This is a genomic window from Streptomyces sp. NPDC006487, assembly GCF_042870555.1.
Lineage (GTDB): Bacteria > Actinomycetota > Actinomycetes > Streptomycetales > Streptomycetaceae > Streptomyces.
In genome coordinates, this window is the sequence record NZ_JBIAHN010000003.1 from 57672 (window position 1) to 114613 (window position 56942).

The following is a 56942-nucleotide window of genomic DNA, read 5'->3' on the forward strand; positions in this document are numbered from 1 at the left end:
CGCCGGCGTCGACCCCTGCCTCCTCGAAGAGGTCGGCCCGGTAGTAGAAGCCCGCCGAATTCGCCTCCCAGGGGAGGGCGTTGACGCGCTTGCCGTCGGGGGACACGGTCTGCCACATGCCCTGGGCGAACTCGTCCCGGTAGGCGTTCGCGCCGAGCGGGCCGAGGTCGGCGAGGCCGCCGGGGAACTTCTCGACGTATCCGGGCAGGTAGTCCACGCCGATGTGCAGGACGTCGGCGAGCCCCTGCCCGCCGGCCGCGAGCCCGGTGGTGATCTTGTCCCAGATCGCCGGGTTGCCGATGTCCTCGACCGTCACCTCGATCCCGGGGTACTTCTTGTTGAACTCCGGCACGAGGGCCTTCATTTCGGCTGCGGGACCCTGCCAGGACCAGACGGTGATCCGGCCCTTGCCCTTCTCCCCCGCGGCCCCGCCCTGACCGCCGGCGCCTTCGGCGCCCGTGCCGGAACAGGCGGTCAGGCCGCCGAGCGATCCGGCCCCCGCGGCGATGGCTCCAACCGTCCGCAGCACTCTCCGACGTTCCAGTTCCATACCTGACCCACCCCTGCTCGCACCGTTGCGGAAGCCGACTGGCCAGGACTGTAGCCATGCCGTCTCCAGACTTGCAAGAGTTCGATGAAATCTTTCAGTTGGATCCCGCAGTTGATTCTGACAAGACCGTTGCAAACTCTCAGGTCCTGTTGCTAGCGTGCCGCCCGCTCCGCCCTGCCCGGCCCTGCCCCGTCCAGCCCACACCTGGGAGAACCCGATGACGCGTTCCCGTGTGCCACTCCTCTCCGCCCTCGCCCTGCTCCTCCCCCTGGCCCCGCTCACCTTCGGCGGCCCGGCCGCGGCGGCGGCGGAGCCGAGCCCGGCCGCCGGCTCCGCACTCGCCCCCGCCCTGCTGGCCATCACCAACCCCGGCTTCGAACAGGGGCGTACCGGCTGGCGGTTCACCTCCGGCACCGGGGTCGCCACGAACTACCCGCACGGCGCCGCGCGGCTCGCCTACCTCGACGGCGGGGCGGGGAAGAAGGTGTCCCAGACCGTGACGGCCACGGGCCCGGGGACGTACGACATATCCGCCTGGATCGCGACCGGCGGCCCGAACGGCCGCTACACCGCCCGCGTGAACGGCGCGGTCGCCGCCTCACTCACCCTGCCGAGCGCCTCGAACTACCGGCGCTACACGCTCAGCCGGATCGCGCTCACCCCCGGCGACACCCTGGAGATCGCTTTCGAGTCCGGGGACTCCTGGGTCAACGCCGACGACGTGATGCTCTCCCCGGCCTCGCCCGCGGATCCGCGGATCAGCTCCTCCGACCCGAAGATCGTCGAGATGTTCGACTGGTCCAAGCGCAAGGCCAACAGCTGGGTCCACCTGCCGGGCACCCGCGGCCCGCTCAACGTGGACGAGAACCGCACCGGCGGCAGCGGCAGCGGCACCTACGCCGCCTCCTACTGGGCCGGCTACGCCAACCGCAGCGGCTACTACTCGCGCGACATGGCCCACCAGCTGTCCGGCGCGGGCGTGCTCGCCCTGCACTCCGAGAACAAGTCGATGCTCCGCTCCTTCGCCGCGTCCGCCACCCCGGAGCACAAGTACTACCCGGCGTGGGCCTTCAACTTCGACACCTCGACCTACCTGTCGATCGACTACAAGAGCCCGACGAACTTCGTCCGCGAGGTGCCCGCCACCTTCGAGCTGGTGCAGAAGTCCGAGGAGGCGTACCGCTGGAGCGGGGACCGCGCCTATCTCGACGATCCGGCCCTGTGGAACTTCTACCGCCGCGCCACCGACGAGTTCGTCACCCTGCACGACGGGCTCAAGGACAACGGCACGATCGAGGTGGCCGAGGGGACCGGCCAGGGCATCTTCCAGGGCACCGCCAGCTACAACGAGCAGAGCAGCGAGCCGCTCGCCGAGGCGGGAGACGCGATCGGTTCCCAGTACCAGGCGTACCTGGCGATGGCCTCGCTCGCCCGCTCCAAGGGGGACGGCGCGCTCGCCGACCGGTACGAGACCAAGGCCAGGGACCTCAAGGCGTACTTCAACTCCAGCTGGAGCGGATCGGGTTCGGGCTCGGCCATGGTGCGCGGCTACACCACGGACGGACGCGCCCTGACCGGCTGGGGCAAGGAGAACAGCTGGTTCATGCCGATGAAGCAGATCATCGACCCCGGTCCCCGCCGGGAGGCCTACCTGGACTACATCGACCAGCAGGCCTCCGGCCCGGGCCGCCCTTCCAACATCGAGGCCCTCACGTACCTGCCCGACACGTTCTTCCGGAACAACCGCAACGACACCGGCTGGAAGTGGATGAAGGACGTCTACGACCACAAGGACATCCAGCACGTGAACACCAAGCAGGGCACCAACGGGGACTACCCCGAGGTCTCCTTCACCCTGCTCGGCCAGACCGTCGAAGGCCTGCTGGGTGTCGCCCCCGACGCACCCGCGCACGCCCTGAGCACCGGGTCCCGGCTGCCCTCGGGCATGGACTGGCTGCGGATCGACGACCTCCGGATCGGCGACTCGGCCTTCGCCCTCCGCCACGACGGGGCGACGAAGTCCACCCTCACGCACACCTCGGGCACCTCCCCCTACACCTGGGAGGCCCGCTTCCCCGGCATCCACGCCACCCTGACGGTCGACGGAGTGCCCCAGGCGGCCCGCACCAAGGTCGTGGACGGGGCGACGTACACGTACGCGACCCTCGCGGTCGCCCCGGGACGCACGATCACCGTCCAGGCGGGCTGACCCCGCACCGCCCTCGCGGGTGTTCGGCGGCAGGGTCGGGTGCCGACCGGCCCCTCACTTCTCCTCTACGGGATCTCTGGGTCGAGCCGAGTACGACCGCGGACTCCGACCGGGGCCCACCGGCGGGGCCGGGCGGGCCGAGCGGAGCGGGGTCAGGAGGCCCGAGGCCGCGATCAGGAGGCAGAAGCCGCCCGCGGCCAGGCTGGTCGACGGGACCCCGTGCCGGGCGGCCAGGGCGGTGAGTGCCGCGGCTCCGACCGGGCCCGAGGCGTTGTGGACCGTCCAGAAGGCGGAGGTGACCCGCCCGAGCAGGTGGTCCGGAGTGACTTCCTGGCGCAGGGTCATGGAGCAGATGCCGCCCAGCGTCAGCCCGAACAGCAAGAGGGCGGCCATGGCCGCGATCAGCGGCACGCTGCGGCCGACTCCGATGGCCGCCACCGACACGCCGATCAGCGCGACGGCGCCGAGCCAGCACGGGCCGAAGCCGAGGGCCCGGCGCAGCGGCCCGGCGGCGAAGGAGGCGCACACGACACCGATGCCGCTCACGGCGATCACGTAGCCGACGGTCGCGGGGTCGCGGTCGAGGTCGTTCTGGAGGCGGAAGATCAGCAGGTCGGTGGCGCCCACGGTGACGAAGGTGAGGAGGGTGAGCAGGACGGTCAGCGGGCGCAGCAGGGCGTGCGCCCACAGGAAGCGGAAGCCGACCACGAAGACCTCGCGCAGGGAGGTGCTCCCCGGTGGGCGAGGCTCCGCCGCGTCCCCCCGTACGCCGAAGCGGACCCAGCGCAGGCTGACCGCCGAGACGAGGAAGCTCGCCCCGTCCAGGGCCAGTGCCCAGGCCCCGCCGACCCCCGAGACGAGCAGGCCGGCCACGACGGGGCCGAGGAGGGTGCCGAGGGCGAAGGTGCCCATCAGCCGTCCGTTGGCGGCGGCCAGGTCGGCCGGTTCGACCAGGGAGGGCACGGCGCTCACGTAGGCCACGTCGAAGAGCGTCTTCAGTACGGTGACCAGCGCGGTCAGCACGTACAGCAGCCAGATCCGCGGACCGCCGAAGGACCACATCAGCGGTACTGAGCCCAGCAGCACCGCCCGCGCGAGGTCGCAGCCGATCATCAGGCGGCGGCGGTCGACGCGGTCGACCACGTGACCCGCGAAGGTTCCCGTGGCGATGGCGAAGACGCCGGAGAGGGCGGTGATCAGGCCCATCCCGACCAGGGATCCGGTGACTTCGAGGACGAGCAGCGGCAGGGCGAGCATCGATACCGAGCCGCCGAGCACCGACAGGGCCTGGCCGAGCCAGAAGACGGTGAAGGGGCGGTTGTGGATCAGTCCGGTGCGCCCGCCCGTCATCCCAGCAGGGCGTAGACGGTGGAGGCCTTGGCGGCCGGTTCACCGGCACCTTCGGGCGTCATGGTGATGTCGGCGAAGGCCATCCGCTTGCCGAGTTTGGTGATCCGTACGTCGATCAGCACGTCGGCGCCGACCACCGGCCGCTGGAAGCTCGTGGACTGCTGGACGGTGGTCATCGGACCGTAGGCCCCGCGCGCGGCGGAGATCGCGATGACGGTGGCGGTGTCCGCGGCGGCCATCAGGGCCTGGCCGCTCAGGCCCCCGCCGTCGCGGGCGAGGGCGTCGGACCAGGGCAGCCGCAGGACGGCGTGCCGTTCGCCGGTCTCCTGGACGGTGAGTCCGAGGGCGAGCACCCAGGGGGCGAAGTTGTCGTGGAGGATCTTGTCCGCGTCTGCCGGTGTCAGCGTCGTCACCGGGTGATTGTGGCGGCCCGGCCCGGGCCGCCACAACTCCCTTTGCGTCAGCCGGTCCTCAGAGGGTGGCGGCCAGTTCGGTGCCCTGGCGGATGGCCCGCTTGGCGTCCAGTTCGGCGGCCACGTCGGCTCCGCCGATCAGGTGCGCCTCGACGCCGGCCGCGCGCAGGGCCTCGTACAGGTCGCGGCGCGGTTCCTGGCCGGTGCAGAGCACCACCGTGTCGGCGGGTACGAGGCGCTGCTCGCCCTCCACCGTGATGTGCAGGCCCTCGCCGTCGATCCGGTCGTACGCGGCCCCCGCGACGGAGACGACACCGCGGTGCTTGAGCTCCGCCCGGTGGATCCAGCCGGTGGTGGTGCCGAGCCCGGCGCCGACCTTGGTGTTCTTGCGCTGGAGCAGGTGGACCTGGCGCGGCGGGGCGGGACGCTCGGGGGCGGTGAGGCCGCCGGGGCCGGTGTACGCCGTGTCCACGCCCCAGTGGCGGAAGTAGACCTCGGGGTCCTGGGAGGCGCCTTCGCCGCTGTCGGTGAGGAACTCGGCGACGTCGAAGCCGATTCCGCCGGCGCCGAGGACGGCGACGCGCTGCCCGACGGGGGCGCCGTCGCGCAGGACGTCGAGGTAGCTGACGACGTTCGGTCCGTCGACTCCCTCGATGTCGGGGGTGCGGGGGGTGACGCCGGTGGCGACGACGACCTCGTCGTAGCCGCGCAGGGTCTCGACGTCGGCGCGGGTGTTCAGCTTGACCTCGACCGCGTGCTCGGCGAGTTGGGTGCCGTAGTAGCGGATGGTCTCCTCGAACTCCTCCTTGCCGGGGATGCGGCGGGCGATGTCGAGCTGGCCGCCGATGTGGCCGGAGGCTTCGTACAGGGTGACGGCGTGGCCGCGGCCGGCGGCGGAGACGGCGCAGGCCAGGCCGGCCGGGCCGGCTCCGACGACGGCGACGCGCTTCTTCAACTGGGTCGGAGACAGGATGAGTTCCGTCTCGTTGCAGGCGCGCGGATTGACCAGGCAGGTGGTGAGCTTGCCGCTGAAGGTGTGGTCCAGGCAGGCCTGGTTGCAGCCGATGCAGGTGTTGATGGTCTCGGAGCGGCCCGCTGCGGCCTTGGCGACGAAATCGGCGTCGGCGAGGAAGGGGCGGGCGAGCGAGACCAGGTCGGCGCGGCCGTCGGCGAGCAACTCCTCGGCGATTTCAGGGGTGTTGATGCGGTTGCTGGTGACGAGGGGGACGGAGACCGCGCCCATCAGCCGCTTGGTGACCCAGGTGTAGGCTCCGCGCGGGACCGAGGTCGCGATGGTGGGGATGCGGGCCTCGTGCCAGCCGATGCCGGTGTTGATGATGGTGGCGCCGGCCGCCTCGACCTCCTTCGCGAGGTGGACGACCTCGTCGAGGGTGGAGCCGCCGGGGATGAGGTCGAGCATCGAGAGGCGGTAGACGAGGATGAATTCCTCGCCGACGGCCGCGCGGGTGCGGCGGACGATCTCCAGCGGGAAGCGCACGCGGTTCTCGTAGGCACCGCCCCAGCGGTCGGTGCGCTTGTTGGTGGCGGCGGCGATGAACTCGTTGACCAGGTAGCCCTCGGAGCCCATGATCTCGACGCCGTCGTAGCCGGCCAGCTTGGCCAGGCGCGCGGCGCGCACGAAGTCCTCGATGGTGCGCTCGACTTCGGCGTCGGTGAGCGCGTTGGGAACGAAGGGGCTGATGGGGGCCTGGAGGGCGCTGGGCGCGACCAGGTCCTTGTGGTAGGCGTAGCGGCCGAAGTGGAGGATCTGCATCGCGATCTTCCCGCCCTCGGCGTGCACCGCGTCGGTGATCACCCGGTGCTCGGCGGCCTCCTCCTCGGTGGTGAGGCGGGCCCCTCCCTCGAAGGGGCGGCCGGCGTCGTTCGGGGCTATGCCGCCGGTGACGATCAGGCCGGCGCCGCCGCGGGCTCGCTCGGCGTAGAAGGCGGCGAGGCGCTCGAAGCCGCGCTCGTGCTCTTCGAGGCCGGTGTGCATGGAGCCCATGATCACGCGGTTCGGCAGGGTGGTGAAGCCGAGGTCCAGGGGGCTCAGCAGGTGCGGGTACCGGCTCTGGGAACTCTGCGGACTCATCGGGGTGTGCCTCCTCGCGCGGGGGTGATGGATCCGTTCTAGCTGAGCAAGCGCTTATTGTGCAACTAGGTGCATAAGCGAGCGCCGGGCCCCGCATCCCGCACATCCGGGGATCCCGGTGGCCACGGGCCCTCTCCGCCGACGCCTGTGGCGCAGTTCACGGCCCGGGTGATCACCAAGGACGGCAGGGGCGGCAAGGGCGGCAGGGGCGGAACCGCGCCAGGGGCCCGGATCCTGCGCATCCGGGCCGCCGGGGTACCCTCTGCCGGATGACGCGGAAGCCCAGGACCACCCGGACGACCGAAGAACACACCGTGACGGTGAACGGCGGAGTGCGCCTCGCCTACGAGGTCACCGGCCCGCCGGCCGGCCCGCCGGTGCTCCTCCTCCCCGCACTGGGCAAGACCGCCGCCGACTGGGCGCCCGTACGGGACGAACTCGCTCGGGAGCGGCAGGTGTTCGCACTCGACCTACGCGGCCACGGAGCCAGCGCGCGGCCGTCCGCGTACTCGCTCCCGCTCATGCGGGACGACGTGCTGTCCTTCCTGGACGCCCTCGGGCTGGACCGGGTGGACCTGGTCGGTCACTCGATGGGCGGTGTCGTCGCGTACCTGGCCGCCGCCGCGCAGCCGCACCGCATCGGCCGGCTCGTCCTGGAGGACGCGCCCGCGCCCCTCCCCCGCGAGGCCATGGTCCCGGTGCGCCCCGAGGGCGAACTCGCCTTCGACTGGGCGATGGTGCTCGCGGTCCGCCCCCAGCTCGACGACCCCGACCCGGCCTGGCTCGCGGACCTGGCCCGGATCACGGCCCCGACCCTGGTCGTGTACGGCGGCCCCGCCAGCCACCTGGCGCCCGCCTCCTTCGACGAGGTGGTCCGCCGCATCCCGTACGCCCGCCTGATCACCCTCCCGTACGGCCACTTGATCCACGCGGCGGCGCCCGGGGAGTTCACGGCGGCGGTCGCCGCGTTCCTCGCGGAATGATCCCGGGCGCCCCCACCACCGGCCGGAGCGTCGCTCAGCCGGCCGACTGCAGGGCCGACAGCCGGCGTACGAACAGGACGGCCGACGCCGCCGCCACGGCGTAGACCAGGTCCGAGCCCGCGGCGAGCAGGATCGCGTTCCCCGCGGCGTCATCACCCGTGGCTTGCCCGGCGAACCAGCCCGCGCCGCCGGACGCCAGCATCGCCGCTCCGAACGTTCCGGCCCAGACGAAGACGGGGGCGGGTGAGGTCAGCGCGGCCTTGCCCGGCAGCCTCGACGCACTGGTCGACCACACCTTCACCGCCATCAGGCAGGGCAGGACGGTCCAGCCCACGACCGGGATGAACCAGACTCCGATCGCCCAGCCGGCGCCGCCGCCGAAGGCTCCCCGCGCGTACACGCCGGCGTTCACCCGGACCCGGTGGAACCAGACGACGAAGACCACCGCCGTGGGGAGCATGGCCATCATGACCAGGCTCATCGAGATCGAGAGCAGCGTCCCGGGATGTCCCAGTCCCGTGCTCAGCCCGAAGCTGTCCAGCGTCCGGTACCGGTTGACCCCGGCCGCCGCTGCGAGCAGCCGGGTCAGGGCGCACAGACCGAGCAGCACCGTCAGGGCCGTGGCCAGTCCCTTCGGTGAGCGGAGCAGCGAGCGCGCCGGAGGCGCGCCGAGCGGGGACAGTCTTGCGGAACCGGGACCGGCGGACATGACGAGGGACCCCCCACGGGTGCGTTGACATGCGGAAGCCCGCCGACGGGGGCGGGCAGGCAGAACATACGGCACGGGGGGCCCGCCCCGCGGGGCACCCCGGTCTTCGGGGCACACCGCGGGGCGGGGGCGGGGATCAGGCCCGGTGGAGGCGGACCGTGACGATCTGGAACGGGCGCAGGGCGAGAGGGACCGTGCCGTCCGGGGCGGGGGCGGAGACGGCCGTGCCCTCCAGGGGCCGTTCCAGGAGGTCGCTCTCGATCGCCGCCGAGATCGGGAAGCCCGCCGCCAGGGTGGCCCGCGCGCGGCCGCCGCGGGATTCGTAGAGGCGGACGATCACGTCGCCGCCGCGGTCCTCGGCGAGTTTCACCGACTCGACCACCACCGCGTCCGTGTCGACCGCGACGAGCGGGGCGACCGGGCCCGCGCCGCGGAGCACGCGCTCCGGCAGGTTCAGCGCGTGGCCCTCGCGGACCGCGTCACCGACGGCCGCGCCCGGGGCGAGCGAGAAGCGCAGGGTGTGCGCGCCCTGGTCGGTCTCCGGGTCGGGGTAGCGCGGGGCCCGCAGGAGGGAGAGACGGACGGTGGTGGTCTGGCCGCCGTCGGGGCGCATGTCCCGGGTCACGTCGTGGCCGTACGTGGAGTCGTTGAGTACCGCGACTCCCCAGCCCGGCTCCTCCGCGTGGATCCAGCGGTGGGCGCAGATCTCGAACTTGGCGGCCTCCCAGGAGGTGTTGGTGTGGGTGGCCCGGTGGACGTGCCCGAACTGCGTTTCGGAGGCGGAGCGTTCGGCCTTGACGTCCAGCGGGAAAGCCGCCTTGAGGAACTTCTCCGTCTCGCGCCAGTCCACGTCCGTGACGATGTCCACCGTCTTGGCCCCGGCCCGGAGAGTGACCGTCTGGACGACGCGGGACAGGCCGAACGAGCGGGTCACCCGTACGGTGCACGATGACGGGCCGGCTTCGGCGACTTCCAGCGCGTCCACGTCCACCAGGTCGGTGACCTTGTTGCGGTAGAACTCGTCGATGTCCCACGCGTCCCACATGTTCGGGAAGTCGGGGTGGATCTGGAGCAGGTTCGCGGCGGCCCCCGGCGCGACCGATTCGCGCCCGGCCTCCAGGTCGTACGCCGACACCATCAGCCCGCGGCCGTCGATCTCCACGAGGAGCCGCCCGTTGGCGAGGACATGGCCGCCGCCGTGCCGTTCCTCCACCGTGACGGCCTGCCCTGCCGCCGTCGGCAGGCCCGCCCCGCCGGCCGGGATCCCGCGCCGGGCGTGCGGGGCGCAGTTGAAGACGAGCTCCTCCTCGCCTTCCCCCGCGAGGGCTGTCTGCGCTGCCACGGTGATCGCCGTCAGCTCCTCCCGCACCTTGGCGTACGTCTCGCGCGCCTCGCGGTGCACCCAGGCGATGGAGGAGCCGGGGAGGATGTCGTGGAACTGGTGGAGGAGCACGGTCTTCCAGATCCGCTCGAGGTCCTCGTACGGGTACGCGTACCCGGGGACCTTCACGGCCGCGGTGGACGCCCACAACTCCGCCTCGCGCAGCAGTGATTCGCTGTGCCGGTTGCCCTGCTTGGTCTTGGCCTGGGAGGTGTAGGTGCCGCGGTGCAGCTCCAGGTAGAGCTCCCCGGCCCAGACGGGCGCGTCCTCGTACTCGGCGTGCGCCTTCTCGAAGAACGCGTCGGGGCGCTCGATCTCCACGCGCGGGGAGCCCTCGAGGTCCCGCTGCCGCTTGGCGCGGCCGAGCTGCTCGCGGGTCGGGCCACCGCCGCCGTCCCCCCAGCCGAAGGGGGCGAGCGAGCGCGAACCCCGGCCCTTCTCCTGGTAGTTGCGGGCGGCGTGCGCCAGCTGGGCTCCGCCGAGGTCGCAGTTGTAGGTGTCGACCGGCGGGAAGTGCGTGAAGACGCGGGTGCCGTCGATGCCCTCCCACCAGAAGGTGTGGTGGGGGAACTTGTTGACCTGGGACCAGGAGATCTTCTGCGTCAGGAACCACTTCGAGCCGGAGAGCTTGACGATCTGCGGCATGGCGGCGGTGTAGCCGAAGGAATCGGGCAGCCAGACGTTGTTCGTCTCGATGCCGAACTCGTCCATGAAGAACTTCTTGCCGTACAGGAACTGGCGGACCATGGCCTCGCCGCCGACCATGTTGGTGTCGGACTCGACCCACATGCCGCCGACCGGCACGAACTGCCCGTCGGCGATCTTCTTCTTGACCCGTTCGAAGAGCTCGGGCCGGTAGGCCTTGATCCAGTCGAGTTGCTGCGCCTGGGACATGGCGAAGACGAACTCGGGGTGCTCCTCCATCAGGCCCAGCATGTTGGACGTGGTCCGCGAGACCTTGCGCACGGTCTCGCGCAGCGGCCACAGCCACGCGGAGTCGATGTGGGCGTGACCGATCGCACTGATGCGGTGCGCGGAGGAGTTGGCGGGGGCGGCCAGGACCGCGGCGAGGCGCGCGCGGGCGTCGGCCGCCGTGCCGGGGACGTCGCAGAGGTCCACCGCGTCGAGGGCGGAGTCGATGGCGCGCAGGATCTCGTAGCGCCGGGCATCGCGCTCGTCGAGCTGCGTCATCAGGTCGTAGAGGACTTCGAGGTCCTGTACGAGTTCCCAGACCTCGGTCTCGAAGACGGCGAGGTCCATCCGGGCGAGCCGGTAGAGGGGCTGGTCGCCGCTGGTCTGCCTGTCGCCCTCGTAGGTGACCGCGTGGTCGACGAGGATCGGGTTGGAGGCGCCTTCGACGTACCACTCGATGCGCTCGCCGCCGGCCGCGCGGTCGGCGACGCGCACCCAGTCGTTGTACGGGTTGAGCGCCTTGACCTCCCCGCCGTCGGCGCGGTGGACCAGGCCCTCACACTGGAAGCCGGGCATCATCCGGTCGAAGCCGAGGTCGAGCACGGCTTCGACGGTGAGGCCGGCCCAGTGCGCGGGGACCGTGCCGGTGACCTTGAACCAGGTGGTGCCCCAGGCCGGGCCCCACATCTCGCCGATGGCGCAGGGCTCGTACGAGGCGGCCAGACCCTCGGCCACGGGGACGGGCTCGCCGGGTGCCTCCCAGCGCTCGACGGTCAGCGGGACCGGCCGGGAGTGGACGGCGGGCTTGATGCGCTCCTTGAGGACACGGCGGAGGCGGTGTTCGGCGATGCTGCGGTCGTCGTGCATGACGGCTGCTCCAGAGTGGGATGGACTGCGATCCTGCGGTCGGTGGGTCTGGTCTGGCCCGGTCAGGTCGGGTCTGGCCCGGTCGGACGAGGTCAGGTCTTGACGGCTCCCTCGCCGACGCCCTTGAAGAAGAAGCGCTGGAGGGCGAAGAAGAGCAGCATCATCGGGATCAGCGCGGCCATCGCACCGGCGGCGATGATCCGCTGGTCGCTGACGGTGGTGGCGCCGGCCAGGGTCTTCAGACCGAGCTGGAGGGTGTAGTTGTCGCTGTTGGTCAGCACCAGCAGGGGCCAGAGGAAGTCGTCCCAGGCGCCCATGAAGCTGGTGATGCAGACGACGGCCAGGGCTCCCTTGGCGGCGGGAAGGAAGACCCGGGTGAAGCGGGTCCACTCGTTCGCGCCGTCCAGGACCGCGGCCTCCTCGACCTCCTTGGGGACGGAGAGGAAGGCCGAACGCATGATCATGATGTTGAGGACGGAGACCGCGCCGGGCAGCCAGACACCGATGAGGGTGTCGACCAGGCCCATCTCGCGGACCGTGAGGAACATCGAGATCATCACGGACTCGAAGGGGAACATCAGCGTCGCCACCAGCACGGTGAAGACGACCTTGCGGCCCTTCCAGGCGGCCCGGGAGAGGGCGTAGCCGCCCATGGCCGCGAAGAGCATGTTCGAGGTGATGGCGAGGAGCGCCACCGTCAGGGTGTTGCCGACGTACTGGAACAGCGGGAACGACTCGGCGACCCGGAAGTAGTTGTCGAGGGTGGGCTGCGAGGGCAGCACCCCGTCGTACACGTTCTCGGTGCGGCCGCGGATCGAGGTCAGGAACTGCCAGACGATCGGCCCGAGCATGACGACGAGCATCAGCAGGAGCGTGGCGTACCGGCCGGCGAGGCCGATCCAGTACCGCCGCGCGTCGGCTCCGACGCGCTTGCCCGCCTTGTTGCCGAGGGAAGTGAGGGAAGCGAGGGAACTCAACTTTCGTCTCCCTTCGAGAGACGGCGGCCCAGCAGGCTGAAGACCAGCGTCAGGAGGAACAACAGGATGGAGATGGCGGCCGCGTAACCGGTCTCGCCGGAGAAGCCGAGGCCGACCTGCCGGATGAGGAAGGGCAGGGTACGGGCGCCTCCGCCGGGACCGCCGCTCTCGCCGCCGAGGATGTAGATCTCGGTGAAGACGCGGAGCGCGGAGATCGCGGAGAGGGTGCCGACCAGCAGCATCATCGGCTTCACCTGGGGGACGGTGATGCTGAAGAAGCGGCGGACCGGACCCGCGCCGTCCAGCGCGGCGGCCTCGTAGAGCGAGGTGGAGACGTTTCCGAGGGCCGCGAGGTAGAAGACCATGTAGTAGCCGAGGCCCTTCCACACGGTCACGATCATCGCGGAGACCAGCAGCATGGTGCTGTCGGTCAGGAACGGGATCGGCTCGGAGATGATCCTCAGCTTCTGGAACAGCGTGTTGACCAGGCCGTCGCTGCGCAGCACCCACTGCCAGATGAGGCCGACGACCACGGCCGAGGCGATCACCGGGGTGTAGAACGCCGAGCGGAAGAAGCCGATGCCGGGGACCTTGGTCTGCACGAGGACCGCGAGGGCCAGCGGCAGGAAGACCAGGCACGGGACGACGACCACGAGGTACAGCACGCTGTTGCCGGTGGCGACCCAGAAGTCGGGATCGGCGAAGGCGCGGGTGTAGTTGTCGAAGCCGACGAACCCGCCCCCGCGCAGGATCTGCGCGTCGGTGAAGGAGAGGATCACGGTGTTGACGAACGGCCAGAGGCTGAACGTCATCACCATGATCAGGCCCGGCGCGAGGAAGAGGTACGGGGTCCACCACTTGCGGTGGCGCAGCCCGGTCTCGGCCTCCATGGCCTTCTTGGCCCGCTTCGCCTCCTTGGACCGCCTCGCCGTCTCGGGCCGCTTCGCCGTCTGGGGCCGCTTCGCCTTCCCGTGCCGCTCCGCCTTCCCGGCCCGCTCGGACCGGGCCCGCACCGTGTCGAGGGTTGGGGCGGCGGCGGGCGCGTCCCCCGACGGTCCGGGCTTCTCCCACAGTTCCGGTCCTGAGGATGGACCCATGGCGTCTTGCTCTCCTTTCTCGGGCTTCTCCGCTGCCGCCGTCACTGCCGGGCCGTCTTGGCGAGCAGCTTGTTCGCCTCCTCCTGCGCCTTCCTCACCGCCGTCCTGGCGTCCTGCTCGCCCTTGATGGCCTTCTGCATCTCGCGCACGACCACGTCGCCGACCTGGTTGGTCCACTGGACGGGCGTGTTGGCGTCGAGGGCGGCGGTCTTCAGCTGCTCGGCGCCGACGGCGCGGGCCAGTGTCTCCGCGTCCTTGCCGTCGCCCCTGTCGGTGAAGAAGGGGTCGGCGAGGCCGATGGCGTTGGACGGATAGATGGTGGCGTGCTTCGAGAAGTCCACCTGGTTGGGCCCGTTGGTGAGCCACTTCGCGAACTCGGTCGCCGCGTCCATGTGCCGGGTGTCCTTCTTGATGCCGAGCGACTGGGCGTAGATGCCGATGTGGCCGAGCTGCCCGGTGACCGCGTTCGCGACCTGCGTGTTCGCGTAGATCTGCGGGGCGTTCTGCTTGATGTCCTTGACGAAGCCCGGGGAGCCGGGGCCGAATACGATCTTTCCGCCGCCGTAGAGCTGGTTGATGTCGTCCTGCTTGAGCAGGGACTCCTTGGGCATGGCGCCCTTGGCGTACAGGTCCTTCATCCGCTCGACCCACTCGACGGCCTTGCCGGTGTCGAAGGTGAACCGGTCCTGCTTCTCGTTCAGGATCGGGATGCCCATCTTCTGCCAGTCCCCGGGCAGCCGGCCCTTGGGGTCGGCCATGAAGGCGGAGTACTTGCCCCCGGACTTGGCGGCGATCTGCTCGGCGTAGTCGAAGAACTGCTCGATGCTGGTCGGCGGCTCGGCCGGGTCGAGACCGGCCTTCCGGAAGAGGTCCTTGTTGTACGTGAGGATCTCCGGGGTCACGTACCAGGGGTACGCGAACACGCTGTCGCCCTTGCCGGGCAGCTTGAACTGCTCCCAGGCCCCGGGGACGTACTCCTTGGCGACCTCGGGGTCGAGCTTCGCCACGTCGGCCAGCATGCCGCGGTCGCCGAGGAGCTGGAAGGAGTCGGTGGAGAGGTTGACCACGTCGGGGAGGGCGCCGGCCTGGGCGTCGGCGACGATCTTCTCGTTGTAGCCGTCGCCCGGCACGTCCTCCCATTTGACCTTCACGTCCGGGTACTTCTTCTCGAACGCGTCGATGACCCCCTGGACGTACGACGTGAACACGGGCTTCAGCTGGAGGGTGCGGAACGTGATCTGACCAGCCACCTTGCCGGTCTTCTCCCCCTCCTCCACGTCTCCGGCGCCACCGCTCATGCCACACGCGGAGGTCGCGAGGAAAGTCCCGGCCACGAGCGTGGTGATGGCATAACGGGTCACGTTCCTACGGGTCATCGTCGCCGCCTTCAGGGGGAGTTCCGGCCTCGTCGCCGGATCACTGGGCCCAAACTCACCCGAAATCAAGATCCCGTCAATATGACCGAAGCCCCGACCGGCAGGTACCCGTACGCCCCGAATTACGACAGCGCGGGGACAGATAGTCCGAAAGTCACTCCACTGAAACCATCCTGACCTGTACTGATGCGCTTTAGTCCTTATTTCCGCTGGCGTGATATCGATTCGGCAACGAACGCGCTCGCCCGCTGGATATTGACTCCTTATCGCCGGTTAACCAAAACTTGCACTAATGCGGTTTATCCAGCGCAGCATCACATCGTTTACCCGCATACCGCACAACAGCTCCGCCACTCCTGCCGACCCCACCCACACGGATCGTCCGGCTCGATCTCCATCGGGGGCCGCGACGTCACGCACCTGCCGCCCATGACCAGGAGCTGCGCTCCCGCCGCGAGTTCGGTGAGGGTCGCGGCGGGGTTCCCGTCGCGGGAGAGGACGGTGACGGGCAGGGACCGAAGGCCCTACTTCACGCGGTAGTCGGCCTTCTCGGCGAGCTTGCCGTCCTTGTAGCAGAAGCGCAGCACCGTGTCGCCGTTCCCGGAGTCGGACAGGTACCAGGAGCACTGGCTGCCGACGGGTACGGCCGGGCCGCCGTCCTTGAGCGCCGAGGTGACGAAGCTTTCGCCGGACGGCAGTTTGGCGCGGACCTCGGCCTCGGGGTCGCCGACGCTCACGGCCTCGTACACCTTCTGGTCGACGAGGGTCTTGTCGGCCACGTCCATGACCTTGCCCACCCCGAACAGCAGCGCCACGAGCAGTCCGATCCCCAGCACCCCGGCCACCGCACAGCCGATCAGACATCCATTGCGTCGCGCCACGTCGAACTCCTCGTTCTGCTGCCGTGGGCCATGGTCCACGGCCCATCCGCCGGGCGGCTCCCGCCCGTCCTCCCGACTCTCGCAAGCGGGGGCGGCCCCCTGCTGTTCTCCAAAGTCTCGGGTCCGCGCAACGATCGTCGTTCGAGGTCGGACCGGGTACGGCGTGTATACAGGGATGAGAACGATCATTCGGACGAAACGTGAGGAACCATCGTGAGCCAGAACACCGAGCCTCTGATCGTCGTCGGCGTGGACGGTTCGAACCATTCGAAGCAGGCCCTGCGCTGGGCCGTGGCCCAGGCGAAGGCCATCGGCGGCCGCGTGCACGCCGTGATGAGCTGGGAGTGGAACACCAACCCCTTCGGCATCAGCCCGGCCGAGCAGACGGAGCTGGTGCACGCCGAGGACTCGGCCCGGCAGAAGCTCGCGGACACCGTGGCGGAGGCGGTCGGCACCTCGCCGGGCGTTCCGGTCTTCCGCCGGGTGGAGCAGGGCTCGCCCGCGCAGGTGCTGGTGGAGGCCTCGAAGGAAGCGGCCCTGACGGTCGTCGGCACCCGCGGCTACGGCGGCATCAAGGGCGCGCTGCTGGGCTCCGTGAGCCAGCAGGTGGTCCAGTACGCGGCCAGTACGGTCGTGGTGGTCCGCGAGGACGGCTCCGCCTGAAGGGCGGCTCCTTGCGAGCGGCGCCTGCGCCGCTGCTCAGGAAGCGGCGCCGCCCAGGTCCGCCGGATCGGTGTTGGCCCCGCACAGCACCACGGCGACGCGCTCGCCGAGCGGCCCGGACGCGGTGCGTACGGCCGCCAGGGCGGTGGCCGCGCCCGCTTCGACCACGATGCGGTGCTCGTCCCAGAGCGCGCGCCGGGCGGCGGTGATCGCCGCGTCGGGGACCAGGACCGATGCGGCATTCGACGCCTGCACGGCCGCCAGCGCGTCCGCGGAGACCCGGGTGGCTCCGAGCGAGTCGGAGGCCACCGAGTCCACCGGGACGTCCACGAGCCGGCCGGCTTCCAGGGCCGCGTTCAGGGCCCGGCAGTTCTCCGGCTCGGCCGCGACGACCCGTACGCCGTGTGCCCGCGCGGCGGTCGCGATGCCGGCGAACAGCCCGCCTCCGCCGACCGCGACGACGACCGTGTCCAGGCCGGGCAGGGCGGTTCGGATCTCGTCGAGCAGGGTCCCGGCGCCCGCGGCGATGAGCGGGTGGTCGTACGCGTGGCTGCTCAGCGCCCCGCTCCCGGCGGCGAACTCCCGGCAGGCGGCGAGCGCTTCGGCGTACCGGTCGCCGACGAGCCGTACGTCGGCCCCGTAGCCGCGCAGCCGCTCCACCTTCACGCGCGGGGCGGTGACGGGCAGGAACACGGTGGCGGGTACGGACTCGGCGCGGGCCGCCCAGGCACAGGCGAGGCCGGCGTTTCCGCCGGAGGCGATGGTGACCCCGGCCTCGGGAAGGGTGCCGGCGGCGCGGTGGGCGGCGAGGAAGTTGCGGGCGCCGCGCGCCTTGAAGGAGCCGGTGTGCTGGAGGTACTCCAGGGCGTACGAGATCCCTCCGTCCGCCGGTATCACCGTGACGGGCCGCACGGCCCCGGCGATCCGGCCGGCGGCGGCGCGCACGGCCCCGTAGTCAAGGGGCACCGCGTCAAGGGGCACCGCGTCGAGCTGCACCGCGTCGAGCTGCTGTTCCATGGATCCGCACTCCTGTCGTTCGGGACTCGCCTCAGGCTCCGGCGGGCCGGTTCGCCTCGATCAGCTGGCGCAGGGCGCCGTAGTACACCTCGTGGTCGGTCAGGGCGGGCAGTACGTCGGCCAGCCCGGCCGAGAGCACGGGGAACTCGGCGGGGTCCAGGGCGGCCAGCGCCGCGCGCGAGGCGGCGGTGGCCGCGGCCGGGTCCCGGTGGTCGACGAAGGCCGCGCTGCCCAGGGTCAGCAGGTACATCCGCCGGTACGCGGTCATCGCTTCGGCGGGAGTCATCCCGGCGGCCACGCTGTCGGCGAGCGCCGGTTCCACGAGCCGGGCGAGCAGCTGGCGGCCGAGCCAGGGGCGGCCGCCGCGCAGGATCATCAGCCCGGGGTGGGCCGCGAGGAGCCGGTAGAGGGAGGTGAACCGCTGCTCGGTGGCTTCGGCCCAGCCCGCCGCGGCGGAGATCCGCGGCAGCTGGGCGGCGAGGTGTTCGGTGCAGAGGTCGAGCAGGCCCGCGAGGTCGGCGCAGCGGCGCTGGACCGTGGCGTGCGAGACCTCGAGCCGTTCGGCGAGCGCGCGGAAGCTGAGCGCGGCGGGCCCCTGCTCGTCGAGGATCCGCAGGGCGGCGGCGGCGATCGCCTCGGGTGTGGCGCGGTCCAGGGCCACTGATCTTCTCGGCATGAGATACATCGTATCAGCCGTCGTATCATCCAGCGTCACATCCACCGTACGGAACGGCGTATCAACCCCGTCGCATGCGCTCGACTACACCCATATTGCTGGTCATTGACCAATAACCCCCGACTTATGTTGACAGCGGGTAGTCACACCGCTGCACTGAGCCCTCGACAGCCCCCACGTCAAGGAGACTCCGTGCCGCCTCGCCTGCGTGCGTCGCTCCCCTGTCTGACCGCGGCCGCCCTGCTCGCCCTCGCGCTCTGCCCCGCCCCTGCTGCGGCCGAGCCCCACGCGACATCGGACACCCCGCTCGCGCTCACCCCGCCCATGGGCTGGAACAACTGGGCGCACTACATGTGCGACATCGACGAGGCCAAGGTCGTGGCGAACGCGGACGCGCTCGTGGCCACCGGCCTGGCCGCCAAGGGCTACGACACCGTCACCATCGACGACTGCTGGATGACCAAGAGCCGTGACGCCGAGGGCAATCTGGTCGTAGACACGCAGAAGTTCCCGCACGGCATGGCCTGGCTCGGCGCGTACCTGCACGACAGGAAGCTGAAGTTCGGCATCTACCAGGACGCCGGCTCGCTCACCTGCGAGCGCTACCCCGGCAGCGGCTCCCCGGAGGGCGGCGGCCCCGACCACTACGCCCGCGACGCCCGGCAGTTCGCCTCCTGGGAGGTGGACTACGTCAAGATGGACGGCTGCAACCTCTGGGTGCCCGAGGGCAAGACCAAGGAACAGGCCTACCGGGACGCCTACAACTCCGTGGCCAAGGCGCTGCGCGACAGCGGCCGGGACATGGTGCTGTCCGCCTCGGCGCCCGCCTATTTCCAGCAGGGCGAGTGGGGCGGATCCGACTGGCACAAGGTGATCGACTGGGTCGGCGAGACCGGCCAGCTGTGGCGCGAGGGCCGGGACATCAAGGTCTACAAGCCGGCCGCTCCGAGCACCTCGCGCTGGAGCTCGGTCATGGGCAACTACGGCTACAACCGCTGGCTCGGCCGGTACGCGGGTCCCGGCAACTGGAACGATCCCGACTTCCTGATCGCGGGCGCCCCCGGACTCAGCCCGGCGGAGAGCCGCAGCCAGGTCGGCCTGTGGGCCATGATGGCCGCGCCGTTCATCCTGTCCTCGCAGGTCTCCGAGCTCACCCCCGAAGGGCTCGCAGCCCTCGGCAACACCGATCTGATCGCGCTGGACCAGGACCCGATGGGTGTCCAGGGCGCGGTGGTCTCCTCGAACGCCACCTTCGACATCCTCGTGCGGCCGCTGGCCGGCGGGGACCGTGCGGTCGCCGTGCTCAACCGGTCCGCCGCCGCCCGTGACATCCGCGTACCGCTCGACGAGCTCGGGCTGGGGCTGGGCTCATGCAGCGTCGACGCGAAGGACCTGTGGACCGGTGAGACCCGCGAGGTGTCCGACACCCTGACCGGAACACTGGCCGCGCACGACACGGGCGTCTGGCGGCTCACCCCGCGCACCGGCTGCGCCGGGGCCGTACCCACCGGGCAGATCGCCGGCCGGGGCGCCGGCACGAGCGCCGCCTGCGCCGACGGGGCGAACACCACCGGCGTCGGCGCGGTCGTGATGGCCGCCTGTACGGGCGCACCCGACCAGCGCTGGACCCTGGGCCGGTACGGCAGCCTGCGCCTGGCCGGCGCCTGCCTGTCGGCGGGCGAGGAGGGCCTCGTGGAACTGGCCGACTGCTCGGGCGATCAGCGGCGCCGCGAGCCGGGCCAGAGCTGGACCCCCCGCCGCGACGGGGCCCTGGTCGAGGACGCGAGCGGGCTCTGCCTGACGGCGCCGGCCCCGGCGGCGGCCCCCGTCGAACCGGGCACCCCCGCCGAGCGGCTCCGGCTGACGCCCTGCGGTGACCACCAGGTCGACCAGGCCTGGGCGCTGCCGGTCTGACGGCCCGCCCCGTGGAGAAGCAGACGAGGCATCAGACGAGGAAGCAACCCACCGAGCCGAGCGAGCCGGCCGCAACGCCGGAGCCGGCCGAGACGAGGACGACACGCATGCCGGTCCCCATCCCACGCCACGGCCGGGCCCGGCGGGCGCGCCGCCGGGTCACCCTGGCCGCGCTGCCCGCGGTCCTGCTGACCCTGGCGGTCGCCGGGGCCGCACCCGGAGCGACGGATCCCGCTGCCGGAGCCGCGGCTCCCCCCGCCCGATCCCCGTCCCAGCCCGGGTCGCAGCCCGTATCCCAGCCCGTATCCCGGCCCGGATCGCGGCCCGCACCCGAGTCCCCCGCCCGGTCCGGCCAGGGACACACCGCGACGCCGGCCGCTCCCCGGCCGCGGCTATTCGACGCCACACCCGCGCGGGCCTCCCTGCAGCGGCTGCTGCCGCGCCATGCCGGGCAGTTCACCCTGGTCCCCGACGCCGCGGCCGGGCCCGACACCTTCACCGTGTCCGGCAGGGCCGGCGCGATCACCGTCCGGGGTTCCACCGGCGCCACCCTGCTCACCGGGGTCGGCTGGTACCTCCAGCACGTCGCCGGAGCCGACATCGGCTGGCCCGGCGACAGCATCGGCCTGCTGCCCGCCGAGCTCCCGGCGGTGCCCTCCCCGGTCACCCGCAGCGCGCGGGTGGCGCACCGGTACGCGCTGAACGACACCGACGACGGGTACTCCGGCCCGTACCGCACCTTCGAGGAGCACCAGCGGCAGATCGACCTGCTCGCACTGCACGGCATCAACGAGGTGTTCGTGCAGGTCGGCGCCGAGTACCCGTACTACCGGGCGCTCCAGCGGTTCGGCTACACCGCCGAGGAGCTGCGGGAGTGGATCCCGGGTCCCGGTCACCAGAGCTGGTGGCTGCTGCAGAACCTGAGCGGCTTCGGCGGTCCGGTGTCCGAGGAACTGATGCGCGGGCGCGCCGCGTTGGGCGGCAGGATCGCCGAACAGCTGCGCGGCCTCGGCATGACCCCGGTCCTGCCGGGCTACTTCGGAACGGTCCCGCCGGCCTTCGCCGGGCGCAATCCCAGTGCGGTGACGGTTCCGCAGGGCGACTGGGCCGGCTTCGACCGGCCCGACTGGCTGGACCCGGTCTCGCCGCCCTTCGCGCAACTGGCCGCCGCGTACTACGCCGAGCAGCGCGCGGTGTTCGGCGACAGCACGATGTACCGGATGAGCCCGCTGCACGAGGGCGGGCAGACCGGTTCGGTGGACGTCAAGGCGGCGGCCGGGGCCGTGCAGCAGGCCCTGTGGGCGGCGCATCCCGGCGCGCTGTGGGCGGTGCTGGGCTGGCAGGACGATCCGACCAAGGAGCTGCTGGCCGGGGTGGACACCTCGAAGCTGCTGATCCTGGACGGGCTCTCGGACCGGTACAACCGGCTGGACCGCGAGACCCGTTGGGGCGGGACCTCGTACGCCATCGGCTCGATCTACAACTTCGGCGGGCACACGACGATCGGCGCCAACACCTCGGTGTGGATCGACCGCTTCCAGTCCTGGGGCGCGAAGCCGGACAGCGCGCTCACCGGCATCGCCTACCTGCCCGAGGCCACCGGAACCAATCCGGCGGCCTTCGACCTCTTCACCGACCTGGCGTGGGAGCCCGGCCCCATCGACCAGCGGAAGTGGTTCGCGGACTTCGCCGGCCGCCGGTACGGGGCCCCGGACGCCGCGGCCGCCGCGGCGTGGGAGGAGCTGCGCAAGGGCCCGTACAGCACCTCCTCGGGGCTGTGGTCGGAGTCCCAGGACAGCCTGTTCACCGCCCGGCCGAGCCTGACGGCGGTGGGATCGGCCTACTGGAGCCCCAAGGCGATGCGATATCCGGCGGGTTCGGTACGCCGGGCCCTGGACCACCTGCTCGAGGTGGCCCCCCGGCTGCGCGGCTCCAGCGCCTACCGCTTCGACCTGGTGGACACCACCCGGCAGGCCCTCGCCAACCACTCGCGGGTGCTGCTCCCCAAGATCAAGGCGGCCTACGAGGCCAAGGACCTGGCCCTGTTCCGGGAACTGACCGCGGACTGGGCCCACCGGGAGAAGCAGTTGGACGCACTCGTCGGCTCCGATCCGAACTTCCTGCTCGGATCCTGGCTGTCGGCGGCCCGTTCGCACGGCGCGGACGAGGCCGAACGGGACCGGTACGAGTACGACGCCCGCTCGATCCTCAGCGTGTGGGGGCGGCAGAGCACCAGCGAGGGCGGCTACCTGCACGACTACGCGAACCGTGAATGGAGCGGCCTGATCAGCGAGTTGTACGCCAGGCGGTGGTCTTCCTACTTCACCTCGCTGGAGGAGGCTCTCGTGCGGCGCGCCGCACCGAGGGCGATCGACTGGCACGCCTTCGAAGACGACTGGGCCCGGCTCACCACCCGCCACCCGGCGCGGCCGAGCGGCGACCCGTACGTCCTGGCGACCGGTATCGCCGCCACCCTTCCCGAGGTCAACTGAACTACACCACAAGGGAGGTGGGGATCTCCCGGTGAAGCACCGCTCACCCTGCGGTGGGAAGCTCCCCACCCGCCCGGGGGACAACCGGGCCGACCGGCCGCCGCTGCGGCGCGGGATTGGGTTCACTGAAGGAAACTGACGGAAGCGGATCAGGGGCGGTCACCGGAACCATCGTCCGGCGACCGCCCTTTCGCCGCCGCCATCGCCGGAAGGACGCCGCCCGCCTTGTCCGAAACCGATCCGCACCGCACCTCCGCGACACTGGAACTGCTGACGTTCCTCACCGGCGGGGCCGCCGCGCCACCCGCCACGCCCGCCGCCGCGCCTCCCACCGCTCCCCCTGGCCCGCCCGTCACCGCTCCCCTCACCACGCCCCCCGGGCCGCCCGTCACCGGCCGGTTACCACCGCCCGCGGACCGGGAGCAGCAGCTGCGCCGCCGCTCCGATCTGCGGGAGCGGCTCACCGACGGGATCGTGGAACTGCGCAAGCGCCGGCCGTGGAGCGGGCCGGACAGCTGCGCGCCCGAGGCGCGGACCCCCGGACCGGAGGCACCCTGGTAGCTGGGGGACATCCCGACGAGCGGGGCGGGCGGTGACTCCGCATGACCCGTACGAAAGCGGGGCGGGCCGCGGAAGGCGGGCCGGGCCGGGCCGTGCTCGGCGCCGTCAGCGGGCTGCTCGCCGCCTTCGCCGGGCTGGCTCTGGCCCAGCTGGCCGCGGCGGCCGTACGCCCCGAGGCCGCGCCGGTCACCGCCGTCGGCGGGGTCGTGGTCGACCACACCCCGACCGCCGTCAAGGAGTGGGCGGTCCGCCAGTTCGGTACGGACGACAAGCTGGTCCTGACCCTGGGCATCGCCGGGGTGCTGGCCGCCGTGGCGATCGCCGCCGGGCTGCTGGCCGTACGCCGCCCTGCCGCGGGCACGGCTCTCGCGGCCGCCTTCGGCGTGCTCGGCGCGGCGGCCGCGCTCAGCCGGCCGGAGGCCGCCTGGCAGGATGCGCTGCCCTCGCTGGTGGGCGGGTCCGGGGCCGCCGGAGTGCTGTACCTGCTGGTCAGAGCCATCCCTCGGCCCCACCCGCGGTCCTCCCAAGCCGACCCGGCCGGGGCCCTGGACCGGCGCGGCTTCGGCCGCCTGGCCGTCGCCACCCTGGTCCTCTCGGCCGGGGCCGGGTACGCCGGGAGGCGGCTCGGCGCCTTCGGGGACGCGGGCGCCACGGCCTCGCGGGCCGGGCTCGTCCTTCCGCCGCCCGCCGCGCCGGCCCCGCCCGTCCCGGCCGGGTCCGACCTGCGGATCCCCGGGACGGCCCGCTTCATCACCCCCAACCCGGCGTTCTACCGGGTGGACACCGCGCTGGTCGTCCCGCGCGTGGACGCGGACACCTGGCGGCTCAGCGTGCACGGGGACGGGGTCTCCAGGCCCCTCACCCTCAGCCTGCGGGAGCTGCTGGCCCGCCCCCTGGTCGAGCACGACGCCACCCTCACCTGCGTGTCGAACGAGGTCGGCGGCCCGTACACGGGCAACGCCCGCTGGCTGGGCGTGCGCCTCGCCGATCTGCTCCGCGAGGCGGGGGTGCGACCGCCGTCGCAGGGCGGCCGCGCCGACCAGCTCGTGGCGCGCTCGGTGGACGGGATGACCCTCGGCACCCCCGTCGAGACCGTGATGGACGGCCGCGAGGCGCTGCTGGCCGTGGGGATGAACGGCGAGCCGCTCCCCTTCCGGCACGGCTTCCCCGTCCGGATGATCGTGCCGGGCCTGTACGGGTACGTCTCGGCGTGCAAGTGGCTGCGCGAGCTGCGGCTGACCACCTTCGCGGCGTACGACGCGTACTGGGTGCGCCGCTCCTGGGCGCGGCGGGCTCCGGTCAAGACCCAGTCCCGCATCGACACGCCGCGCCCCTTCGCCGAGGTCGTGGCGGGCCGGGTGGCCGTCGCCGGGGTGGCCTGGGCGCAGCACCGGGGCATCGCCCGGGTCGAGGTACGGGTGGACGCCGGCCCGTGGCGCGAGGCCCGGCTCGGGGCCGCGGACGGGAACGACACCTGGCGCCAGTGGGTGTGGATCTGGGAGGCGGCTCCGGGCGGGCACACCCTGGAGGTCCGCGCCACGGACGGCACCGGCGCCGTACAGACGGGGGAACGCGCCGGAACCCTCCCCGACGGGGCCACCGGTTGGCACGCGGTGACGGTCCGGGTGCGGGGCTGAGGCATGTCCTGCGGATCGGGCCTGGCAGGGCCCCGGGCCGGCCCGCATCAAGCCGGAGCGGGCCGGGTCAGCAAGCGGTGGCCGCGCCCCCGGCGGACGGGGCCTCGGCCGGGCAGACCATCGCGGCCGGGCCGGCCAGGGCGCGGGCCTCGTGGAGCAGGCCGGGCTGGGTGGTGGCACTGAGGGTCCACACGATGGCGCCGGCGCCGTCCCCCGACGGCTGCGGGACGGCCGCGAACCGGTCCCGCAGGTCGGCCTCGGCGGTCTCAGGGCACGGGAGGTGGAGCGTCTCGTAGCGCACCGGGGCCGTGTCCACGGGGAGGATCCCGATCCGGCGGCGGTCACCGCCGCCGCCAGGAGCGGGGACGGGGCCGGGGTTCTGGTCCGGATCCGCGGCGGGGCCTTCGATCAGCAGCTCGGTGAAGCCGCGGCCGCCCGGCTCTGCCGGGCCGCGGGCGTGCGTGTTGCCCGGGTAGACGGCGAAGGCGCCGCAGCCGGGGACCAGCCGGTGGTGGACGTGGCCCAGGGCCCAGTAGTCGTATCCGGCGCGGGCCAGTGTCCGCGGGTCGGACGGTGCGCAGATCCGGCCGCTCCAGGCACCGTGCAGGCTGGTGTGCAGCAGCCCTATGTTGACGGCGCCGGGCATCGCGCGGGGGAAGCCGGCCGCGAGGTCGCGGCGCTCGTCGGGCACCGCCACCGACTGGCCGTGGACGGTGATGCCGAGGTCGGGCCAGGTCACCGATTCGGGGGCGTCGGCGCCCAGCCAGCGCACCGAGGGCGGGAGGTTCAGTTTGTGCGGCAGCGGGGTCTCGGCGTCGTGGTTGCCCGAGACCACCACGGTGCGCAGGCCCGCCTCGTGGAAGGCGCCGAGCGCGTCCTGGCAGGCGGCCAGCGCCCGGGCGTCGGCGTGGCGGCGGTCGAAGACGTCCCCGGCGATGAGCACCGCGTCGTAGCCGCCCCCGACGATGCGGTGCACGGCCGCGCTCAGGGCCTCGTACGGGGCTTCGCGCCCGTCAATCGCGGGCGCCCCGGGATAGTCGGCCAGGCCGCGCAGCGCGGAGCCTATGTGCAGGTCGGCCAGGTGGGCCACGCGTATGGGTACGGGCGCGGAGGTGTTCACGAGCCGAGGATGAGGTCGGTCTTGAAGGCGTCCCGCTCCAGCAGCCAGCCCTCGGCGCGGAGCTTGCCCATCAGGTCGGCGCGCAGCTCGACCGCGTCGCGCAGGGTGCGCCCCTTGGCGGTGATCTCGGTGAACCAGGTCAGCTCGCCGGAGGCGGTCCGCAGCCGGCTGACTTGCGTCTCCATCGGGTGATCGAGCATCCGGCCAGGATAGTTGGCCTGCTTTACGGGACCGTGGAGTCGAGATGAAGCGGTGACCGACTCCGCCCAACCGGCAGGTTTCGCACCCCACTTGGCGAGCTTTCCGGGGAGGCGTTCCAGGACGAGGGCGCGGGAGGCGTCGAGCCCGGGCAGCTCGCCGGGCGCCAGCCCCGGGACCGGCCGGCACTTCTTGTTGGTGAAGTCGAGGGTGGCGCGGGTGTGGCTGAGGTTGACCTGGACGGTGTAATTGCCTTCGCCCGCGCAGAAGTTGTGCCCTGAGGCCCGGTCCATCACGCGCCGCACGGCGGCCGGGTCCGTACCGTCGCCCTCGATGTCGAAGCGGGCCTTGTAGGCGAGGCGGATCCGGTTCTCGTCGTCGTGGCGCCGGATGCGGACGATCCAGCCCTGCCCGTTCAGGCTTCGCCCGGCGTCGTCCACGTACTGGGCGACCTCCGAGCGGCCGGGTGCGCCCAGCGACAGCGCGGCGGCCGCGGCCGCCGTGGGCCGGCCGTCGGCGTCGAGCACCCGGTCCGGGTCGACCAGCAGTTTGACCTGGTAGCCCGCGCGCGACGGCGCCACCGGCGCGATCCCGGACCGCACTCCGGAACGAATCCGGCGACTCGTCACTTTCTGCTTCTTCTGCAGTTTCCGCATATCCCCGTCGATCATGCCTCATACGACACCAGCCCGCCCGAAAGCCCCGGAACCGCGCAGGTGAACAGGCGGTGAATCTACCCCAGGACCAAGGTCCTGACCTGCGAGGTCTCCCGGCCCATCGGTTCGGGATCTTCGCCGCGTGTTCGCGCGGGATGAAGATCGCAGATTGTGAATGCATTCACGAGATCCCGGCAACGGGCAAAGGTGCACGTCATGGCCACCGCGATCCCCCCTTCCCGCAAGATCACCACCACCGGCGCGACCGCCGGCACGACCGGAGGTGCGAGCCCACCCTCACCCTGCCGGCCCGCATCGCCCTCGCGGCCCTCCGCGTCCTGGCGGCCTGGACCTTCATCCGGCCCTTCCTGGACAAGCCGTTCGGGATCGGATCCAGCACCCTCTCCTCCCGGCACCCCTCCCCGGGTCCGACACGATGCGTGCCGCCCCCTCCCCCGGGCGGTGCGCGTCGTAGATTTGGCGTATTGTCCGGAATTCTCCATCATTCCGTCGTACGTCAGGAGCCGGCGCAGTGGAGCTGACCAGTACGTCGTTCCTCGTCACGCTGATCGTCGTCACGGCACTCGCGATGCTCGCCGCGCTGCTCCTGTGGAACCGGATCCCCGGCCCCGGCTGGGTGCGCTGGCCGGCCCGGCTGCTGATGATCGGCTTGTGCCAGCTCACCGCCATCTGCGTGGTGGCCACCTGGATCAACGGGAGCTACGGCCTCTACTCCTCCTGGGACGACCTGCTCGGCACCGACACCGGGCAGAACGACTCCGCGATGACCGGGCCGCCGCTGGGACGGGCCAGGTTCACCCTCGGCGGCGACGGCATCCGCACCACCTACTTCCGCGGCTCCCACTCGAAGCTCGCCGGGCAGGTCATCGTGTGGACTCCCCCGGAGTACGACGCACCGGGCGCGGACAAGACCCGGTTCCCCGTGCTGATGCTGCTGCACGGCTACCCGGGCTCGCCCCGCTCCTGGATCGACATCGGCGACATGCCCGGCGCGCTGGAGCAGCTCGTCCGGCTCGGCGCGGCGCACCCCTTCATCCTGGTGATCCCCGACCTGTACCCCGGAGGGGTGAACACCGACTGCACGGACACCCCGCAGCGCAAGGTGGCGAGCTGGCTCGCCCAGGACGTGCCGGATCTGGTCGCCAAGAACTTCCGCACGCTCCCGGAGCCCCGGGGCTGGGGGCTGATGGGCATCTCCACCGGGGCCTTCTGTGCGGCCAAGCTGCCGCTCCAGTACCCGAAGGCGTTCCGGGCGGGCGCCGCCCTGGACCCGGATCCGCTGACCGGCGACCCGGAGGTGCTGTCCGATCCCGTGCTGCGCGAGCGCAACAGCCCGATGTGGCTGGTCCAGCACGAGAAGAACACGGACGTCGGGCTGTTCCTGGCCACGTCCGCGCAGGACAAGGACAGCCCGCCGCAGCAGCTGACCGACTTCACCGAGGCGGCCCGGAACTCCGGGGTCCGGATCAAGACCCTGGTCCGCCCGCAGGGCGGGCACAACTTCCAGACCTGGATCGCGATGTACCCGGACGCCCTGGGGTGGCTGAGTACGGAGATCTCACCGCCGGGCCAGGCCCCGTAGCCGGACCGGAAGCGAATCCACGCTGTTGCCGATGAAGCTGCGCTGGTGCGGGAGTTCGGCTTCGGGGACGGCCAGGTCCAGGTCCGGGAAGCGGGTGAAGAGGGCTTCCAGGGCGGTGGTGGCCTCCAGCCGGGCGAGCGGGGCCCCGACGCAGTAGTGGGCGCCGTGGCCGAAGGAGAGGCTACGGGCCGCGGTGGGGCGGGTCAGGTCGAAGCGGTCGGCGTCCGGGCCGTGGAAGGCCTCGTCGCGGCCGGCCGCCGTGTAGCCGGCGAGGACCGGGGTGCCCTGCGGGATCAAGGTCCCGTCGATGGTCAGATCACGGATCGGATAGCGGAACGGGAACCAGCTGACCGGGGCGTCGAAGCGCAGGGTCTCGTCGACCACGTCCGACCAGGTGGCCTTGCCCTCCAGGACCAGCGCGAGCTGGTCGCGGTGGGTGCACAGGGCCCGGACGGCATTGCTGATCAGGTTGAGCGTGGTCTCGTGGCCCGCGACCAGCATCAGCCGCATGGTGCCGGTGAGTTCGGCCTCGCTGAGCCGGTCTCCGTCGCCGTCGCGGGCCGCTATCAGCGCACTCGTCAGGTCCTCGCCCGGATCGGCCCGGCGGGTGGCGGCGATGGCGCCGATCAGCTCGACGAGCTCGCGTGCGGCCGCCATGACCTCGGCCGGGGTGGTGTCGGTGGCGATGATGACGGTGTGCGACAGCTCGTGCAGCCGCCCCCGGTGTTCGGGGTCCACGCCGAGGAGCTCGCAGATCACGCTCATCGGGAGCGGCAGCGCGACGTGCGTGCGCAGGTCCGCCACCCCGTCGGGGGACGCCTCCGCCGCCCGGTCCAGGTCGTCCAGCAGACCGGCCGTCAGTTCCTCGATCCGGGGGCGCAGCCGCTCCACCTGGCGGGCGGTGAAGGCTTTGCCCACCAGGGAGCGCAGCCGGCGGTGGTCGGTGTCGTCGGCGGTGTGCATGCCCTGGGCGTTGGCGAAGACGCGCAGCGGCCAGTCCGGGGCGATGGTGCCGTCGTGCAGGGCGGGGAAGTGCCGGGCGTCCTTGGCCACATCGGGGTGGGCGAGGAACTCCTTCAGCGCCTCGTGCCCGAGGACGACCGTGCCGGGCACGCCACCGGGCAGGACCACCTCGGCCACGGGGCCCCGGGCGCGCAGCCGGGCGTTGAGGGCGTGCGGGCAGCCGCCGGCGGGGTCGATGACGTGCGGGGCCGGGGTCGCGGACGGGGGCGTGGGCTCGGATGCCTGCGCGGGGTCGGTGGACAAGCCTGTCTCCTGACAATACGAACGGATCTCGGCCAACAGTGCGGCCTCGGGGGCCGGTTGTTCAAGGCCGCACCCGCCCCGCCCCCGGGAATCCGCAGGCGCGCCGCGCCGCCCCCGCCGCACGCGGGCGTCGTAGGGTCGCGGTCATGACGGAGGCAGAGCGGACTCTCGAAGGCAAGGTCGCCCTGGTGGCCGGGGCGACCCGGGGCGCGGGCAGGGGCATCGCGGTCGAGTTGGGGGCGCGGGGCGCGACCGTGTACGTGAGCGGGCGCAGTACGCGGGGCAGGCGCTCGGAATACGACCGGCCCGAGACGATCGAGGAGACGGCCGAGCTGGTCACGGCGGCGGGCGGCCGGGGGATCGCGGTGGTCGCGGACCACATGGTGCCCGGAGAGGTCGAGGCCCTGGTCGGGCGGATCGACGCCGAGCGGGGCCGGCTCGACGTGCTGGTGAACGACATCTGGGGCGGCGAGCGGCTCTTCGAGTGGGACAGCACGGTCTGGGAACACGACCTGGACAAGGGGCTGCGGCTGCTGCGGCTGGCCGTGGAGACCCATGCGGTGACCAGCCACTACGCGCTCCCGCTGCTGCTGCGCGAGCCGGGCGGGCTGGTGGTGGAGATGACGGACGGCACGGCGGAGTACAACGCGAGCCGCTACCGCGTCTCCTTCTTCTACGACATCGCCAAGGCCGCCGTGCTGCGCATGGCGTTCGCACTCGGCCACGAGGTGGGACCGCGCGGAGCGACGGCGGTGGCCCTGACCCCGGGCTGGCTCCGGTCGGAGATGATGCTCGACAACTTCGGTGTCAGCGAGGCGAATTGGCGGGACGCACTGAAGACGGTCCCGCACTTCGGGATCTCGGAGACCCCGTTCTACGTCGGCCGCGCGGTCGCGGCCCTGGCCGCCGACCCGGAACTCTCCCGCTGGAACGGGCAGTCGCTCTCCAGCGGCCAGCTCGCCCGGGTCTACGGCTTCACGGACGTGGACGGCAGCCGGCCGGACGCCTGGCGGTACATGGTCGAGGTGCAGGACCCGGACCTCCCGGCGGACCCCACCGGCTACCGGTAGGGCGCGCCCTTCGGACCGGGCCGGGTCAGGGGCGCTCCAGCAGCCGGGCGATCCCGTCGAGGACGCAGCGCAGGCCGAAGTCCCACACGGTCCCGGGACTGTATCCGCCGACCGCGCTGCCGACCCGCCCGGCGAGGGGGTAGCGCTCCGGGTCCATGGCCCGCTCCAGCAGCGGGGCACTGAGCTCCCACCACTCCTGGTCGCTCTGGCGGGCGTTGTGCGCGGCGGTGTCGGCGGCGGCCAGGGCCTGCGCGTGGACGAAGCCGAGGAGGTGGGTCAGGGCCGCGTCCATCTCCACGTCGGTGAGGCCGATGCCGTCGAAGGCCGCGAGTTCGTGCTCGTACTTGCCGATCACTCCGGGGCCCAGCGGGGGGCGGGTGACGGAGAGCTCGCCGATCCACGGGTGCCGCAGGAACAGTGCGCGGTTCTCCTCGGCGATGCGGGCGACCTTCTCGCGCCAGGCTCCGTCCGGGGCGGGCTCGCCGCGCTCCATGGCCAGGTAGACGGCGTCGAGCATCAGGTCGAGCAGCTCGGCCTTGCCGGGGACGTAGGTGTAGAGGGTCATGGGGGTGACCCCCAGCCGCTGGGCCAGCGCCCGCATCGTCAGCGCGGCCAGTCCCGACCGCCCCTCGCCCGCCGCCTCGTCGGCGAGCGCGATCGCGCCGTCGACGACGGCGTCGACGGTCAGCCCCTGCCGGGGTCCGCGCCGCCCGCTGGGCGCCCCCTGCCCCGGCTCGCGCCACAGCAGTTCCAGCGTGCGGACGGGGTCGCCCGCGCCGCTCCGGTCCGTGGTCACTCCGGACCCCCTTCCCGCCGCCTTCCGGCAGCCCGCTCATTCAAGCACCACGTTAACCTTCTACGGCGTACATAATACTATGTATAATAAAACTCCGAGCCCTGACACCAGGAGGACCCCATGCGGATCACCGACACCGCCATCTGCCTCACCGTCGAGGACACCACCACCTCTTCCGCCTTCCTGACCAGGCATTTCGGATTCAAGGAGACAATGGCCGCCGACGGCTTCACCTCCCTCTCCCACCCCGACGGCCCGAACGTGATCTTCGTACGGCGCGGTCTGGAGGTGCTCCCCGAGGAACTGCGCGAGCAGCGGGCCGCCGGGGTGCTGCTCGCGTTCACCGTGGCGGACCTGCCCGCCGAGTACGAGCGACTGCGGGCCGAGGGCGTCCCGATCGTCATGGAGCCGCGGGTGGAGCCCTGGGGCGAGCGCGTGTTCCTGGTGTCCGACCCCAACGGCGTGATCATCGAACTGGTCGACTGGGTGGAGACCGCGACCGAGCCGGCCGCCGATGCCACCGTCACCGGCGCCGCGCCCACCGCGTAGGACAGGAGCACGGTCCCGTGACCCCGCCCCGCCTGGTCCCCCTGCCGGCCCAGTTCGACTTCGCCCGAACCCGTCTCTCCGGCCGCATGGCCGGGCCCGTCATGGACAGCGGCGACGGGACGGACACCGAGGTCGGCCCCATGACGGACGAGGAGCACTTCGGGGAGCCGGTCCCGGACTGCTGGTCGGTGCGGCGCCGCGCCGACGTACCCGGTCCGCGGGCGACCGCACCGGCCGGGGCGGGTGACCGGGCGCGGGGGCTCTGAGACGCCGCCCCCGCGCCGCGGACGGGTTCACCCCGCGAGGATCCCGGGGCCGTCCCCGGCGAGCGGGGCGAAGAAGCGGGCCACGTCCTGTTCGGTGACCTCGCCGAGGGTGGCCGGGGACCAGTGCGGGTCGCGGTCCTTGTCGACGACCTGCGCCCGGATGCCCTCCACCAGGTCGGGCGCGGTCAGCGCATGGCAGGAGACCCTGAACTCCTGTTCCAGCACCGGCTCCAGGGAGCCGAGCGCGGCGGCCCGGCGCACGGCCTCCAGGGTCACCTTCAGCGCGGTCGGGGACTTGGCGAGGATCGTCGCGGCGGCCTCCTTGGCCTCCGGGTCCCCGTATCCGAGCAGCCGGTCCACGACCTCCTCGACGGTGGCGGCGGCGTAGCAGTGGTCGATCCAGCCCCGCGCCCCCGCCAGCACGCCCGGCCCGGGCTCGGTGGCGTACCGCCCCAGCACCTCCCGGGCCGGGGCCCCTGCGAGCTCGGCGGTCAGCGCCGGCAGCCGGTCGGCGGTCACGAAGTGGTCGGCGAGCCCGCACAGCAGCGCGTCGGCGGCGCCCACCGCGGAGCCGGTGAGGGCGAGATGGGTGCCGAGCAGGCCGGGGGCGCGGGCCAGCAAGTGGGTGCCGCCGACGTCCGGGACGAAGCCGATGCCGGTCTCGGGCATGGCGACGCGGGAGCGCTCGGTGACCACGCGGACGCTGCCGTGGGCGGACACGCCGACTCCGCCGCCCATCACGATGCCGTCCATGAGCGCCACGTACGGCTTGGGGTAGCGGGCGATGTACGCGTTGAGCCGGTACTCGTCGCGCCAGAAGCCGGCCGAGGCGCTCGTCCCGGCCTTGGCGTCGTCGTGGATGGCCCGGATGTCCCCGCCGGCGCACAGCCCCCGCTCCCCCGCGCCCCGGATGAGCACCTGCTCCACGCCCGGATCCCGCTCCCAGCCGGTCAGGGCCTCGGTGATGCGGAGCACCATCGGGTGGGTGAGGGCGTTGAGGGCCCTGGGGCGGTTGAGGGTGATCACCCCGGTACGGCCTTCGACGGCGCACAGGACGGTACCCGCGGCGCCGGAGGTGTCGGTGGTGTCGGCTTCGGTGTTCACGCCGTCCAGTATGGAGGGCGCGTAGGCTGGCCGGTCATGCGAAAGATCATCCTGATGTCGCAGGTCTCCCTCGACGGCTACCACGAGGGCCCGGAGCGGCAGATCGACTGGCACCGCGTCGACGAAGAGCTGCACCAGCACATGAACGACGAACTGCGCTCGGTCGGCGGCATGCTGATGGGCCGGGTCACCTACGAGCTGATGGACGCCTACTGGCCCACCGCCGACGCCGATCCCGCCGCGAGCGCGGCCGTGACGGACTTCGCGGGAATCTGGCGCTCCGCGCGGAAGTACGTGTACTCGCGCACCCTGGCCGCCGAGCAGACCGACCCGAACGCCACCGTACTGCGGGAGGTCGTACCGGCGGAGGTCGCCGCCCTCAAGGCCGCCCCGGGCGGCGACCTGACGCTGAGCGGGGCGGACCTCGCCGCCTCGTTCCTGCGCCACGGCCTGGTGGACGAGTACCGGATCTACGTGCAGCCCGTCCGCATCGGCCGCGGCCACCCCCTCTTCCCGCCCTCCGACGGACTGGTCCCGCTCCGGCTGGAGGAGACCCGCACCTTCGGCAACGGGGTGGTGCTGCTGCGGTACGCCCGCGCCTAGGCCGTCTCTTTCGGATCGTGCCGGGCGGACAGCGAAGCGAGGTAGCCGGACAGGGCGGCCGCCGTGCCGGAGAGCGGGAAGCGGGCGCCGAGATGGCCGTCGGGGCGTACGAGGAAACCGGTCGGGCCGTCGGCGCCGTACAGCCGGGCGAACTCCCCGGCTGCGTCCCGGTATCCGGGGACGGCATCGGGCAGTGCGGCGGAGGCGTCGAGTGCGGCCTCGCGGGCCAGGACGGCCAGGACCGGCGGGCCGGGAACGCCGCTCCCGGCCGCGTCGTCCTCCGCCAGCGCCGCCCCCGCTGCCCGGGCCTGCTCGGCGGCCCCGGCCAGGGCCGCGCCGTCGTCCCCGTACAGGAGCACCACATGGCCGGCCCGGCCGCGCAGCACGTCGAGCAGCCGTGAGGGGTAGGCGGCGAGGGGCAGGGTCAACCCGGAGCAGTCCGGGGCCCGTTCGCCGGGCTGGGGTGCGTCGGCCGGGCCGAACGGGCTGCCGGCGAGCGGTCCGTCGCGGTAGCCGACGAGCAGTTGGGCCTCGCGGAGCAGCACGGTCCGCAGATCGTCCGGTTCGTTCTCCATGCCCTGGGTCGCATGCCGCACGGTCCGGCCGACGACCTCTTCGCCGACGGGGCGGCGCTCCGCGTCGTAGGTCGCGAGCAGGGCGGGGCCGGCCGTCTCCCGGAGGGCGAGCGCGAGCTTCCAGGCGAGGTTGCAGGCGTCCTGGATCCCGGTGTTCATGCCCTGGGCGCCGGTGGGCGGGTGGATGTGGGCGGCGTCGCCCGCGACGAAGACGCGGCCGTCGCCGTAGCGGTCGACGATGCGGTGGCTGATGCGGAACACGGAGGACCAGCGCATCGCGGAGACCGTGGCCGGGGCGGGGGCGAGGCGGTCGACGACGGCCTGGATGTGGGAAAGCCCGGGGACCCGGCCCCCTTCCAGCCCGTGCAGCACGCCGTCGCCCGCTCCGGGGCCCCCGGCCGGTCCGCCTGCCGGCCCCTCGTCCGGCTGCGCGGAGAGTTCGGGCGGGACCAGCATCGACATGCGGTAGCGGCCCCGGCCCGGCAGCGGAATGCACACCAGCAGGTCGTCCGTGGACCCGTCGGCGCCGACGTGCATGGACCGCAGGCCGTACCCCTCGGGCAGGTCCCAGTCGCTCACCACGTCGGCCAGCATGTACTCCTCGGCGAAGGCCCCGCCCTCGTACGACAGTCCCAGCCCCTTGCGCACGGTGCTGTGCGCTCCGTCGCAGCCGATGAGGTAGCGGGTGCGCAGCTCCTCCTCACCGCCGGACGCCGTCCGCAGGCGACTGGTGACCCCGGCCTCGGGCCCGTCCCCGTCCCCGTCCTGTGTGAACGACAGCAGTTCGGTGCCGCGTTCGATGACGGTGCCCAGCGCCGCGAGGTGCTCCTCGAGGATCCGCTCGGTCTCGTACTGCGGCAACGCGGCGAACCGGTACGGCACTTCGGGGGGCAGCATGAGTTCGATCCGGGCCTGTTCGGTGCCGTTGACGTAGATCAGCTGACCGCGCAGGGGCACAGCGACCTCCAAGACGGTGCGGGCCAGACCCATCCGGTCCCAGATTTCCAGCGTGCGCGGCTGGATGCCGACCGCCTTCGCGTACGGGAGGCGGGCCGGCAGCCGGTCGACGAGGCGGCAGCTCACGCCGTGCCGGCGCAGTTCCGCGGCCGCGCTGAGGCCGACCGGGCCGGCGCCCACGATCAGTACGTCGGTCGTCGGGGTGTGCGCCATGGGTTCCTCCCGATCGCCCGGCCCCGAACCGGTTCCTTCCCCCATGCTGACCCCGTGCGGCGCGGACGGCCAGACGAACCGGTCAGCCCTTGGCGTGCACTCCCGGCGTGTGCCCGAAGGCCCGCCGGAACACGTCGATGAACGCGCTCGTCGAGGACCAGCCGCAACGGTGCGCGACCACCGTCACGGGGGTGTCCACCGCCAGCAACCGCAGCGCGTGGTGCAGCCGCAGCTGGGTCCGCCACTGGGGGAAGGTCATGCCCAGCTCGGCGCGGAACAGCCGGCTCAGGGTCCGCTCCCCCGCCCCGGCCCCGGCCTGCGCGGAGAGCTCCGCGAGCCCGCGCCGGTCCGCCGGATCGGCGTGCAGCAGTGCGCACACCACGGCCAGCCGGGGATCCGCGGGAGCGGGCAGGTGCAGCGGCTGGAGCGGCGAGGCCCGCAGCTGGTCGAGCAGCACCGCCAGCATCCGGCGCCGCTCGGCGCTGTCGTCCTGCGGGGCCCGGGTGTAGGCCAGGATCAGTTCGCGCAGCAGGGGGCCCACCGCGAGCACGGCGGGGGCGGAGAGCGAGAGCGGGTTGAGGCGGGTGGGCAGGCCCACGCTGTGCAGGTCGACCCGGCCGAAGGCGCGGTGCTCGTGCACGGTCCCGGCCGGGATCCACAGGGCGCGGGTGGTCGGGGCCACCCAGGTGCCCGCGTCGGTGGTCACGGACAGCACCCCGGAACCCGCGTAGCAGATCTGGTGGTCGTCGTGGCGGTGCGGATCGATGCCGTGGTGGGTGTCGAGCTCGCGCATGCTCGTGGCCGCGCGCGGGGTGTGGCGGATTTTCTGCATCATCCGGCAATTTATCGGAAGCGGGCCGCCCCCGGCGGGAGCGATTCTCGACCGGTGACCTCCATGAGACCCCTCCAGTCCCACTCCCAGCCCGAGTCCCACCCCCAGCCCGAGTCCCGGTCCGGCCCGGCCCGGCTCCGGACGGCCGCCTTCGCGGCGGGCCACTCCTGCGTGGACGTCTACCAGGGCGCCGTCGCCGCGCTCGTCCCGTTCCTCGTCTCCGAGCGCTCGTACGGGTACGCCGCCGCGTCCGGCATCGTGCTGGCCGCCTCGCTGCTGTCCTCCGTGGTCCAGCCGCTGTTCGGAGCGCTCGCCGACCGGTGGCCGATGCCCTGGCTCATCCCGCTGGCCACCGCCGCCGCGGGGCTGGGGGTGGCCCTGGTCGGACTCGACGCCGGGTACGCGGCCACTCTGGCCGCCGTCGCCCTGTCCGGGCTGGGCGTCGCCGCCTACCACCCGGCGGCCGCCCGGCTGGTCCGTACGGTGGGCGGCCCCGGGCACGGTGCGATGAGCTGGTTCGCACTCGGCGGCAACGTCGGCTTCGCGTGCGCCCCGCTGCTGGTCGTCGGCGCGCTGGCACTGCCGGGCCCGGCGGGGTGGTGGCTGCTGGCCGCCCCGGCGGCGCTGGGCGTGTTCCTCAACCGGCCGCCGTCCGCGAAGCGTTCGACCACCCGGCGGGCGGTGGCTGCGCCCCCGCTCCGGCGCCCCCGCGACGACCGGCGGGCCTTCCTGCGGCTCTCCCTGGTGGTCGTCGTGCGCTCGGTGGTCTTCACCGGACTGAGCACCTTCATCGCGCTGTACGTGCGTGAGCGCGGCGGCGGCGAGACCGCCGGCGCCGTGGCCCTGTTCGCCCTCTTCGCGGGGAGCGCCGGCGGCACCCTCCTGGGCGGCCGGCTGGCCGCGCGCTGGGGGCGGGTCACCACCGTCCACCGCGCCTACGCGTCGGTGGCGCCGGCCGTCGCGGGCATCCTCTTCCTGCCGCTGCCGCTGGTGTACGTCTGCTCGGCGCTGGCCGCCGCCGCGCTGTACGTGCCCTTCTCCCTCCAGGTCACCCTGGGTCAGGACTACCTGCCCAACCGCATGGGCACCGCGAGCGGGGTCACCCTGGGCCTGACCGTCAGCGTGGGCGGCCTCGCGAGCCCCCTCATCGGCTCGGCCGCCGACGCGGCTTCGCTGCACACGGCCCTGCTCCCGCTGGTCGCGCTCCCCCTGCTGGCCTGGGCCCTGGCCCGGCGCCTGCCGGAGCCCGCGGAGCCGGGGCTCACTCCGGCCCGGGAGTGACGGCGGCCTTCCGGGGGCTGGAGCGGTGGTCCCGCCAGGCGGCCAGGGCTTGCGGGCGGGTGCCCTCGGGGTGGCGGGCGTGCCAGTCCCTGAGGAACCGGTTCAGCTCGAACTGGGCACCGATCTCGCGGGGTTGCGCCGCTCGCGCCCGGGTGGCGTGCCAGTGGGCGACCGCGTCGGCGAGGGTGCGTCCCGCGCCCTGGGCGACGTAATCCCGCATGAAGGCGTCGAAGTGGAACCCGGGCCCGATCTCCCGGACGAAGTACGCCCGCAGCACCTGGCTGCACCGCTGCCCCGGCGGGATCACGCTGGCACCGTCCACGGGGGCGGCGAGCTGCCGGCCCGCACCGCGGGCGGGCCGACCGGCGGCCGGGCCCGGAGCAGGGGCCGGGAGCCCGTCCAGCGCGGCCGCGATCCGTGCCGCGACCGCCGCCTTCCCTCCTCCGGCGGGAAGGCCCATCCTGCGCGCCAGCGCGGTGAGTTCGGCCAGGGTCCAGTACCAGCGAGCCAGCTCCGCCCCGCTCAGCTCCGGGCTCGGAGCGGGGCGCACCTCACCTTTGTTCGTACGCATGTTCCCATCCTAGACCGCCCACCTCTCACCGTTCACCGCTCACCGCCCGCGGCGTTCGCGCCCCCGCAGCACGTCCAGGGCGAAGAACCTCGGGACCGCACCGCCGAGCCCGTCGAGGCCGGTGAATCCGCGGCGGGCCATTTCGGCGTCCGGCGAGGTGCCGCGTCCCTGCCAGTGGCGCAGGAAGAGCTTCGCGCACATCGCCGGCGGCGGGACCACGAGCTTGGGCCGGGTCTCCTGCGCGGCCTCGTCGGCCCGGACGACGAGGGCGCACCACTCGTCCCAGCGCCCGGAGTCCCGCAGGCGTGCCAGGACCGCCGGCCGCCAGTCGACCGACTGCCACACCGGCCACACCCGCACCATGAGCAGCCGGATCCGGTCGGCGGCGGGCAGCCCGGTCCGTTCCTCCTCCGTGAACCAGCGGGTCAGGGAGTCCGGCAGCGACGACCGGCCGTCGAGCCCGAGTTTGGCCCGTGCGTACGCCTCGAGCGTCATGCCCCTCGTGCCTGCGAGCTCCTCCAGCAGTCCGGTCAGCACCTCCTCGTGCACGGCGGGGTAGCCCTCGTCGAACAGCCGGGCGGCGTCCAGTACGTCGAGGTCCGACATCCACCGGCCGGGAGCGTGCTCCCGGCGGGTCCGCCGGACCAGGGACTGGGTCCGGCTGATGCCGGTGAAGGTCACCTCGGGCGCGACCGGACCGGGGGCCACGGCGCCCCGGCTCGCGATCGCGCGCAGCGCCGCCATCGCGTCGAGCCGTTTGAGGTCCCAGACGCCCGAGGCGATCATCTCCTCCAGGGTCCGCAGGGATTCCCGGTCCTCGTCGTCCACGCCGTCCACGTCGTCCAGCGCCTGCTCGATGTCCTTCCAGCCCCGGTGGGTGAAGGGCAGCGCCGCGGCCGCCGCCACGATCCGGCGGCCCGCGCCGGGCGCGATCAGCTCGGTCTCGACGCCCTCCTTGCAGCCGTAGCGGAGGTTCACCAGGGCCACGGTCTGCGCCGGGTACCCCCTCTCGGCCGGGCCGTGCAGGACCCCCACCTCGTCGTCCCCGTCGATCTCGCCCGAGGCGTACATGGTGAAGACGGTCCCGAGGCCCCGCATGCCGCACGGGGCGAGTTCCGCGGCCCGCAGCGCGCCCATGCTCGCGGCGCCGATCACCTCCGCGCCCTCGGTGAGCACCTGGAGGATCTCTTTGTGGCCGACGGAGCGCCGTTCCCGGAAGTAGCCGTCGACGACCACGACCACGTCTCCCGGGCGCCACTGCTCCGCGAGGAGGTCGCCCCGGCCCGCGGGGGGCCGTACGTCCGCCTCCGGGAGCACGGCGTGGACGTCGGCGGCCGAGATCGTCGGCCCCGCGTAGACGATCACCCTCGACCCGCTCGCGCCGGACCCGTTCACGCCGGACCCCTTCACACCGGACCCGTTCACTACAGCACCTCCGGGCATACGCGGCTCCCCGGAGCCACGACCTTGACGACCGGGACCCCGATCTCCTCGCGCGTCAGGTCGACGAGGAGGGGCGGATGGGAGAAGGCGGCGGCGGCCCGGCGCACCACGTGGGCCAGGGCGCCGGCCAGGCTGCCGTACTGGACGGGCTCCTCCACGAGGCCCCTGAGGTCGGCGGCGGCCGGGCCCGGCCGCGCGCCGCGCACCCGGCCGGTGTCCGCCCGCCCGAAGTCCTCGCGCAGGTCGTCCCGGGCCCCCGAGATGTAGGCCAGCCTGGCCTGGGCCGCTTCGGACACGGCGCGGGTGAGGGCGATCTCCGGGCCGATGTGGCAGCCGAAGCCGAACATCGGTGCCGGGTACTCCTCGCTCGCGACCCAGGACAGGAAGCACGGCAGGCCGGTGGGGGACGGGACGAGGCGGACCTCGAGGACGACGCCGGCCCGTTCGATCAGCGTGCACAGCTCGTCCGCCACCGGCGACCCGAGGGAGCGCGGGTCCACGCGTACGCCCATCTCCCCGCCCCCGGTGACCGCGGCCGTCATCGCGTCGCGCTCGATGACCTCGCAGAGCGCGTGCAGGGCGGCTTCGATCCGGGTGTTCCCGCCGGCCAGGCCGTTCGTCGACTCGAAGAACACCGGCGGGTTCCAGTCGGTGTTCTCCTCCAGCGTCAGCCGGACGGCGTTCACGGGGACGAGGGTGCGCGCTCCGTCGACCAGGGATCTGGCCGCCACCCAGTCCAGCGGCAGCCCGTCGTGCAGCAGGCTCGGCGCGGAGGGCGCCAGCGCGGACACCTCGTAGCCCAGTCGCGCACGGAGCGTGCGGGGGGTGGCGGTCAGTGCGGGCAGGGCCGGCTGTTCCACGTGCCAGGTCTCGACCGACTCCATCACCGCCGAGAGCCTGGCCAGTTCGGAGGTCATCCCCTTGCCCTGGGAGACGGCGAGCGTCCTGGAGAGCGGCCGGATCGCCTGGAAGGTCGGGATGCCGATGGAGTCGAGCCGGGTGATGTCGGCGACCCGGGTGACGCCCACCCTGGCCGCGGCGCGTGTCGCCATCTCCCAGGTTGCCTTGGGCGGTTGGGCTCTGTCCGTGCCCGGAAGGCGGTGTACGGAGCGGTCCGCGGGTGTGGCGAGCCAGGCCAGGGGTGCATCGTCGTTCTGCACGGTGGGGAGCTCCTGCGGGTCAGAGGTTCCGGGTGCGCCGCAACAGCGCCCGGCCGGCGACGAAGTTGGCGGCGATCGCGACGACGGCGAGCACCACCAGGGAGGGCCAGGCCTTGCCCAGGCCGAAGATCGCGGCGTCGCGCATTCCGGTGACGGCGTACGACACCGGGTTCACCGTCGAGATCCACCGGAGCACGGTGGGGAGCTGCTGCGAGGTGGACAGCGAGGGAGCGGCGAAGACGAGGACGGGTACCGACACGCTGGTGAGCACCATGAAGGTGCGGTAGTCGCTGATGAGGACGGCCGCCGCGAGGTACAGCCCGTTGAACGCCACCGACGAGAGCACCAGCGCCAGCAGCAGCCAGATCCAGTGGGAGGCGTGGAAGGGGTAGTCGAAGATGATCGCTGCGACGGCCAGGGCCAGCAGGCTTTGGGCCAGTACGAGCGAGACCCCGGCCAGGAGCTTGCCGGCCAGGAAGCGCGATCGGCGCAGCGGCCAGCTCCAGAGCTGGGTGGACACCCCGCTCATCTCCTCCTGGAACATCGCCATGCCCGTCGTCCCGGAGGCGCTGACCACCGACATGGCCAGCACCATGGGGAGCAGGAAGACCGCGAAGGGGAGGGTTTCGCCGCGGTAGGTGATGTTCCCGACGACGTTGCCCAGCGAGGTGTTCACGAGGAGCAGGTACACGAGCATCGGGGTCAGGCCGAGGATGAGGTTGACCCTGTTGCGGGCGAGGAGCGCGTACTCGCGGTAGAACACGGCGGTGAAGTCCGCCGGCTTCCCCGACGCGACCGGTGCGGTGGTCTTGAATCCCAGGTCGGCCACGGTCTCAGCCCTCGTTCCCGGTCATGCGCAGGAAGACCTGCTCCAGCGAGTCGGTGACGGTGGAGATTCCGGAGATCGCGACCCCTGCGTCGTGGCAGTGCCGGGACAGTTGCGGCAGCACGTCCCGGACCTGCGCGTTCTCGATGCGCACCTCGGCGTCCTGGGCCGTCGCGGCCAGACCCGCCGCGGCCGCCCACTCCTTGACGACCTTGGCCGCGACCGCGTCGTCGACGCTGACCAGCAGGTGAGCGCCACCGAACTCCCTTACCAGCTCGCTCGGCTGGGCGAAGCGGACCACCTTGCCCTGGTTGATGACCAGGACCCGCTGGGCGTTGCGCTCCAGCTCCTGGATGATGTGGCTGGTCCAGATCACGGTCATGCCGTACTCCTCGCGGAGCCACCGGACGAACCGCTCGATCTGGTGCCGGCCGGCCACGTCGAGTCCGGCCGAGGGCTCGTCGAGGATGAGGAGTTCGGGGATGGTCAGCAGGGCCCGTACGAGCTGCAGCCGCTGACGCTGGCCGCCGGACAGCTGGAAGACGAGCCGGGACAGGTGATCGCCCAGGCCGAGGTACTCGGCCACCTCCATCGCCCAGGGGCGGGTGGTGCGCCAGGAGAGACCCTTGAAGCGGGTGGCGATCAGCAGGTTGTCCAGGGCCGAGAGCATCTCGTCGTAGGGGGCGGACTGGTGCATCGCGCCGATGCCGCTCTTGGCGGCGACCGGGTCGCGGGCCGGGTCCACGCCGAACACCCGGATCCGCCCGGTGGTGGGAGGGGTGACGCCGCAGATCATCTTCATCAGGGTGGTCTTTCCGGCACCGTTGGGTCCCAGCAGACCGATGGTCTCGCCTTTGGCGATGTCGAATGAAATACGGTCGACAGCCGGCGTCTCTTTCCCGCGGTAACGCTTGGTCAGTTCCTCGGCGTTCACCACACCATTCGCCACGGTCCGCCCTCCACGATGTGATTGGTGTTCCTCTTGTTGTTTCTCCTGGATGTCCGATCGAGTTCTCGAGTTGCTGCGGCTGGACGTTACGCCCGCGGGAGGGCACGGAAGCGGCCGCTGTCCAAGCTGCCTTGGAACTGCCTCCGTTCTGCCGCCGCCCGCACGCCCCCCGTTGGCTAGCATTCACGGCATGAGCCGTTCAGGGCAGGCGGAAGACCGCGACGGCCAATCCGTTGTGGTTCTGGTGAATTGCGCGGGCGGCCGTGAATTGGAGGCCGTTCGCGATGCTTTGACGGGGCCTCTGGAAACTCCGGCGATTTTGATCCGGCAGGACGAACTCATGTCGACGTCCATGACGCTGGACGTGGACACCGGTCTGCTGCACGTCTCCGGGCGCCGGGTCAGGCCGGCCGTGGTCTGGGTGCGGCACGGTTCCGCCTGCGCGCTGCTGGCGCAGGCGACACCGGCGGGTTCGATGACTCCGCTGCGGGCGGAGTCCTGGTCCGGTTTCCTCCGGCAGGTGTCGGCCACGGCGGCGACGGCTCTGCCGGGCGGCACCGTCGTCGGGCCCGGCCAGCTGGCGCAGGCGCGCGGGCTGGGTGTGCGGACGCCCCGTACGGTCGTCACCAACGACGTGGCGGCGGGCGCGCGCGAGGTGGGGACGCCGGCCCTCGTGATCAAGACTCCGGACTTCCGGCTGTTCGAGCCGGACCGGGGCAACTGGAAGACCTGCCTTCCCTCGGTCGTGGGCCGGGAAGCGCTGGAGCGGGGCTCCGGAACGGCTCCGGACGCCCGGGGAGAGCGCCCGGTCGTGGTCCAGGAGTACGTGGCACACGCGCGTGAGCTGCGCGTCTATCACCTCGACGGCGGGATCTGCGCCTTCGAGGTCCGCAAGCCCGATCCGTCGAGCCCGATGACGGACCCCGACAGCGTCACCGTGACGCACGTCGGCTGCCCGCCCCGCGCGGCCGAGGCCGTACGCGCCCTGTGCGCCGTGTGGAACCTGCGCTACGGGGCGTTCGACCTGCTCGTGTCCGACACCGGGGAGCCGGTGTTCCTGGAGGCCAACCCGGACGGGGACTGGCTCTGGTTCGAACGCAAGGCGCGCTGGCACGGCGTCTCGTTCATGGCGGCCGTCATGGTCCGTGAGTTGTTCGTACGCAGTACGTCGTGAGGAGTGCGTCGTGGGGAGTGCGTCGCGAAGAGCCCGTCGTGAGGAGCCCGCCGTGAGGAGTCCGCGCCGGTGACGGCGTCACGGGGTGGCGAGATCTCCAGCCGGGGCCTGGTGCTCGTGGCCCTGGTGGCACGGGGGCACACGACCGACCGCGTGGCCCGTGCGCTGCGCCTGAGCAGGCACACGGTGGGCGAGGAGATCAGTGTCCTGCTCGACCGGTTCAACTGCAGGAACAGGGCGGAGCTGGTGGCCTACTGCTACGTCCACCGGCTCCTGCCGATCGATGTGTGGCCGCCGCCGTGCGGCCCCGTGAAAGGGGTGGGTGACGTGTTCGATCCTCTGACCGCTCTGCGTGAGGCCGGACTTCCGGTCGACCAGTTGAGCACTGCTCAGCGCGGGGTGCTCGCGGCCCTGACCGAGGAGGAGACCGCGGTCGTCGTAGCGGTGCAACTGCGGCTGATCGAGGCGGATGCCGGTGCGGACGCCGAGGTGTGGGCGCACGACCTGAAGCTGCTCTGATCGCGCGTGAGCCGGAGACTTGTGGTCGTGCTCTTCCTCGATCTGGTCGGCTGGACCCGGCTCGCCGAGCGCGTGGACCCGGAGCCGCTGCAGCGGCTGCTCGACGAGTACTACGAGATCTGCTCGGCCGCGGTGGAGGAACACGGCGGGGTCGTCGAGAAGTTCATCGGCGACGCCGTCATGGCGGTCTTCGGGGCGGACACCTCGCAGGAGGACGACGCCCCGCGGGCGCTGCGCGCGGCCACGCGGATCCGCGCCGAGGTCCGTGACCTGCGCACGCCGGCCACCGACGCGGCTGCGGTCGAGGTCCATTGCGGGATCGCGGCCGGTGAGGCTCTGGTGACGCGCTCGGCCCGGGCCGGCATCCGGGTCGTCGGCGACGTGGTGAACCTCGCCGCGCGCCTCCAGTCACTGGCGGTCGCCGGGGAGATCATCGTGAACGAGACCGTGGCGCACCTGGCCCGTCCGCACTACACGATGGTCCCGGTGCCGCCGGTGGCGTTGAAGGGCAAGGCCGAGCCGGTGCCCGTGCTGGTGGTCACCGGTGAGGCCCCCGCCGACGGCGAGGGCGGGGAGGGCTGCGCCGACAAGGGTTCCCTCATGGTGGACCGCGGCGCCGAACGCCACCGGCTGCGCCGGATCTATCACCGGGTGGCCCGGGAGCGGTGCGCGGAGCTGGTGACGGTGCTCGGGCCCCCTGGCATCGGCAAGACCCGCTTGGTCCGGGAGGCCGTGGACGATCTCGTCGCGGCCGGGGCCAGGCCCGTCGCGGTGTTCGGCAGCTGCCAGTCCTACGGAACGGACGGGAACTACGGGGCGCTCGTGGAAATGCTGGACGCGCTGACCCGGCGGGCGCCGGCCTGCGCGGAGTTGCTGCGGACCGACGCCCGGCTCGCCGGGGTGCTCGCGGCTCTGCGCGCCGCCTCGCTCCCCCGGCGGGCCGGTGCGGGCGTGGGCGTGGGCCCGGGCGTGGAGGAGGTGTCCTGGGCGGCCCGCGAGCTGCTCACCGCCGCGGCCTCCGGCCCGCTCGTCGTGGTGTGGGACAACCTCGCGTGGGCCGGCCAGTCGCTCCTGCGGCTCATCGGCGAGCTTCTGGACGGCCTACGGGACCTCCCGCTCCTGATGATCTGCGTGTCCCGGCCGGAGCTCACGGGGCGGGGAGGGCCCTGGTCACGGGAGGACTCCGGCATGGGGGACGACTCCGGGGCGGATGAGGACTCCGGGCCGCACGAGGGCTCCGGCCCCCGGGGAGCGGACGTGATCGAGCTCGGGGCGCTGGTCCCTCCCGACAGCGCGCGGCTGGCGCTCTCCCTGGCCGGACACGGGAGCGGCGAGGAGGTCGAGCTGCACGGGCTCGGCCTGGCCGAACAGGTCGACCGGGTCGCGCTGTACAGCGCGGGCAATCCGCTGTACATCCGGCTGATGATGGACTGGCTGAGGAACGGCCGGACCGTCGACGAGGTGCCGCCGAGCATCACGGCCATGGTCGGGGCCATGATCGACCGGCTGCCCGCGCCGGGCCGGCGGCTGCTGGGCGCGGCTTCGGTGATCGGCCCCGCCTTCACCCTGGAGCAGCTCGCGCTGCTGGGCGAGCCGGCGCCGGAGGCCGCCGTCGCGGAGCTCGCGGCGCAGCGGCTGTTCCACGCCACCGCGGAGGAGGGCGGCTACCGCTTCGTCCAGCAGCCGGTGCACGAAGTGGCGTACGGCAGGCTGGAGAAGGAGCAGCGCGTCTCCTGGCACCGGCGGCTGGCCGAACACGGTTTCAGCCCCGGCTTCCACCTCGAAGCCGCCACCCGGCTCCTCGGGGGGCTGCGCCCGGACGACGCGGAGCTGCCGGAACTGGCCCGGCAGGCGGCCGGGGCCCTGCTGGGCGAGGGCACCGTGGCGCTGCGGCAGCGTGACGTACCGACCGCGATCGGACTGCTCGGACGGGCCCTCGTACTGGCGCGGGGCGGGCCGGACCGGTGCCGGTCGGTCGCGGCCGTCCGGCTCAGCGACGCCCTCATGCTCTCCGGGGACACCCGCGGTGCGCTGGAGGTGGTGGAGGAGGGGGCGTGGCGCGACACCTCGGATCCCGCCCTGGTGCGGGTGCAGCGGCTGCTTCTGGCCGCCCGGCTCGGCAAGGTCGCCCCGGCCGACGTGGCGGGGCTGCGGGCCGCGCTCGGCCGTGAGGAGCCCGACCGGTCCGCGCGGTGCCGGTTCGAGCAGCTGCGGATGCTGATCCACCTGGACCACGGCCGGTTCGGGGCGGCCGAGGAAGCGGCGTGCGCCGCGCTGGCGCACGCCCGGGACGCCGGTGACGCGTACGAGGAGGACCGTCTGCTCGTGGCCCTGTGCGAGATCCGGCAGTGGTCGCCGAGCCCGATGGCGCAGAAGCTCGCGGGATGCACGGAGCTCCTGGAGCGGTTCGCCGCCGACCGGTTCCTGGCCCTGCCCGCGCTGGCGGCCCGCGCGCGGTGCCTGGCGCTGACCGGGGACCGTGCCGGTGCGCGCACGGCGCTGGCCGAGGCCGAGTCCGTCGTCGCACAGCTCCGGCTGACCATGGGGCGGGTCCTGGTCGATCAGGTGGCAGCGCTGGCCGCCTCGCTGGAGGGTGATCACGCGGAGGCCGAGCGGCGCTTCCGCGACGCGGCGGACGCTCTGGAGCAGGCCGGCTACGTACCGGTCGCGCTGACCATGCGGGTGCAGGCGGCCCGCGAGTGCGCCCGCCGGGAGCGGGCGGACGAGGCGGCCCGCAGGATCGCGGAACTGCTCGAGCGGCGCGGCGAGATGGATGTCCGGGGCCGGATCCTGTGCCTGTCGGCGGCCGTACTGGGCGCCGCCGCGCAGGGGCGCGCCGATCCGCTGCGCGCCGAGGTGCTGCGGCTGCTCCGGGATCTCGACGACCCGTGCCTGCGGGGCGAGGTCTGCTTCGATCTGGCCCGGGCCCACCGGCTGCTGGGCGAGGCGGCCGGGGCCCGGGCCATGGCCGGGCTGGCCGTCGACAGCTATGCGGCCGTCGGCGCGGCGAAACCACTGGGAGCGGTGCGCGCATGGAGGTGAACGGCGCGCCCTGGCGGCGCGAGCGGCGGCCGCACGCGTCGGGGATGCCCGCGTGGAGCATGCCGGCCGGCGGGGATCCCGGCGACCCCCTGCCGACGGCCCTCTTCGCGGGGATCGGCCCGCGCTGGGCCTGGGAGGGCGCGAGCGGCGAGGGCGTACGGGTCTGCGTGCTCGACAGCGGTGTCCAGGCGGCCCACCCGCTGGTCGGCACGGTCGAGCGGGCCTGGCAGGTGGTGAGCGCCGAGGGCCGGGCTCCGCGCGTGGAGGAGTGCGAGCCACTCGACACGGCCGGGCACGGGACGGCCTGCGCGGGGATCATCCGCTCCCTCGCGCCCCGGGTGTCGATCAGTTCGCTGAAGGTGCTCGGTGACGGGAGGGCCGGCAGCGCCTCCGCGCTGATCGCCGGACTCGCCTTCGCGATCGAGGAGGGGTTCGACGTCGTCAGCATGAGCCTGTCGACGAGCAGGGTCGAATTCCGCGACCGGCTGGGCGAGTTGTGCGACCGTGCCTATTTCCGCCGGACCGCGGTGGTCGCGGCGGCCCACAACCTGCCGATCGAGAGCTTCCCCTGGAACTTCGCCTCGGTCATCTCGGTCGCCAGCCACGCCGAACCGGACGGCATGCGCTTCTACTACAACGCCGCTCCCCCGGTCGAGTTCCGCGCCCGCGGGGTGCGCGTACCGGTGGCGAGCCTGGGCGGCGGCACGGTCCGCAACACCGGCAACAGCTTCGCGGCGCCGCACATGGCCGGGATCGCGGCCCTCGTCCTGAGCAAGCATCCGTGGCTCACGCCCTTCCAGCTCAAGAGCGTCCTGTACCACTGCGCCGCGAACGTATCGGTCCGAGGAGAAGGAGGCGGAGAAGAATGAAACCCTGGCCACACGATCTGATGGCCACCGAACGTCAGCTCCTGCAGTCTGTCGTCACGGTGGCCCGCTACATCTACGGGGCCGCCGCGTCCTCGGTCTTCATGGTGAGCCCCGACACCGGTGAGCTGGTCTTCGCGGCGGTCGCGGGCGAGGGCGAACAGGGCCTGGTCGGGAGGCGGTTCGAGCCGGGTACGGGCATCGCCGGCTGGGTGGCGGCCAGCGGGCAGCCGCTGATCACGGACGACGTGGCCGCGACCGACCGGTTCGCCCGCGATGCCGCGGCTTCCACCGGGTACGTTCCCGCGAGCATCATGGCCGCCCCGCTGATCGCGGACGGGGAGTGCATCGGCGTGATCGAGGTGCTGGACCGCCACGCCCACGACGCGAACGCACCCGGCCGGGAGCTCGACGACATCGAACTGCTGGGGCTGCTCGCCACGCAGGCCGCTCTGAGCCTCGCGCTGCTGCGGCGCAGCGAACGGGCCGCGAGCGCCGTTCCGCGCATGGGAGAACTGCTGTCCCGGCTGTCGGAGCACGTGGTCATGGACGCGTCCGACCCCTTGGCCGTCTCGCTGCTGAGCATCTCGCTGGATCTGCTGGACCGGAGTGCGCACCCCGGTTCGAAGGTGGTCTGACGGCCGACGGAGACGGAGCGCAGACGACCCGGCGACGCACCGGAGACGCGTACGCAACGGGCCCCTCCTACCCTCCTGGCCTATGGTCCACAGTGCCGAGGCGCAGGCTCCGTCGTTTCCCGAACTGCTCCGCTTCAAGCGCGTGCAGGCCGGGCTCACCCAGCGGACGCTGGCCGACCTGTCGACGATCAGCCCGCGCACGATCCGCGCCCTGGAGTCGGGCCGGGTGAACGCGCGGATGCAGACCGTCCGGCTGCTCGCCGACGCCTTGGGGCTGCAGGGCCTGGCGCGGGAGCTCTTCGTCACCGCGGGTCTGGGCGGGGGCGGGCCCGCTCCGGCCGGAGCCGATCCCTGCCTGACGGTACCCAGGTCCGTCAACGCCCTCCTCGGGCGGGACGTCGAGGTCCGGGCGCTGGTGCACGCCCTCGAGTCGGATCACCGCCGGCTGGTCTCCCTCTCGGGGCTCCCCGGCGTGGGGAAATCACGGGTGGCCGCGGAGACGGCGGCACGGCTGAGCGCCCGGCGCGGCTGGCCCGTCCTGTGGATCGGGGCGGGAGCGGTGGCTCCGGACGGTCACGGCACAGCCTTCGGCCCCCTGCTGCGGTCCTTGCGCCTGCTCGTCGAATCGGGTGCGCAGGACGTGTCCGCGGTCTGCCGGCTCATCGGCCGGCACGAGGTGCTGCTCGTGCTCGACGGGGTCGCCGACACCCGTCATCCGGTCGGCGTGGAGGAGCTGTTGGCGTACTGCCCCGGCATGCGGGTGATCAGTACGTCACGAGCGCCGTGGAACGTGGCGGGGATCCAGGGGACGGTGCTCGCGCCGCTGGCCGTCCCCGGGCCGGACCGGGAGGCCGCGAGCTCCCTGGAGCTCCTGTCCGGGGTACCGGCGGTGCGGCTGCTCGTGGACCGGCTCTCGGAGATCCGGCCGGGATACGTACTCGGCCGGGCGGACTCGGAGGCCGCGGTGCGGCTGTGCCGGACTCTGGACGGACTTCCGGCCGCACTGGAAGCGGCCGCCGCGCGATGCGGGGTACTCGGCCTGCACCGGCTCGCGGACATGCCCGCGGCCGGGCTGCTCGACCTGCCCGCGGCCGGCCGGCCCGCCGGTGCCCCGGGAACGATCGGCTGCCCGATCCGGTCCGGGGTCGAACGCCTGGCCCCCGCCCCCCGCGCACTCCTCGGGGAACTGGCAGGTCTCGAGCGGCCGTTGACTGTCGGCGAGGCCGCAGGCGCCCTCCACCGGCCGCTGGACCAGGTGGTGGAGGGCTTGGGCGCGCTGATGGGCGGCGGGTTCGTCCGGGCGGCTCACGAGGAGAGGGAGACCCGTCTGCACCTGCCGAACCTGGTGCGTGCGGCCCTGGCCCGATGAAGCTTCAGGCCAGGTGGGCGGCGAGGAACCGCTCGACCGCGGCGTAGTAGGCCTGCCGGTTCGCGGGCCGGGCCAGCCCGTGCCCCTCGTCGGGGAACAGCAGGTATTCGTGCGGGAGTTGCTTGGCCGCAAGCGCCGCCACGATCTGCTCGGCCTCCGCCCGCGGCACGCGGACGTCGTTGGCGCCCTGGACGACCAGGACGGGGATGCGGATCTCGTCGACCCGTGACAGCGGAGAGCGTTCCCACAGCATGGCTCGCTCCGTTTCCGGGTCCCCCACCTGGGCGTGCATGAACGACCGCAGCGCGGTGCGGTAGGGCGCCCCGGCCGCCAGCAGCGTCAGCAGGTTCGACGGGCCGCAGAGGTCTATGGCACAGGTGAACACCTCCGGGGTGAACGCCGCGCCGACGAGCGCGGCGTAACCCCCGTACGAGCAGCCCATGATGGCGATCCGTGCGGGGTCGATCCCGCCGCCGGCGACGAGATGGGCGACCGCGTCGAGCAGGTCGGTCTGCATCGCGGCGCCCCACTGTTTGGCGCCCAGGTTGCGGAAATGCTTGCCGTATCCCGTCGAGCCGCGGAAGTTGACCTGGACGCAGGCGTAGCCGCGATTGGCCAGGAGCTGCGCCTCCTCGTCGAATGCGAAGGTGTGGCGGGCCCAGGGCCCGCCGTGCACGTTCACCACCGCGGGCAGACCGGCGCGTTCGGCGCCGCGCGGCCAGGTGACGTAGCCGTGGACGGTGACCCCGTCGCGCGCGGCGAAGACGAAGGGCTCCATCGGGGCCAGCGTGTACGCCTCCAGCTCCCGCTGGTGGCTGAAGAGGTAGCGCAGGGCCCCGGCGGGCCGGTCGTAGACGTAGTAGAGGACGGGGCCGGCTCCGGTCACCACCGAGACCGTCCACAGCCGTTCGCCGCGGTCGGTGCGGTCCACGTACACCTCGCCGTCGACGGGGAGGAGCGCGAGCTCGGCCCGGATCCGGCCGAGATCCCTGCCGAACTCCTCGTCGAGGAAGACCCATTCGTCGCGGTCCTTCGCGAACAGCACCGCTTGCGGCCGACGGCTCACCGGGTCGAACTCGACCTGCTTGACGTCGTACACCGGGTCCTGCGCGAGCAGCGTCCGCCGCCCGGTCGCGAGGTCGATGGCGAACAGGCGGGTGGAGTTGGCCCCGATGGAGGACAGGAGATGACAGGTGGCGCCGTCGCGCGAGAAGCCGATGACGCGCGTCCCCATGGCGTCCTCGTAGGGCACGTCGAGCCAGGGCGCGGCGTCGTCCTGCCCGTCCGGCGGGTCGATGTACACGGACAGGCCGCCGTCGGGCCTCATCACCGTGCCGCCGCGCACCCGCAGGTCGGTGTCGACGATCCAGCTCAGGTACCCGGGATTCTCCGCGACCTTGGTGAGCCGGTCGGTCACCAGGTCCAGGGCGTAGACGTCGTGCAGCCCCGGCCGGTCCTTGTTCAGTCCGATCAGCACGGTCGTGGGGTGCCACCGGTTGTGCGCCAGCACCCGTGCCTGGACTCCGTCGAAGGGGGTGGCGCAGCGCTCCCGGCCGGTGACCAGGTCGACGAGGTGGATCCGCCAGCTCTCGTCACCGTCCCGGTCGCGCAGGTAGAAGAGGGTCCGGTCGTCGTGGCACAGGCCGTACGTCCGGATGCCGCGGCCCCGGTCGCGGGTGACGGGTTTCGCCTCCCCGGGCCGGTCCACCGGCGCCGTCCATACGTTCAACACACCCTCGTCCGGGGCCAGGTAGACGAGACGGGTCCCGTCCGGGGAGATCTCGGGCACGAGGTACGAGGGGTTGCCGAACAGGACGGAGTGCGGAATCAGCGGTACGGCTTCGGTGGTCACGGTTCCCTTCCCGGGGTGGGTCGTCGGTCGCCTCGCTGCGAGAGCCGCCAGTCGCGGAGTCCGGGGAACTGCGCGACCGCCTCGTCGGTGTCCAGCGGCGGGGCCGCGATGGGCCCGGCGGAGCGCATCGCCGATGCGGGCGGGGGAGGGACCAGCGTCTGGACCCGGAACAGCCGGGTCGTCAACACCTCGCTGCTGAGCACCGCTTGGGACACTCTGGCCCTCATCCGCTGCCCGGCGACGGAGACCGGACGCTCCGCGGAGCCGGTTGCCGATCCCTCCGCGACGGCCCGTACCCGGTCCTGTTCGGTCGCCATCCGCCAGGACTCGCGGGCCACGTCCGCCACCGCGGCCTGGACCACGGGCAGCACGGAGGGCTTCGCCCCGCGCTCCGCCAGCTCCCGGTCCAGGCGCACGGCGCCGAGCAGTGCGACGGACATCCCGTGCGAGTAGACGGGGTTCACCGCCGTCAGCGCGTCGCCGACGACGAGGAAGCCTTCGGGTAAGGACAGCCGCTCGAAGAACCTCCTGCGGTTCGCGGTGGCGCGGAACGGCCGTACTGCGCCGATGGGTTCGGCCGCGGCCAGCAGTTCCGACGCGATCGGCGAGCGCAGCGAGCGCGCGCAGTCGGTGAAGCCCGGCTCGTCCACCGGCGGCCGGGCGGCGCGCGTGCCGGTCAGGGTGAAGATCCACCGGCCGTCCTCGATGGGGAACAGCGTGGCTCCGTACCCGGGACGGCCGTTGTCGGGCCGTGGGTGCAGCATGATCGCCGGGAGGCCGGCGGTGAGGCCGGGCGGCGCGCGGTAGATCCGGGTGGAGTACGCCAGCCCCGGGTCGACCACCTCCTCCTCGACCCCGGGTCCGCCGATCGCGGTCAGCCATCGTCCGGCCCGCGAACGCCGGCCCGTCGCGTCCACCACGAGGTCGGCGGAGAGGGTCTGGCCGGAGCCGTCCTCGCCCGCGACCCGGACACCGGTCACGCGCGTCGCGTCCCCCGCGAGTCCCAGGACCCGGGTGCGCTCCCGCACCGTGACCGCTCCGCCGGCCAGCGCCCGCTGCCGGATGACGTGGTCCATCAGCCAGCGGCTGCACGAGATCATGAAGGCTCCGGTCTCGTGGCGGCGGAACCAGCCGTCCGCGCTCAGGATCAGCGCGTCGCCCGGCAGGCCCCGGCGGTGCGCGCCCCGGGCGAGGAGTGCCTCCAGCGTTCCCGGGAGCAGCGTGTCCAGTGCCTCGGCTCCGGCGGTCACCAGCACGTGGCTGTGGAACGCCTGCGGCAGCCCCGGCCGGACGCCCGGGCCGGCCGGGTACCGGCCGCCCTCGACGACGGTGACCTCGTCGACGTGCCGGGAGAGCACCCTGGCCACCAGCACGCCCGCGAAGCCCCCGCCGAGGACGACGGCCTTGGTCATGACCGCGCGGCCGGCTCGCTCCGCGTCCGGTCTTCCGCCCCGGCTTCCGTCTCCAGAAGCAGGTCCGCTTCGACCATGGAGCTGATGAAGGCGTCCACTTCGGCGCGGATGCGGGCCGTCATCACGGGGTTGTGTCCGGCGAACAGGAGCGACAGGTTCCTGATGACCGTCTCCCGGTCCCCGTCGCTCTCCACGAGCGCCCAGATCTGGGCGGCCGTCGAGTTCAGGGTGCGGAAGTCGCCGGACTCGCTGTGGTAGAGCGAGATGCCGTCCGCGGTCTCCTGCCAGATGACCGCGTCACTGATGTGCAGGGACATCTCCCAGCCTCCTGTTCACCGGCATGATCGGAATCAGCTCGCCCACCTTGATCGCGGGCACGGGCGCCGGCGGGCGAACGTAGGTCTTCCACTGCTCGTGGGCCTCGTGCACCTCCCCGGTGGCGACCAGCCGCGGGACGGTCATCTCAGCTCCGTCCAGGGCGAGTTCGGCGCGGGTCACACCGGTCTCCTGCCACAGCTGCGTGGTGACTCCGTGCCGCAGGATCCGGCACAGGTGGCGGCTGTTGCGCCGCAGGTCCCCGGACTCCGACATGTGCGCGGCCCGGCAGCCGCCGCCGCAGTTCGCCTTGATGTAGCACTTCTCGCAGTCGGCGTGGAACTCCCCGCCGTACACGGTGCTCCTGCGCATCGAGGTCAGGACCGGGCCGGCGAAGATCTCCGACAGCCGCTGCTTCCTGATGTTCCCGGCGAACTCCCCCTTGCCCGTGACGAGTTTGCACGGGTAGACGTCGCCGAGGGAGTTGACGTAGATCTCGTGCCCGCCCATGCCGCAGTTGCCCTTGACCGAACACGCGGTGACCGGCCGCGGGCCGTCCGGCTTGAGCTTGCCTGCGACCGGCGAGGTCCAGACGAGCTGCTGCACGTCCAGGTGGTCCTGCCACCCGAAGTCGTAGGCGTCGTCCGCGCCCCGGCCCAGGTCGTTGTGGTTCATCAGGCGGACGCTGTGGATCTCGATCCCGTCGAGGAAGGAGGCGAAGTCCTCCAGCTCGTGGATGTTGTCCGAGGTGACGATGTGGTTGATGGCCGGCGCCACCCCGGCCTCGTTGAGGAGCTGGATCGCCCGGTGGGTCTTGGCGAACGCGCCCTTGCCGCGGGTGCGGTCGTGGGTCTCGGCCGTACCTCCGTCGAGGCTCACGGTGACGGCGTCGAAGAGCTCGGCGAACCGCTTGGCCTTCGCCTCGGTCCGGATCATCGTCGCGTTGGTGATGACGTTGGCCTTCAGTCCGCTGTTCTTGGCGTGCTCGACGACCTGGAACAGGTCCTTGCGGAGCATCGGCTCGCCGCCGGTGAAGATGATGGTCCCGGCGCCGAAGTCGGCGATCTGCGAGACCAGGTCCAGGGACTCGGCGGTGTCGAGCTCGCCCGGAAGGCACTTCTCCGAGGAGGCGTAGCAGTAGGGGCAGCGGAGGTTGCAGCCGTCGGTGATGGCGTAGTACGCGACGCCCAGGGGCGGCTCGCCCAGCCTGACCTTGGGTTTGTTGCCGTTGAAGTACACGATCCAGTTCAGGATGAGCTTGGCGAGGACGCGCTCCGTCTCGTCGTTCTGCTCCAGCCCCGGCTGCTCCCCGCGGGCCCGGGCGGACGCCAGGGCTTCGAGGACCCGAAACTCACGACCGGATAGGACGCACCGGGCGGCCACCTCCGGGTTGACCACGAGGTGGTCCTCGTCGTGCACGAAGTACGTCAGGTCACCCGGCACCTCGAACAGCGACAGGTTCCGAACCAGCTTTCCGCGCATCCCGCCTCCTCTCCGGTCTGGCACAGGCGCGGCCCGACGCGTACGGCCGCCGGACCCCGCCTGTGAAACGGTCAGTTCTCGGCCTGGCCCGATCCCGACCAGAGGCCGCAGGCACACAGCATCGCGGCGTCGAAGCCCTCCTTCGTGGCCTCCGGGGAGGTCCAGTCCTGGGAGTGCGCCACCACGTCGGGCAGGATCGCCGCGAGGCGGGTCTTCGTCGAGATGAGGACCTTGGTCTCCTCGGGGGTGAGGCTGGCGTAGAACTCCTCGAGAGCGGGCGCCATCGTGCCGCCGATGACGCCGGCCGCACGCAGGGACTCCAGGGCGTTGAAGGTCATGCTTCCACCTTTCGCTGTCGCGTTCGATCGGGGACGCAACCGAGACTGCGCGCGGCTGACCCGTGAAACAACCCCACGAATGTGGGTTGTGCGGGAGCGACGAAGGGGACATACGCAACGCGGGCGGGCGTCTTGCGACAGCGGATCGGGACGGCCGGAACGCGCCGCGCACGGGTGTTGACGGTCTCCAGGCCTTGCCTCACGCTCATACCACTGCCGTTGTGAAGCCCATGTGAAGCGAACGTGGAAATCGGGATCAATGGAGCGCCCACCCGGCGGCCGGCGGCCCGCCGGACGACCCGAGAGGTGCGATGAATCCCACCGGCTTAGGCATCGTGCAGATATCTCTGCTGCCAGGCTTCGTCTGCCGCACCGACCAGCGGGTCGCCGATCTCAGCGACATCCAGCAACGGCTCGTCTCGGCCCTGGTGCTCGGCGACCGCCCGCTCCGGCGCGGCGATCTGGCCGCCCGGCTTTGGCCCGATGCCCCGCCGGACCGGGCGGGGGCCCGGTTGCGCCAGACCATGTGGCGGCTAAATCAGGCCACGGACGGGGGCCTGCTGCGGGCCTCCTACACCACCATCACCCTCGCCGATCACGTCGAGGTGGACTACCGCGCGGCGGCCAGGCTGATCGCAGCGGTGTCCGGAGCGGTCGGTACGGCGGCGGGGACGGTCGGGGCGGCGGCCGCCGAGGACCGGCTGCCGCAGGCGTGGAGCCTCCTGCGGCACCCGCTCCTGAACGACTGGGACGACGACTGGCTCGTCCCCTTCCAGGAGAAGTGGAGACTCCAGCGCGTGCAGACCCTGGAGCGCCTCGCCGAGAGGTTCCTCCAGCGGCGGCAGCATTGCGCCGTGCTCGAACTGGCCGACGCCGCGACCCAGGCCGACCCGCTGCGGGAGGGGCCCCGGCGGATAGCCGTGCAATCGTGCCTGTTCGCCGGAGAGGTCGCCGACGCGCACCGCCGCTACCGCGACTATCAGGAACTGCTCTCCGCGGAACTGGGCGTGGCGCCGAGCGGAGCCATCCCGCAACTGCTCAGACAGGACCGCGAGCGCCAGCTCGCCCTCGCCGCGGAGTTCTGAGCCGCGGAGCCACGAGCGACGGAGTGACGACCGGGGTCCGTGCCGCCGTACCGCC

General features: G+C 72.4%; 49 protein-coding genes (1 of these 49 only partly in view). 20 read left to right on the plus strand and 29 right to left on the minus strand.

Annotated features, from left to right (window positions below; all coding sequences use genetic code 11):
* Positions 1-529: the 5' end (the start) of an ABC transporter substrate-binding protein gene (locus ACFYM0_RS05455; protein ID WP_388496845.1), read on the minus strand. It extends 809 nt beyond the left edge of the window; 529 of the gene's 1338 nt are visible here — the first part of the coding sequence; the start codon lies at positions 527-529; its stop codon lies off the left edge, out of view.
* Between the two features lie 238 nt (positions 530-767).
* On the opposite strand from ACFYM0_RS05455, the gene ACFYM0_RS05460 reads away from it, so the two are divergent.
* Positions 768-2759: a hypothetical protein gene (locus ACFYM0_RS05460; protein ID WP_388496847.1), complete on the plus strand. Its 1992-nt coding sequence runs from the start codon at positions 768-770 to the stop codon at positions 2757-2759.
* 54 nt (positions 2760-2813) lie between these two features.
* Here the strand turns inward: ACFYM0_RS05460 and ACFYM0_RS05465 are convergent, their stop codons facing one another.
* Genes ACFYM0_RS05465 through ACFYM0_RS05475 form a run of 3 tightly spaced genes read right to left on the minus strand, consistent with a single transcriptional unit; the run spans position 2814 to position 6614 of the window.
* Positions 2814-4109, minus strand: coding sequence for an MFS transporter (locus ACFYM0_RS05465; RefSeq protein ID WP_388496848.1), 1296 nt, complete (start codon positions 4107-4109; stop codon positions 2814-2816).
* The gene (locus ACFYM0_RS05470; protein WP_327256299.1) at positions 4106-4522 is read right to left on the minus strand and encodes a PaaI family thioesterase; all 417 of its coding nucleotides are present in this window, start codon (positions 4520-4522) and stop codon (positions 4106-4108) included. The genes ACFYM0_RS05465 and ACFYM0_RS05470 overlap by 4 nt, the downstream gene beginning before the upstream one ends.
* Before the next feature lie 58 nt (positions 4523-4580).
* Entirely contained in the window at positions 4581-6614 is a 2034-nt protein-coding gene (locus tag ACFYM0_RS05475) for an FAD-dependent oxidoreductase (protein ID WP_388496849.1), read from the minus strand.
* Between the two features lie 269 nt (positions 6615-6883).
* Here ACFYM0_RS05475 and ACFYM0_RS05480 point away from each other — a divergent pair, with 269 nt between their 5' ends.
* The gene (locus tag ACFYM0_RS05480) at positions 6884-7597 is read left to right on the plus strand and encodes an alpha/beta fold hydrolase (protein WP_388496852.1); all 714 of its coding nucleotides are present in this window, start codon (positions 6884-6886) and stop codon (positions 7595-7597) included.
* A gap of 34 nt (positions 7598-7631) precedes the next feature.
* Here ACFYM0_RS05480 and ACFYM0_RS05485 read toward each other — a convergent pair whose 3' ends face one another.
* The 6 genes from ACFYM0_RS05485 to ACFYM0_RS05510 all read right to left on the minus strand — a co-directional run bounded on the left by ACFYM0_RS05485 (position 7632) and on the right by ACFYM0_RS05510 (position 15797).
* Positions 7632-8306, minus strand: coding sequence for a DUF4328 domain-containing protein (locus ACFYM0_RS05485; RefSeq protein ID WP_388496853.1), 675 nt, complete (start codon positions 8304-8306; stop codon positions 7632-7634).
* Between the two features lie 136 nt (positions 8307-8442).
* On the minus strand, positions 8443-11466 hold the full coding sequence (locus tag ACFYM0_RS05490) for an alpha-mannosidase (RefSeq protein ID WP_388496856.1): 3024 nt from the start codon (positions 11464-11466) through the stop codon (positions 8443-8445).
* Between the two features lie 92 nt (positions 11467-11558).
* Positions 11559-12443, minus strand: a complete 885-nt coding sequence (locus ACFYM0_RS05495; protein WP_388496858.1) for a carbohydrate ABC transporter permease — start codon at positions 12441-12443, stop codon at positions 11559-11561.
* Positions 12440-13333 carry a carbohydrate ABC transporter permease gene (locus ACFYM0_RS05500; RefSeq protein WP_388497691.1) on the minus strand — a complete coding sequence of 298 codons (894 nt, stop codon included), beginning with the start codon at positions 13331-13333 and terminating at the stop codon, positions 12440-12442. The genes ACFYM0_RS05495 and ACFYM0_RS05500 overlap by 4 nt, the downstream gene beginning before the upstream one ends.
* A 248-nt stretch (positions 13334-13581) precedes the next feature.
* Entirely contained in the window at positions 13582-14916 is a 1335-nt protein-coding gene (locus ACFYM0_RS05505) for an ABC transporter substrate-binding protein (protein ID WP_388496861.1), read from the minus strand.
* Between the two features lie 524 nt (positions 14917-15440).
* Positions 15441-15797, minus strand: coding sequence for a hypothetical protein (locus ACFYM0_RS05510; RefSeq protein ID WP_388496864.1), 357 nt, complete (start codon positions 15795-15797; stop codon positions 15441-15443).
* 213 nt (positions 15798-16010) lie between these two features.
* On the opposite strand from ACFYM0_RS05510, the gene ACFYM0_RS05515 reads away from it, so the two are divergent.
* A complete protein-coding gene (locus ACFYM0_RS05515; protein WP_388496867.1) occupies positions 16011-16460 on the plus strand; it encodes a universal stress protein in 450 nt (149 codons plus the stop codon).
* 36 nt (positions 16461-16496) lie between these two features.
* Here the strand turns inward: ACFYM0_RS05515 and ACFYM0_RS05520 are convergent, their stop codons facing one another.
* Positions 16497-17477 (minus strand): serine/threonine dehydratase, encoded by a 981-nt coding sequence (locus ACFYM0_RS05520; protein ID WP_388496869.1) that lies wholly within the window; start codon positions 17475-17477, stop codon positions 16497-16499.
* A gap of 31 nt (positions 17478-17508) precedes the next feature.
* Complete coding sequence (locus ACFYM0_RS05525) at positions 17509-18153, minus strand: TetR/AcrR family transcriptional regulator C-terminal domain-containing protein (RefSeq protein WP_388496872.1); 645 nt, start codon at positions 18151-18153, stop codon at positions 17509-17511.
* Positions 18154-18345: 192 nt separating this feature from the next.
* Between ACFYM0_RS05525 and ACFYM0_RS05530 the strand changes: the two genes are divergently transcribed.
* The 4 genes from ACFYM0_RS05530 to ACFYM0_RS05545 all read left to right on the plus strand — a co-directional run bounded on the left by ACFYM0_RS05530 (position 18346) and on the right by ACFYM0_RS05545 (position 24757).
* On the plus strand, positions 18346-20067 hold the full coding sequence (locus tag ACFYM0_RS05530) for a ricin-type beta-trefoil lectin domain protein (RefSeq protein WP_388496875.1): 1722 nt from the start codon (positions 18346-18348) through the stop codon (positions 20065-20067).
* 107 nt (positions 20068-20174) lie between these two features.
* The gene (locus ACFYM0_RS05535) at positions 20175-22559 is read left to right on the plus strand and encodes an alpha-N-acetylglucosaminidase (RefSeq protein ID WP_388496878.1); all 2385 of its coding nucleotides are present in this window, start codon (positions 20175-20177) and stop codon (positions 22557-22559) included.
* Positions 22560-22784: 225 nt separating this feature from the next.
* Positions 22785-23120 (plus strand): hypothetical protein, encoded by a 336-nt coding sequence (locus ACFYM0_RS05540; protein ID WP_388496880.1) that lies wholly within the window; start codon positions 22785-22787, stop codon positions 23118-23120.
* Positions 23121-23161: 41 nt separating this feature from the next.
* Entirely contained in the window at positions 23162-24757 is a 1596-nt protein-coding gene (locus ACFYM0_RS05545; RefSeq protein WP_388496882.1) for a molybdopterin-dependent oxidoreductase, read from the plus strand.
* A gap of 67 nt (positions 24758-24824) precedes the next feature.
* Here ACFYM0_RS05545 and ACFYM0_RS05550 read toward each other — a convergent pair whose 3' ends face one another.
* Together ACFYM0_RS05550 and ACFYM0_RS05555 are read right to left on the minus strand one after the other, a co-directional pair.
* Complete coding sequence (locus ACFYM0_RS05550; RefSeq protein ID WP_388496884.1) at positions 24825-25877, minus strand: exonuclease SbcCD subunit D; 1053 nt, start codon at positions 25875-25877, stop codon at positions 24825-24827.
* Positions 25874-26704, minus strand: a complete 831-nt coding sequence (locus ACFYM0_RS05555; RefSeq protein WP_388496886.1) for a hypothetical protein — start codon at positions 26702-26704, stop codon at positions 25874-25876. The genes ACFYM0_RS05550 and ACFYM0_RS05555 overlap by 4 nt, the downstream gene beginning before the upstream one ends.
* A gap of 559 nt (positions 26705-27263) precedes the next feature.
* Between ACFYM0_RS05555 and ACFYM0_RS05560 the strand changes: the two genes are divergently transcribed.
* Positions 27264-28334, plus strand: coding sequence for an alpha/beta hydrolase (locus ACFYM0_RS05560; protein ID WP_388496888.1), 1071 nt, complete (start codon positions 27264-27266; stop codon positions 28332-28334).
* Here ACFYM0_RS05560 and ACFYM0_RS05565 read toward each other — a convergent pair.
* Complete coding sequence (locus ACFYM0_RS05565) at positions 28311-29600, minus strand: cytochrome P450 (protein ID WP_388496890.1); 1290 nt, start codon at positions 29598-29600, stop codon at positions 28311-28313. The genes ACFYM0_RS05560 and ACFYM0_RS05565 overlap by 24 nt on opposite strands.
* A 146-nt stretch (positions 29601-29746) precedes the next feature.
* On the opposite strand from ACFYM0_RS05565, the gene ACFYM0_RS05570 reads away from it, so the two are divergent.
* Entirely contained in the window at positions 29747-30670 is a 924-nt protein-coding gene (locus ACFYM0_RS05570; RefSeq protein ID WP_388496891.1) for an SDR family oxidoreductase, read from the plus strand.
* 25 nt (positions 30671-30695) lie between these two features.
* Here the strand turns inward: ACFYM0_RS05570 and ACFYM0_RS05575 are convergent, their stop codons facing one another.
* Positions 30696-31466, minus strand: coding sequence for a TetR/AcrR family transcriptional regulator (locus ACFYM0_RS05575; RefSeq protein ID WP_388496892.1), 771 nt, complete (start codon positions 31464-31466; stop codon positions 30696-30698).
* A gap of 120 nt (positions 31467-31586) precedes the next feature.
* On the opposite strand from ACFYM0_RS05575, the gene ACFYM0_RS05580 reads away from it, so the two are divergent.
* Both ACFYM0_RS05580 and ACFYM0_RS05585 read left to right on the plus strand, forming a co-directional pair.
* The gene (locus ACFYM0_RS05580; protein ID WP_388496895.1) at positions 31587-32015 is read left to right on the plus strand and encodes a VOC family protein; all 429 of its coding nucleotides are present in this window, start codon (positions 31587-31589) and stop codon (positions 32013-32015) included.
* Positions 32016-32032: 17 nt separating this feature from the next.
* On the plus strand, positions 32033-32281 hold the full coding sequence (locus ACFYM0_RS05585) for a hypothetical protein (protein WP_388496898.1): 249 nt from the start codon (positions 32033-32035) through the stop codon (positions 32279-32281).
* 27 nt (positions 32282-32308) lie between these two features.
* Here ACFYM0_RS05585 and ACFYM0_RS05590 read toward each other — a convergent pair whose 3' ends face one another.
* The gene (locus ACFYM0_RS05590; protein ID WP_388496900.1) at positions 32309-33385 is read right to left on the minus strand and encodes an enoyl-CoA hydratase/isomerase family protein; all 1077 of its coding nucleotides are present in this window, start codon (positions 33383-33385) and stop codon (positions 32309-32311) included.
* Between the two features lie 36 nt (positions 33386-33421).
* Here ACFYM0_RS05590 and ACFYM0_RS05595 point away from each other — a divergent pair, with 36 nt between their 5' ends.
* On the plus strand, positions 33422-33988 hold the full coding sequence (locus ACFYM0_RS05595; RefSeq protein WP_388496901.1) for a dihydrofolate reductase family protein: 567 nt from the start codon (positions 33422-33424) through the stop codon (positions 33986-33988).
* On the opposite strand, the gene ACFYM0_RS05600 is transcribed toward ACFYM0_RS05595, so the two are convergent.
* Together ACFYM0_RS05600 and ACFYM0_RS05605 are read right to left on the minus strand one after the other, a co-directional pair.
* Complete coding sequence (locus ACFYM0_RS05600) at positions 33985-35733, minus strand: FAD-dependent monooxygenase (RefSeq protein WP_388496904.1); 1749 nt, start codon at positions 35731-35733, stop codon at positions 33985-33987. The genes ACFYM0_RS05595 and ACFYM0_RS05600 overlap by 4 nt on opposite strands.
* A gap of 82 nt (positions 35734-35815) precedes the next feature.
* Positions 35816-36565 carry an AraC family transcriptional regulator gene (locus tag ACFYM0_RS05605; RefSeq protein ID WP_388497693.1) on the minus strand — a complete coding sequence of 250 codons (750 nt, stop codon included), beginning with the start codon at positions 36563-36565 and terminating at the stop codon, positions 35816-35818.
* A 63-nt stretch (positions 36566-36628) separates the two neighbouring features.
* Between ACFYM0_RS05605 and ACFYM0_RS05610 the strand changes: the two genes are divergently transcribed.
* A complete protein-coding gene (locus ACFYM0_RS05610; RefSeq protein ID WP_388497695.1) occupies positions 36629-37846 on the plus strand; it encodes an MFS transporter in 1218 nt (405 codons plus the stop codon).
* Here the strand turns inward: ACFYM0_RS05610 and ACFYM0_RS05615 are convergent.
* The 5 genes from ACFYM0_RS05615 to ACFYM0_RS05635 are packed head-to-tail and all read right to left on the minus strand — an operon-like array spanning position 37827 to position 42795.
* Complete coding sequence (locus ACFYM0_RS05615; RefSeq protein WP_388496906.1) at positions 37827-38417, minus strand: DUF6434 domain-containing protein; 591 nt, start codon at positions 38415-38417, stop codon at positions 37827-37829. The genes ACFYM0_RS05610 and ACFYM0_RS05615 overlap by 20 nt on opposite strands.
* Before the next feature lie 39 nt (positions 38418-38456).
* A complete protein-coding gene (locus tag ACFYM0_RS05620) occupies positions 38457-39812 on the minus strand; it encodes a TfuA-like protein (protein ID WP_388496908.1) in 1356 nt (451 codons plus the stop codon).
* A 29-nt stretch (positions 39813-39841) separates the two neighbouring features.
* The gene (locus ACFYM0_RS05625; RefSeq protein ID WP_388496911.1) at positions 39842-41020 is read right to left on the minus strand and encodes a YcaO-like family protein; all 1179 of its coding nucleotides are present in this window, start codon (positions 41018-41020) and stop codon (positions 39842-39844) included.
* A 19-nt stretch (positions 41021-41039) separates the two neighbouring features.
* A complete protein-coding gene (locus ACFYM0_RS05630; protein ID WP_388496913.1) occupies positions 41040-41849 on the minus strand; it encodes an ABC transporter permease in 810 nt (269 codons plus the stop codon).
* 4 nt (positions 41850-41853) lie between these two features.
* The gene (locus tag ACFYM0_RS05635; protein WP_388496914.1) at positions 41854-42795 is read right to left on the minus strand and encodes an ABC transporter ATP-binding protein; all 942 of its coding nucleotides are present in this window, start codon (positions 42793-42795) and stop codon (positions 41854-41856) included.
* A 340-nt stretch (positions 42796-43135) separates the two neighbouring features.
* Between ACFYM0_RS05635 and ACFYM0_RS05640 the strand changes: the two genes are divergently transcribed.
* The 6 genes from ACFYM0_RS05640 (at position 43136) to ACFYM0_RS05665 (ending at position 50403) form a co-directional block, all read left to right on the plus strand.
* A complete protein-coding gene (locus ACFYM0_RS05640) occupies positions 43136-43969 on the plus strand; it encodes a hypothetical protein (protein ID WP_388496915.1) in 834 nt (277 codons plus the stop codon).
* Positions 43970-44038: 69 nt separating this feature from the next.
* On the plus strand, positions 44039-44488 hold the full coding sequence (locus ACFYM0_RS05645) for an aroma-sacti cluster domain-containing protein (RefSeq protein WP_388496917.1): 450 nt from the start codon (positions 44039-44041) through the stop codon (positions 44486-44488).
* A 27-nt stretch (positions 44489-44515) separates the two neighbouring features.
* Positions 44516-47530 carry an AAA family ATPase gene (locus tag ACFYM0_RS05650; protein ID WP_388496918.1) on the plus strand — a complete coding sequence of 1005 codons (3015 nt, stop codon included), beginning with the start codon at positions 44516-44518 and terminating at the stop codon, positions 47528-47530.
* Complete coding sequence (locus ACFYM0_RS05655) at positions 47521-48399, plus strand: S8 family serine peptidase (RefSeq protein WP_388496921.1); 879 nt, start codon at positions 47521-47523, stop codon at positions 48397-48399. Before ACFYM0_RS05650 ends, ACFYM0_RS05655 begins: the two co-directional genes overlap by 10 nt.
* Positions 48396-49034, plus strand: a complete 639-nt coding sequence (locus ACFYM0_RS05660; protein WP_388496924.1) for a GAF domain-containing protein — start codon at positions 48396-48398, stop codon at positions 49032-49034. Before ACFYM0_RS05655 ends, ACFYM0_RS05660 begins: the two co-directional genes overlap by 4 nt.
* Positions 49035-49116: 82 nt before the next feature.
* Positions 49117-50403: a helix-turn-helix domain-containing protein gene (locus ACFYM0_RS05665; protein ID WP_388496926.1), complete on the plus strand. Its 1287-nt coding sequence runs from the start codon at positions 49117-49119 to the stop codon at positions 50401-50403.
* A 4-nt stretch (positions 50404-50407) separates the two neighbouring features.
* On the opposite strand, the gene ACFYM0_RS05670 is transcribed toward ACFYM0_RS05665, so the two are convergent.
* From ACFYM0_RS05670 to ACFYM0_RS05690, 5 genes are all read right to left on the minus strand, one after another.
* The gene (locus ACFYM0_RS05670) at positions 50408-52255 is read right to left on the minus strand and encodes a S9 family peptidase (RefSeq protein ID WP_388496928.1); all 1848 of its coding nucleotides are present in this window, start codon (positions 52253-52255) and stop codon (positions 50408-50410) included.
* The gene (locus tag ACFYM0_RS05675) at positions 52252-53667 is read right to left on the minus strand and encodes an NAD(P)/FAD-dependent oxidoreductase (RefSeq protein ID WP_388496930.1); all 1416 of its coding nucleotides are present in this window, start codon (positions 53665-53667) and stop codon (positions 52252-52254) included. Before ACFYM0_RS05675 ends, ACFYM0_RS05670 begins: the two co-directional genes overlap by 4 nt.
* Entirely contained in the window at positions 53664-53984 is a 321-nt protein-coding gene (locus ACFYM0_RS05680; RefSeq protein WP_388496933.1) for a PqqD family protein, read from the minus strand. Before ACFYM0_RS05680 ends, ACFYM0_RS05675 begins: the two co-directional genes overlap by 4 nt.
* Positions 53965-55464 (minus strand): StsB family radical SAM/SPASM domain sactipeptide maturase, encoded by a 1500-nt coding sequence (gene stsB / locus ACFYM0_RS05685; protein ID WP_388496936.1) that lies wholly within the window; start codon positions 55462-55464, stop codon positions 53965-53967. The genes ACFYM0_RS05680 and stsB overlap by 20 nt, the downstream gene beginning before the upstream one ends.
* 71 nt (positions 55465-55535) lie before the next feature.
* The gene (locus tag ACFYM0_RS05690) at positions 55536-55802 is read right to left on the minus strand and encodes a StsA-related sactipeptide RiPP (RefSeq protein WP_250741964.1); all 267 of its coding nucleotides are present in this window, start codon (positions 55800-55802) and stop codon (positions 55536-55538) included.
* A 335-nt stretch (positions 55803-56137) separates the two neighbouring features.
* On the opposite strand from ACFYM0_RS05690, the gene ACFYM0_RS05695 reads away from it, so the two are divergent.
* Positions 56138-56887 carry a BTAD domain-containing putative transcriptional regulator gene (locus ACFYM0_RS05695; protein WP_388496940.1) on the plus strand — a complete coding sequence of 250 codons (750 nt, stop codon included), beginning with the start codon at positions 56138-56140 and terminating at the stop codon, positions 56885-56887.
* The last annotated feature ends 55 nt before the right edge of the window (positions 56888-56942 follow it).

What these genes read in the sequence shown, in the direction of transcription:
- ACFYM0_RS05460 (WP_388496847.1), top strand. Translation starts at nt 768, where the DNA reads ATGACGCGTTCCCGTGTGCCACTCCTCTCCGCCCTCGCCCTGCTCCTC.
- ACFYM0_RS05465 (WP_388496848.1), bottom strand. Translation starts at nt 4,109, where the DNA reads ATGACGGGCGGGCGCACCGGACTGATCCACAACCGCCCCTTCACCGTC.
- ACFYM0_RS05475 (WP_388496849.1), bottom strand. Translation starts at nt 6,614, where the DNA reads ATGAGTCCGCAGAGTTCCCAGAGCCGGTACCCGCACCTGCTGAGCCCC.
- ACFYM0_RS05480 (WP_388496852.1), top strand. Translation starts at nt 6,884, where the DNA reads ATGACGCGGAAGCCCAGGACCACCCGGACGACCGAAGAACACACCGTG.
- ACFYM0_RS05485 (WP_388496853.1), bottom strand. Translation starts at nt 8,306, where the DNA reads ATGTCCGCCGGTCCCGGTTCCGCAAGACTGTCCCCGCTCGGCGCGCCT.
- ACFYM0_RS05490 (WP_388496856.1), bottom strand. Translation starts at nt 11,466, where the DNA reads ATGCACGACGACCGCAGCATCGCCGAACACCGCCTCCGCCGTGTCCTC.
- ACFYM0_RS05500 (WP_388497691.1), bottom strand. Translation starts at nt 13,333, where the DNA reads ATGGAGGCCGAGACCGGGCTGCGCCACCGCAAGTGGTGGACCCCGTAC.
- ACFYM0_RS05505 (WP_388496861.1), bottom strand. Translation starts at nt 14,916, where the DNA reads ATGACCCGTAGGAACGTGACCCGTTATGCCATCACCACGCTCGTGGCC.
- ACFYM0_RS05520 (WP_388496869.1), bottom strand. Translation starts at nt 17,477, where the DNA reads ATGGAACAGCAGCTCGACGCGGTGCAGCTCGACGCGGTGCCCCTTGAC.
- ACFYM0_RS05525 (WP_388496872.1), bottom strand. Translation starts at nt 18,153, where the DNA reads ATGCCGAGAAGATCAGTGGCCCTGGACCGCGCCACACCCGAGGCGATC.
- ACFYM0_RS05535 (WP_388496878.1), top strand. Translation starts at nt 20,175, where the DNA reads ATGCCGGTCCCCATCCCACGCCACGGCCGGGCCCGGCGGGCGCGCCGC.
- ACFYM0_RS05545 (WP_388496882.1), top strand. Translation starts at nt 23,162, where the DNA reads ATGACCCGTACGAAAGCGGGGCGGGCCGCGGAAGGCGGGCCGGGCCGG.
- ACFYM0_RS05570 (WP_388496891.1), top strand. Translation starts at nt 29,747, where the DNA reads ATGACGGAGGCAGAGCGGACTCTCGAAGGCAAGGTCGCCCTGGTGGCC.
- ACFYM0_RS05580 (WP_388496895.1), top strand. Translation starts at nt 31,587, where the DNA reads ATGCGGATCACCGACACCGCCATCTGCCTCACCGTCGAGGACACCACC.
- ACFYM0_RS05595 (WP_388496901.1), top strand. Translation starts at nt 33,422, where the DNA reads ATGCGAAAGATCATCCTGATGTCGCAGGTCTCCCTCGACGGCTACCAC.
- ACFYM0_RS05600 (WP_388496904.1), bottom strand. Translation starts at nt 35,733, where the DNA reads ATGGCGCACACCCCGACGACCGACGTACTGATCGTGGGCGCCGGCCCG.
- ACFYM0_RS05605 (WP_388497693.1), bottom strand. Translation starts at nt 36,565, where the DNA reads ATGCAGAAAATCCGCCACACCCCGCGCGCGGCCACGAGCATGCGCGAG.
- ACFYM0_RS05610 (WP_388497695.1), top strand. Translation starts at nt 36,629, where the DNA reads ATGAGACCCCTCCAGTCCCACTCCCAGCCCGAGTCCCACCCCCAGCCC.
- ACFYM0_RS05615 (WP_388496906.1), bottom strand. Translation starts at nt 38,417, where the DNA reads ATGCGTACGAACAAAGGTGAGGTGCGCCCCGCTCCGAGCCCGGAGCTG.
- ACFYM0_RS05640 (WP_388496915.1), top strand. Translation starts at nt 43,136, where the DNA reads ATGTCGACGTCCATGACGCTGGACGTGGACACCGGTCTGCTGCACGTC.
- ACFYM0_RS05655 (WP_388496921.1), top strand. Translation starts at nt 47,521, where the DNA reads ATGGAGGTGAACGGCGCGCCCTGGCGGCGCGAGCGGCGGCCGCACGCG.
- ACFYM0_RS05660 (WP_388496924.1), top strand. Translation starts at nt 48,396, where the DNA reads ATGAAACCCTGGCCACACGATCTGATGGCCACCGAACGTCAGCTCCTG.
- ACFYM0_RS05665 (WP_388496926.1), top strand. Translation starts at nt 49,117, where the DNA reads ATGGTCCACAGTGCCGAGGCGCAGGCTCCGTCGTTTCCCGAACTGCTC.
- ACFYM0_RS05675 (WP_388496930.1), bottom strand. Translation starts at nt 53,667, where the DNA reads ATGACCAAGGCCGTCGTCCTCGGCGGGGGCTTCGCGGGCGTGCTGGTG.
- ACFYM0_RS05680 (WP_388496933.1), bottom strand. Translation starts at nt 53,984, where the DNA reads ATGTCCCTGCACATCAGTGACGCGGTCATCTGGCAGGAGACCGCGGAC.
- stsB (WP_388496936.1), bottom strand. Translation starts at nt 55,464, where the DNA reads ATGCGCGGAAAGCTGGTTCGGAACCTGTCGCTGTTCGAGGTGCCGGGT.
- ACFYM0_RS05690 (WP_250741964.1), bottom strand. Translation starts at nt 55,802, where the DNA reads ATGACCTTCAACGCCCTGGAGTCCCTGCGTGCGGCCGGCGTCATCGGC.